Origin of the sequence: Clostridium sp. (assembly GCF_047718555.1) — a bacterium.
GTDB lineage: Bacteria > Bacillota > Clostridia > Clostridiales > Clostridiaceae > Clostridium_I.
Genome location: NZ_JBDNRK010000001.1, coordinates 115343 through 173013, shown reverse-complemented (window position 1 = coordinate 173013; position 57671 = coordinate 115343). Strand labels below are relative to the sequence as shown.

Sequence of the window (57671 nt, the reverse complement as noted above, 5' to 3'; positions counted from 1 at the left end):
ATTACAACACCAGGTGTTATTTGATATAATACCATTCCTATGGCAAGAAGAAGAGCTATTGTCACTAGTTTTCTCACATCATTTTTTGAACTCATTTTTAATCCACTCCCTAATAATAAATTATATATAATACAAAAAACCTCGTCCTAAAATATTAGGGCGAGGTTATAATCGCGGTACCACCTAACTTATGTATAAAATACACAACTTATTTTTGAACACAAATATGTTCTAACCTTTTTAACGGTAGGCTTCCGATAACCACTACTTTCTTAACAGATTTCGATTTATTTCTCAAGGGCCCATTCATAATAATTCATGCTGCCGAATTCCAGCAATTTCGGCTCTCTTTAAGCAATCCTTAAAATTACTATCCCCTATCATTGAATATTTATAATCTTGCATTGTCTAAAATTGTACTGTAAAGAAAAATAAATGTCAACAACTTTTTATAATACAAATTTATGCGGGGAATTGTACTATTAATAGTTTTTTGGATATTTGAGAAAATTAATTTCAATTGCTAATTGAATAATCTATAATTTACTAATAATATTTTAACAAAAGCTTTATTTATGAAAAATTATATATTATAATAACTAAGTACGAATGAAACTATTTATTGCGAATTTATTGTTCGTAAATATCTATATAAGGAGAATTAATATGGATAACAAAGTTAGAAGAATATTTATAGAGAAACGACAAGGCTTTAATGTAGAGGCACTTGAGATGCTGAATGACGTTAAAGAAAATCTTAATATTAGTCAATTATCTAATATCAGAATTGTAAATAGATATGATATAAGTGGAATTTCAGATGAGGAATTTGAAAAGTCAAAAAAAATAATATTTTCTGAACCTGTAACTGATAATGTGTTTGAAGAAAATATAAATATTAAAGATAATGATAGTACTTTTGCAGTAGAATATCTGCCAGGACAATATGATCAGAGAGCAGACTCAGCAGATCAGTGCATTAGAATATTATCACAAAATGAAGCTTCCAAGGTAGCAACTGCAAAATTATATATTTTAGAGGGAAAGCTTACTGAGGATGAAAGAAATAAGATAAAGAATTATTGTATTAATCCAGTAGATTCACGAGAAGCAGTAATGAAGAAACCGCAAACTTTGGAAACAGAAGTTGAACTTCCAGAAGACGTAAAAGTTTTAAAGGATTTTACAAACTTATCAGAGGAAAATTTAGAGCAATTCAGAATAAATGAAGGTCTTGCCATGAGTCTTGCAGATCTTAAGTTTTGTCAGGAATATTTTAAGAATACAGAAAAAAGAAATCCAACATATACAGAAATAAAGGTAATTGATACCTATTGGTCAGATCACTGCAGACACACTACTTTTGCTACAAAGCTAAATAATGTAGAATTTGAAAAGGGTAAATTCAATAAGCCAGTTAAAGAAGCCTTTGAAGAATACAATAATTCAAAAGCAAAATTAAAAAGAGAAGATAAAGTTACATGTCTTATGGATGTGGCACTTATGGCTATGAGAGAACTTAAAGAGGATGGAAAGCTTGAAGATCTGGACGCATCTGATGAGATCAATGCCTGCAGTATAGAAAAAGAAGTTGACATTGATGGCAGAAAAGAAAAATGGCTAATTATGTTTAAAAATGAAACTCATAATCATCCTACAGAAATAGAGCCTTTTGGTGGAGCAGCAACTTGTATAGGGGGATGTATAAGAGACCCTCTTTCAGGAAGAGTTTATGTATATCAGGCAATGAGAGTAACAGGAAGCGGAGATCCTAGAACAAAAATAGAAGATACACTTCAGGGAAAATTACCTCAAAGAAAGATAACTGTGGGAGCAGCAAAGGGTTACAGCTCATATGGCAATCAGATAGGTCTTTCTACAGGTCAGGTAACAGAAGTATATCATGAAGGTTACGTAGCAAAGAGATTAGAAGTTGGAGCAGTTATTGGAGCAGCGCCAAAGGAAAATGTAGTTAGAAAGCAGCCTAAGGCTGGTGATATAATAATATTACTTGGAGGGAGAACTGGTAGAGACGGCTGTGGTGGAGCCACAGGTTCTTCTAAAGAACATGATGAGAAATCCATACTTACCTGTGGAGCAGAAGTTCAAAAGGGAAATGCTCCTACAGAAAGAAAAATACAGAGATTATTTAGAAATCCTAAAGTAAGTAAACTTATAAAAAGATGTAATGATTTTGGTGCAGGTGGAGTTTCTGTTGCTATAGGAGAATTAAGCGATGGTCTTGATATAAATCTAAACTTAGTACCGAAAAAATATGAGGGCTTAGATGGTACTGAACTTGCCATATCAGAATCTCAGGAACGTATGGCTGTAGTTGTAGAGGAAAAAGATGCAGATAAATTTATTCAGCTTTCTCTTGCAGAAAATTTAGAAGCAGTAAAGGTAGCTGTGGTAACTGATGACAGAAGATTGAAACTTAGATGGAGAAATGACTATGTAGTTGATATAAGCAGAGACTTTTTGGACACTAATGGTGTAAGACAGGAAATAGATGTATATGTTAAAAAACCAAAGAAATCCTTGAATTATTTTGCTAAAACTGAAAAAGTAAAAGATATAAAGAAAAAATGGCTGTCAGTTTTGGAGGATTTAAATGTATGCAGTCAAAAGGGACTTGTGGAAAGATTCGACAGTACTATAGGAGCAGGCAGTGTGTTCTTGCCTTTTGCCGGTAAATATCAAATGACTCCTACAGAGGCCATGATTGCTAAGGTGCCTGTTTTAAAGGGAGAAACTAATACAGCAACAGTTATGGCTCATGGTTATAACCCTAATTTGTCAAGCTGGAGTCCTTTCCATGGAGCAGTTTATTCAGTGGTAGAAGCTGTAGCAAAGGTAGTAGCTTGTGGCGGTAAATACGATAGTATAAGACTTACACTGCAGGAATACTTTGAAAGACTTGGGACTGAGCCTGAAAGATGGGGAAAACCTCTTGCAGCGCTCCTTGGAGCATATCATGCTCAGAAGATGTTTGAAATACCTGCTATAGGCGGAAAAGATAGTATGTCAGGTACTTTTAAAGATATGGATGTACCACCTACTTTAGTTGCTTTTGCAGTAGATGTAGTAGATGCTAATAAGGTTGTATCTCAGGAATTTAAAAATTCAGGAAATACTGTAGTATTGGTTGAAGCAGTGAGAGATGAAAATGAATTACCAGATTTTAAAGTGCTTAAGAAGAATTATAAGAAAATCAGTAAATTAATTGAAAAGGGCAGAGTACTTTCTTCTTATACTGTAAAGCAGGGCGGAGTTTGCGAAGCTGTAACAAAGATGTGTCTTGGAAATAAAATAGGCTTTGCCTTTAATAAAAATGTGGATGAAGAACTTTTATTTGAACCATCTTATGGATCTATAATTCTTGAAATAGATAAAGAAGAAAATGTGAAAAAAATCATGGATGGAGTTAATTATGTAGTTCTAGGAAAAACTACTAATGAAGCGGCTATTAGCTATGAAAAATTTAATTTAGATATAGATGAATTATTAAAGCAATGGACAAAAACTCTTGAAGGGGTATTCCCAACAAAAACAGAGGTAAGCAGTAAAGATATAGAAAAAGCTGTGTTTGACAATAGAAATACGAAATCACCAACTATAAAATATGCAAGACCAAGAGTCTTTATACCAGTATTTCCTGGTACAAATTGTGAGTATGATTCAGCAAGAGCTTTTGAAAAAGCAGGAGCAGAGACTAGTGTGAAAGTATTTAAAAATTTAACTCCTGAATTTATAAAGGAATCTGTAGATTTTATAGCTAATGAAATTGATAAAGCGCAGATGATTATGCTTCCAGGAGGCTTTAGTGCTGGAGATGAGCCTGATGGTTCAGGTAAATTTATTGCTTCAGTGTTAAGAAATCCTAAAATTGCAGAGAGCATAATGAAGCTTCTTAAAGAGAGAGATGGACTTATGCTAGGTATATGTAATGGCTTCCAGGCGTTAATCAAATTAGGACTTGTACCTTTTGGAGAAATAAGAGAAATCGACGAGGAATGTCCTACTCTTACTTACAATAATATAGGAAGACATGTATCTAAAATGGTAGATACAAGAATTGTTTCTACATTATCACCATGGTTTAATCAGGTTAATTGTAATGAAGTTTATACTATACCTGTATCTCATGGAGAGGGACGATTTGTTGGAAAAGAGGATGTAATTAAAAAACTCTTTGAAAATGGTCAGGTAGCTACTCAGTATGTGGACTTTAAGGGTAACCCAACTTATGATATTGATTTTAATCCAAATGGATCTATGCAGGCTATTGAGGGTATAACAAGTCCAGATGGAAGAATACTAGGTAAAATGGGACACAGTGAGAGAATCGGAAGTAATATTGCAAAAAATATACCTGGAAACAAGGATCAGAAGATATTTGAATCTGGTGTAAAATATTTCAAATAAGACATAGATTGACAGGATGTGCGCTTGACTTTTATAATAAAATGAAATTTGAATAGCATATAATTTAAATTTCAAGCGCATATTTCAATGATTAACTGTACATTTCAAGTAAAACATATAGACAAAATTTGCTTAAAATCTATATATTACGAATAAACAATATTGAAAAGCATTAAATATACGGTATATGTACGAATGTTATTATGAATAGCCTTATAAATACATTGACTTTTTATAAGTCTAGTGGTAGTATTTATTTGCGGCTAATTAAAAAATTAAATATGCATCCATATAATCTTGATAATAGGGTTCGGGAGTTTCTACAAAAAGCCTTAAACTTTTTGGCTATGGGTAAATTTATAAATCATGAGGGTTAGGATTTCTTAACTCTCTCTGTTAAGCGCTCTATAAGTGAATTTACTCCATATTCATTTTGGAGCATTTTTAATTTTAGGCATTTAAGAATAAATAATAAGTCGAATTTTAATATGTTGATTTATTGACAAAAATAAACACATTTCAGCAATATTTCATACAAGATTAGCAATTATTGACAAATAAATCATGTAACATAAAATACAATAAATCAAATAATTGATTTATACTGATTACTAATTATAATTAATATTTTAGCATAAGACATCTTAAGGGAAATAATCGGTAAAAGATGTTTAATAATAAAGTGTGCAGAGAACCAAACAATTATATTTGTTTAGTCCAGCATAAGTAGTATAGGAGGAATTTATAAATGAAAGTTGCAATAATATTTGGAAGTAAATCAGATGTGGATAAGATGAAGGGTGCTGCTAAAGCTCTTAAGGAATTCGATATTGAATATAGAGTTCATATACTGTCAGCTCACAGAGTTCCAGAAAAATTAGCTCAGGTAATTGAAGATTTAGAAACTGAAGACTTTGATTGCATAATAGCAGGGGCAGGACTTGCAGCACATTTGCCAGGAGTAATTGCTTCACATACCACACTTCCAGTAATAGGAGTACCAATAAATGCAGCTCTTAACGGATTGGACTCACTTTTATCTATAGTTCAAATGCCAAAATCAATTCCGGTAGCTACCGTAGGAATAAATAATAGCTACAATGCAGGAATGTTAGCAGTTCAAATGTTATCTTTAAAATATCCAGAGTTAAAAGAAAAACTAATTCAATATAGAAAAGATATGAAAAGCAAATTTATAAGCGAAAATGAAGAAGGAGTGGAATTATAATGACAAAAAAAGAATTATTATACGAAGGAAAAGCAAAAAAGGTTTATGCTACTGATAAAGAGGATGAAGTTATAGTTTATTATAAAGATGATGCTACAGCTTTCAACGGAGTAAAAAAGGGACAGATAGAAGATAAGGGTGAATTAAATAACAGTATAACTTCAATGTTATTTGAACTTGTAGAAAAACATGGTGTAAAAACACATTTTATAGAGAAACTAAATGATAGAGAACAACTTTGCAAAAAAGTTGATATAGTTCCACTAGAAGTTATAGTAAGAAATGTAGCAGCAGGAAGTATGGCTAAAAGACTTGGGGTTGAAGAGGGAAGTCCATTAAAGACTACAGTATTTGAAATATGCTATAAGAATGATGATTATGATGATCCTTTAATAAATGATACTCATGCAGTTGCTTTGGGATTTTCAACTTTTGAGGAATTAAAGACTATATATGCCATGACTGATAAGGTAAATGAAATACTTAAGGAATTTTTCTTAAAACAAAATATTAAACTTATTGACTTTAAATTGGAATTTGGTAAAACTTCTAATGGAGAAATACTATTAGCAGATGAAATATCTCCAGATACTTGCAGACTTTGGGACGCAACAACTAATGAAAAACTTGATAAAGATAGATTTAGAAGAGATATGGGCAATGTAAAAGAAGCTTATGTTGAAATATTAAAGAGAATCGCAGGAAAATAAATTTTTAAGAGAGGGAGTTTACTGTGATAGATTTAGAACAAGATAAACTTAAAGAAGAATGTGGTGTTTTTGGAATTTTTTCAAATAAGAATATAGATGTATCGCATTTGACATACTATGGATTGTATGCACTTCAGCACAGAGGACAGGAAAGTGCTGGTATTGCAGTGTGCAATAATGGTAAGATTGATGTTCATAAAGGTATGGGGCTTGTAACAGATGTGTTTGATAATGATAGCTTAGACAAAATGGTTGGAAATTCTGCAATAGGTCATGTAAGATACTCTACTACTGGTGGGAGCTGTGCCAATAATGCTCAGCCTATAGTTAATGAATTTGAATTAGGTTCTATTGCTCTTGCTCACAACGGAAATCTTGTAAATACTGATATTATAAGAGAACTATTGCAGTATGGTGGAACTTCATTTGAAACTTCAATAGATACTGAAGTTGTACTGAAATTGATTGCTAAAAATGCAAAAAAAGGTATAGAAAATGCTGTAGCTGATGCAATTCAGGCTATTAAAGGTTCCTTTGCCATTGTTATTTTAACAGAGGATAAATTAATCGGAGTTAGAGATCCTAACGGTATACGACCTCTCTGCATAGGTAAATTTGATGATAATAGTTATGTAATGTGTTCAGAAACTTGTGCACTTGATGCAGTAGGTGCTGAATTTGTAAGAGATGTAAATCCCGGGGAGATTGTAATAATAGATAAAGAGGGAATCAGAAGCATAAATTTTGCAGAAAAGACTAAATGTGAAACTTGTGTTTTTGAGTATATATATTTTGCAAGACCGGATAGTGTTATAGATGGGATAAGTGTATACAACTCAAGAGAACTTGCAGGGGAAGAACTTTATAGAGAAGCTCCTGTAGAGGCTGATATAGTAATTGGTGTACCAGATTCAGGACTTGCAGCAGCTACAGGCTATGCCAAGGCTTCTGGAATACCCTATGGCATAGGACTTATAAAGAACAGATATGTGGGAAGAACCTTTATATCACCTACTCAGGAACTTAGAGAAAAAGCTGTTGCTGTAAAATTAAACCCTTTGAAGGTAAATATTGAGGGAAAAAGAGTAGTTATTATAGACGATTCCATTGTAAGGGGAACCACAAGTAAAAAATTGGTAGATATACTTAGAAAAGCAGGAGCAAAGGAAATTCATTTTAGAGTATCTTCTCCTATTATAAAATATCCATGCTATTTTGGAATAAATATAGCTTCCAGAAAAGAACTCATAGGTGGAAATAAGACTGTGGAAGAGATAAGAGAGTTTATAGGCGCAGACAGTCTTGCATATTTAAGCATAAATTCACTTTTAAAGAGTTTGGGTGAGAAAAATAATTTCTGCCTTGGATGTTTAAAAGGGGTATATCCTGTGTCAGCGCCAATGGAAGTTGACAAGGAAAGATTTGAAGTATAATTTTGAAAGGTTGTGTACTAATGGTAACTTATAAGGACGCTGGTGTAAATATTGAAGAAGGCTATGAAACTGTAAGCAAAATAAAGAACTATGCTAAAAAAACTTACACAAAGGATGTTTTAAATAATTTAGGTAGCTTTGCAGGAATGTTTGCTCTAGGGAATTATAAAAATCCTGTACTTGTTTCTGGTACAGATGGTGTTGGAACAAAGCTTGCCATAGCATTTAAGTTGAAAAAATATGATACAGTGGGTATTGACTGCGTTGCAATGTGTGTCAATGATATTTTATGTCATGGTGCAAAGCCATTATTTTTCCTTGATTATATGGCTTGTGGTAAGCTTTCAGCTGAGACTGCTTCACAAATCGTAAAGGGTGTATCTGAGGGTTGTCTTCAAGCTGAAAGTGCACTTATAGGTGGGGAAACAGCTGAAATGCCAGGATTTTATAAGGACGGAGACTATGATTTAGCAGGTTTTTCGGTAGGTATAGTTGAAAAAGATGAAATTATAGATGGAAGTAAAATTGAAGACAAAGACGTACTTATTGGAATTGCATCTTCAGGTGTTCACAGTAACGGTTTTTCACTTGTAAGAAAATTAGTACCTGATATAGAAATTGATTTTCATGGTAAAAAAATTGGAGAAGTTCTTCTTGAACCAACAAAGATATATGTAAAGCCTGTATTAAAGCTTATGGAGAAATTTGAAATAAGAGGTATGGCACATGTAACTGGTGGTGGTTTCTATGAAAATATTCCAAGAATGTTCAAGGGAGATTTTACAGCTGTAATAAATAAAAACAGCTATGAAGTTCCAGAAATATTCAAGTATTTAATGTCTCTTGGAGTAAAAGAAGAAGATATGTATAATACTTTTAATATGGGTATTGGTTTTGTATTATGCGTAAAGCAAGAAGATAAAGCTGCAGTAATAGATACATTAAAAGAATTTGGAGAAGAAGCCTTTGAAATTGGTTACGTTGAAGCAGGAGGCAAAGGTGTATGTTTAAAATAGCAGTGCTTATTTCAGGTGGAGGAACTAATCTGCAATCTATTATTGATAAAGTAAAGTCAGGATATTTGAATTGTAAAATTGAAATGGTAATCAGTGATAGTGAGAAAGCCTATGGAATAGAAAGAGCTAAAGAAAATAATATATATGCTATAGCTTTAAATAAAAAGCAGTATGGTGATAAATTATCCGATGAAATTTTAAAAGTTGTAGAGGAAAAAGGTGTAGACTTAATAGTTACAGCAGGTTTTCTATCCATCTTAAAAGGTGATTTATTAAAGAAATTTAAAAATAGGATAATAAACATTCACCCTTCTCTAATACCTTCTTTTTGCGGCAAGGGGATGTACGGGTTAAATGTACATAAAGCTGCAATAAGTTATGGGGTTAAGGCTTCTGGCTGCACCGTGCATTTCTTAGATGAAGGAACGGATACAGGGCCAATTATAATACAAAAGACTGTGCCAGTGTTTGCTGAGGATACTGCAGAAGTACTTCAGAAAAGAGTACTGGAAAAGGAGCATGAAGCTTTACCAGAGGCTATTAAACTTATAGCGGAAAATAAAGTTAAGGTTCAAGAGAGAAAAGTGTTCATAGAAAATAATTAATTTTAAGGTAAGATATAATAAATAGGGCATCTGAAAAGAACTTAGATTGAGTATATTCATACTGGTTATTTCTTTTATGATGCCTTATATTATCTGATAATTATGTACTTTAATATTCAATTGAAGTAACGGCCAAGTAAACAAAAAAAGTATTTAAAATATTTAATGGAGGTATTTAAATATATGATTAAAAGAGCATTAATCAGTGTATATAATAAGGATAAAGTACTTGATTTAGCTAAATTTCTTATTAAAAAAGATGTGGAAATAATTTCTACTGGCGGTACATACAAATATTTAAAAGAAAATGACATAGCTGTAACAGAAGTAGAGGAAGTTACAGGCTTTCCTGAGATGATGGACGGCAGAGTAAAGACGCTTCACCCTAATATCCATGGAGGTATACTTGCTATAAGGGACAATGCTCAGCATATGAAGGCTATTGAAGACAAGGGAATCAAGCCAATTGATTTAGTAGTAGTTAATCTTTATCCTTTCTTTGATAAAGTTCAGGAAGATTTAACTTTTGAAGAAAAAATTGAGTTTATAGATATCGGTGGCCCTACCATGATAAGAGCTGCTGCAAAGAATTTTCAAGATGTAGTTGTGCTTACAGATGTTAAGGATTATGAAGATGTAATAGATCAGATAGATAAAAATGGAGAAGTGGATTTTGAAAGCAAGAAAAAATTTGCCGGTAAAGTATTTAATTTAATGGCTGCCTATGATGCAGCTGTAAGTAGATTCTTATTGGGAGATGAAGTTTATCCGGAATATCTTAATATGTCTTACAAGAAATCTATGGATTTAAGATATGGTGAAAATCCTCATCAAAGTGCTGCTTACTATGTATCTACAGCTACAAATGGTGCTATGAAGGATTTTCAGCAGCTAAATGGTAAAGAACTTTCCTACAACAACATAAAAGATATGGATATAGCTTGGAAGGTAGCATGTGAATTTGAAGAACCTATGTGCTGTGCATTAAAACATAATTCACCTTGTGGTGCTGCCATAGCTGATAATATTCATGATGCCTATGTTCGTGCTTTTGAATGTGATCCTACTTCTATATTTGGTGGTATAGTTGCCGTTAATAAAAAATTAGACGCAGCAACAGCAGAAGAACTTGTGAAGATTTTCCTTGAAATAGTAATAGCCCCTGATTTCGATGAAGCTGCACTGGAAATTTTAAAGACAAAGAAAAATTTAAGAGTTATAAAGGCAGAGCACAAGCCACAGGATCATAGAGAGTATGCTAAAGTAGATGGTGGAATTTTAGTACAGAGTTCTGATGATAAGCTTATAGATGAATTGAAATATGTAACAGAGAAGAAGCCTACAGAAGAAGAATTAAAGCAGCTTTTATTTGGTATGAAAGTGGTGAAATATGTTAAGTCCAATGCCATACTAGTAGTTAAAAATGGAATGGCTAAAGGAATTGGCGGCGGACAGGTAAACAGAATATGGCCAACAATTGAGGCTCTTGATAGAGCAAAGGATGGTACCCTACTTGTATCAGATGCTTTCTTCCCATTTAATGATGTAGTAGAAGAAGCAGCTAAACACAATATAAAGGCAATAATACAGCCTGGCGGTTCTATAAGAGATCAGGATTCCATTGATGCCTGCAACAAACATGGCATAGCAATGGTGCTTACAGGAATAAGACATTTTAAACACTAAATTGAAGTGTAATAATATAAAATGAATTTTTACATTATATTAATCATTAATTAATGGTTACTTTGTAACTTTTAACAGTGAAGAATGCTTTTTCTTCGCTGTACTGGAAAATATTGCACCTCTGGGGTGTGATTTTTCCAATTAAGTATTATTTTTTATTAACGTAGAGGAAGTGAGAATTTGAAAATATTAGTTATTGGAAATGGTGGTAGAGAACATGCTATAGCATGGAAGATGGCATTAAGTCCTATTGTTGACAAGATCTATTGTGCACCAGGAAATGGCGGTACTCATCTTGAGAATAAGTGTGTCAATGTAAATTTAGATACTATAGATGAATTACTTACCTTTGCAAAAAAAGAAAATGTAGATTTAACTTTTGTGGGACCAGAAGCAAAGCTGGTGGAAGGCATTGTAGATGTATTTAAGGAAAATGGATTAAAGATATTTGGGCCATCAAAAGCTGCGGCAGAGCTTGAAGGAAGTAAGGCTTTCGCTAAAGAATTTATGAAAAAGTACGGAGTTAAAACAGCAGCTTATGAGGTTTTTGATAGAGTAGAGGAAGCTCTTAACTATACTGAAAAATGTCCTTATCCAATAGTTATTAAAGCTGATGGCCTGGCTGCAGGTAAAGGTGTAGTTATATGTGCTACAGCTGAAGAAGCGCAGAATACACTAAAGGACTTTATGGTAAATGATGTATTTAAGGGTTCCGGTAAAAAGGTAGTTATGGAAGAATTCCTTGATGGAGTAGAAGCTTCTATTCTTTCTGTTACAGATGGTAATGTTATAGTACCTTTTATATCAGCTAAGGATCATAAGCAGATTTTTGATGAAGATAAGGGTCCTAATACTGGAGGTATGGGAGCGATTGTACCAAATCCTTATTGCAATGAACGTGTACTGAAGGAATTTAATGAAACCATGTTAAAACCTACTCTTTGTGGAATAAAAGAAGAACATATGGATTATTGTGGTGTTATCTTCTTTGGCCTCATGATTACTAAAAAAGGTACATATTTACTGGAATACAATGTAAGAATGGGTGACCCTGAAACTCAGGCAGTATTGTCACTTTTAGAAAGTGATTTCACTGAAATTGTACTTGCTGCAATAGATGGAAAGCTTAAGGACGTTGAAATTAAGTGGAAAAAAGGTGGTGCTTGTTGTGTAGTACTAGCTTCTAAGGGCTATCCGGGAAGTTATGATACAGGTAAAGTTATTGATATTAAAGAAGCAGAAAATAAAGTATTTGTAGCAGGAGCTAAATACGAAGACGACTCCTTAAAAACTTCTGGAGGAAGAGTTATGTCAATTGTATCTACTGGAGACACAGTAGAAGAAGCTATTAAGAATACTTATGCAGATATAAAAAATGTAAGTTTTGATGGTATGTATTTTAGAAAAGATATAGGTACACTATATAGATAAGATAGAATATCAATTATTTGATGTGCTATCCATCTCCAATCCTCTATAGGAAGGAGATGGATAGCATATTAGGTTAAAATTGAAAAATAGTATTCAGAATAACTTCTGAATACTATTTTTTTGCTGTGTTAAAAAAATTGTCTATTATTTTTTCTGACATACGTATGTTCATATTGGCTTCTGCTATAAGGGACAGAACCATGAGTACTAATTCATTTTTACTATTATCACCGTTGTTTTTATTTTTTAATTTATTTTTGGATCTATCTAAAAGTGTATAGAAGTATTCACTAAATTTATTTTCATTTTCTCTTTTAATTTCCAAAAAAGTATCATACAAATTTTCTATAGAGATAAGTTCTTTATTATCTTTTTGCATATCTTCTAATAGCGGATTAAAAACTTTTCCTATATCAGCTAAAGAGAGGCTTTGCTTTAAATTATATATCATAGATAATAAGATTATCTGTTCCTTAGTATATTTTTTACTCTTTACAGGAGGAAAAATTTTAGCTTTAGCATAGTTATTGATCATGGTCTTAGTCATTATCTTATCTTCTTCATTTCTTTTAAGAGGATGGAGTTTATTTTCAAATAAAGTTGTCACCTGATCCATGTATAAATCAATATTTGGTATATCATCAAGAGTTAGTTCATTAAACTCAGTAAGTTCAGAAACAAGGGCATCTAAGTTTTTATCGTTATTTGCGTCCAAGTAAATCACCTCTAGTCTATTATATAGTATTTATTACTATGAAGCTAGGTTTTATAAACAGAATTCTATATTTACATTACTTATTAATTAAAGAAAATATAATAAAAAAATTAGATTTATGGAGATAATAAGATATAAAGTCTATAAAATTTGACTATATTATCTATAAAGGGTATTGAAATATAAGTATAATACAACTACAATAATAATATAATAATATATAGTATTAAAAACTATGTTATGAATATATAAATATAAAGGAGTGAGTGCTGTGTTTGCAAAGTTTAGAGAACCCGTTAGTGGATTAACACATTTATTTGGAGTAGGTATTTCTATAGTGGGGCTTATTATCTTAATTAATTATACTTTAAGGTTAAATAATTTGGCTCATATAACTGCTTTTGTTGTATTTGGTGTAAGTTTGATATTGCTTTATAGTGCAAGTTCTGTTTATCATTTAGTTTCTGCCTCACAAAAGGTAATTAAAGTACTGAGAAGAATAGATCATTCTATGATATATGTTTTGATTGCAGGCAGCTATACACCTATTTGTTTAATAGCGTTAAGAGGAAAATTAGGGCTGACTATATTGGCTATAATATGGTGCCTAGCTATATTTGGTATACTGGTTAAGAATTTTTGGTTTAACGCACCTAGATGGCTTTCAACGTTCTTTTACATATTCATGGGTTGGCTTGTAATTGTAGCAATTTTTCCTCTGGCAAAAGTACTCACTGGTATTGCTCTAACTTGGCTTGTAGTAGGTGGAATCTCCTATACTATAGGCGGTATAATATATGGTCTTCAACTTCCAAAGATGAAAAATAAATATTTTGGTTCTCATGAAATATTTCATATTTTTGTACTGATAGGAAGCTTCTGTCATTATTGGCTTGTACTTAAGTATGTAAGTATCATGTAACAAAATTTAACTTATATAAAAAAATGGTTTTGAAACAAAAACAGCTTTTCAGTATTATAGAAAAAGTGTTATAATATAATTCATAGGTGATGGAGTTCGCCTTTAAATGCTTGAATGCTGATGACTCCTACAGGTTCTTTAATATCTGTAGGAGTTTTTTGTACGTTCAGCTAATTTTAAATTTAGAAGGGAGAATTTAACTTGAAAAAATACATATATGTAGGTTGTTTTGGTTTTTTGGGAGCTATACTGAGGTTTGCCATAAAAAATATAAAATTTGAAAACTATAACGGGCAAATACCTATAAATACACTTATTATTAATGTAACTGGCAGCTTCTTTTTAGCACTTATATTTGGTGTTACTATGGAGAGATATAAGATAAAAGAGGAAGTTAAACTGGGTATTACTACTGGACTATTAGGTACTTATACTACTTTCTCTTCTCTGTGCAAAGAGGAGATTAATTTAATTGCAAAAGGAGAATACTATTCTGCTTCCATGTATATTTTCTTATCCTTGTTATTAAGTGTTATAGCTATATATGCTGCTACTACAATATCAAAATTCATTGGAAAGAAGAATGAAGAGATCACAGAGGAATATAAGGCATTATAAGATAGGAAATGGAGGTTTTTAAATGGAATATATATTAGTTGGATTAGGTGGAATTTTTGGAAGTCTATCTAGATATAAATTAGGTAAAATGGTATCTGCAAAATCTAAAAGTAGATTTCCTACAGGAACTTTTCTAATAAATATAACAGGTGCCTTTTTACTAGGATTTCTTACTGCAAAAAATCCAAATAATCAAATATATAGTTTTCTTGGTGATGGTTTTTTAGGGGCCTATACAACTTTTTCTACATTTATGTATGAGGGATTTTCGCTGTTCAATAATAATAAAAAACTCAATGCTGTATTTTATATAGCTATTTCTCTTATAATAGGGATAATAGGCTATTTTGCAGGATATAGCTTAGGGAGACTAAATATATAAAAAATATAAGAATCTGATATAATATTATATATTGAGATTAACTATTTATTATGGGGAGGACAAAAAATGAGATTCGTTACTTATGTAAAAGAAGGACAGGAAAGTATAGGAGTCTTAAAGGATGATTATATTGTAGATTTTCAGTACATATTTAAAAATATTGGAGAAGAAAATCAACCTAAAACTATGATAGAATTTATTAGATATGCAGATGGTAATAAGTTAGAGAAAATAAATGAATTTTTAAAGAGAGATAATTTGTCTAATATTGCCTTGAGCAGTGTAAAAATATCTGCGCCTATACCATATCCTGAAAGAAATGTATTTTGTCTTGGAAAAAATTATGTAGAGCATGCAAAAGAGGTTAAAATAACTAGGATAACAGGAACAGATGTGCCAGAGAATCCTATATATTTTACTAAGGTTGCCTCTCCGGCTATAGGACAAGGTGATAGTATAAAATTTTCTACAAAGGTTACGCAGCAGGTAGATTATGAAGCTGAACTTGCTATTATAATAGGAAAAGATGGTTCAAACATAAAAGAAGAAGAGGCAGAGGATTATATATTTGGCTATACTATAGTAAATGATATTTCAGCTAGAGATCTTCAAGGAAAACATACTCAGTGGTTTAAAGGAAAAAGTTTGGATACTTTCTGTCCTATGGGACCTGCTATTGTACACAAAAGTGAAATACCATTTCCTGTGGAACTAAACATAGGCTCTAAAGTAAATGATGAATTAAGACAGAATTCTAATACTAAAAAGCTTATTTTTAATATACCATATATCATAAGTGATTTGTCCAAAGGGCTAACTTTAAAAGCAGGAGACATAATAGCTACAGGCACACCTAGTGGAGTGGGTATGGGCTTTGATCCTGTAAAGGTACTTAAAGATGGAGATATAGTAGAATGTTTTATTGAGAATATAGGCAGCTTGAAAAATAAAGTGGTGGAAATTTAAAATAGAATAACTAATTAAGATACTAGTATAAAAAATTTTTACTAAATTTGCAGTTTGATTTTTATAAGCATAGAAAAATAATAAGGCTATCTCTAAAGTGCATATTAGTACATTTTAGGATAGCTTATTTTAATTATTTTCATAAGTATTCAGAGCTTCTAAAATTTCATTTCTTGGAAGATTACCTTTTATTAAATCCTCATTACTTTTGTTTAGAAGTTCCAAGTAAAATTCTTTAAGTTCATTCTCTGTAAAATCTTTGTTATCAGCATCTTTTACAAGTTCATATAGATGATCTTCGGCTTTAGAAAATGCTCCTAAAGATTTATAAAAATTAAAGAGTTTTTTCTTATCTTCTGATGTGGTCTCAAAGTTTTCAACAGCATCACCAATTTCCAGTGAGAGCTCTTTATAGCCTTCTAATTCACACTCCAGCTTTAGTGTAAATATAGCTGAAACTAAATTAAAAGCCTTTGAATATCTGAAATAGGCTTCATTATATTTTTCTTCGTTATAAAAAATATTCCCCTCTTCAAATAGAAGTGCAGCAGCAATGGCACATTGTATCCCTTGAATTTCATCATTTTTTTTCATAAGATTTAGTAAATCTTTTTCAGAAACAGAATTTACAAAACTTGAACTAAATCCAAGAAATCTTTTGAAAGCTGTATCAATTAGAGAGAAAGCTTCCAATTTTAAGGTTTTTAAATTTTTTATCTGCTTTACAAGAGAAAGGAATTCTTGGGAGATTTTAGCACTATAGTCATCTTTTATCAAGTATAACACCTCGATTTCTAAGTTTTTATTTATTGTATTATGGTCTATAATAAATATTATAATGAATATGCTTAATTTGTAAAATAAATATACTGTGAATTTTATGGAATATGTTATATCTGACTATTCGTAGCTTTGTTATACATAATAAATGTGATAATATATACTTTAGTATTATGCCAAGGTATATTCAAATAAATAACTAATCAGTATGTTAGCTTATTTCCTTATGCCTGAGTTTTATTTAAATAAATGAAATCCTGGATTGGAGAAGTGATTAAATTATGGAAAGATTGCTTATATTAGATGGCAATAGTCTTATGAACAGAGCTTTCTATGCAATACCTGCCCTTAATAATGCAGAGGGCTTAAATACAAATGCTATTTATGGTTTTATAAATATGTTATTTAAAATGAGAGAGGAATTAAAGCCTGATTACATAGTCACAACCTTTGATAAAAAAGCTCCTACTTTTAGACATAAGGAGTACAAAGATTATAAGGCTGGAAGGAAGAAAATGCCGCCAGAGCTTGCAGAACAATTTCCAGTAGTTAAGGAACTTCTAGAAAAGCTGGCTATAAACATATTTGAAATTGAGGGATTTGAAGCAGACGATTTGATAGGAACCCTGGCTTCCTTTTCAAGAGATCGTGGAATAGAAGTTTATATAGTTACAGGGGATAGAGATGCACTTCAACTGGCAGAGGATAATGTAAAGATAGTTATAAATAAAAAGGGTATGACGGAAAAGGAAATTTATGATAAGGCCAGAATGCTTCAGGACTATGGTGTTACTCCTAAGCAGTTTATAGATGTAAAAGGACTTATGGGTGACAGCTCAGACAACATTCCTGGAGTACCTGGCATTGGAGAAAAAACGGCTCTTAAGCTTATAAAAGAATATGGCAGTGTGGAAAATGTTCTTATGAACATAGAAAATATAAGTGGAAAAAAGATTAAGGAAAATCTCATGGAGTATAGGGAACAGGCAGTATTCAGTAAGAAGTTGGCAACTATAATTACCAGTGTTCCAATAGAAATAGATTTAGAGGCTATAAAATCAAAAGACAGTTTTGATGTAAAAGCTGTAAGGGAAATGTTTTTAAAGCTTGAATTCAAAAGTCTCATGAATAAAATTCCTGATTCAGAGCAGGAAGAGGATGTAATTGAAGTAAAAGTGGATTATAAAGTGGTGGATACCATAGAAGGAATTAAAAGTCTGGCCTCTTCATCAAAAGACACTATGTATCTTCTGTTTGAAAATGAGAATGAGAATGTATATTCTAAAAGTGCTATAAAGAAAATATATGTGAATCTACAGGATAAAAACTATATAATTGACTATGATCAGATTTTTAAAACTGACTCAGAGGAATTGAAACTAATTTTAAAATCGGTTTTTGAGAATGAAGAAATAGATAAAATAATTCATGATGCTAAAATATCTTATACTATACTTGATAAAATAGGCATTTCATTAAAGGGGCTGATTTTTGACACAAAAATAGCGGCTTATCTTATTGACCCCGCTAAAAGCGAATATAAATTAAATGGCTTAATAAGGGATAGCTTAAATATAGATATAAAGGATGAAGATGAGCTCCTTAGAGTAAAAGAAGTGCAATATCTAAAAGCTATATATGAAGATTTAAGTGCAAAGATTAAACTTTTAAATATGGAAGAACTATTTTACACTGTGGAAGAACCATTAATAGAAGTACTTTCTGCTATGGAAGGTAGGGGCTTTAAGGTTGACAGGGTAAAGCTTAATGAATTGGGAGAGCAATTCAGTGAAAAAATACAGCAGACTCGGGAGGAAATCTATAGTATTTCTGGAGAGGAGTTTAATATAAGCTCTCCAAAGCAGCTTGGTAAAATTTTATTTGAAAAGCTTGATTTACCTGTGGTTAAAAAGACAAAAACAGGTTATTCCACCAATGCAGAAGTACTGGAAAAGTTAAGGGATAAGCATCCTATTATAGATAAAATAACTTATTATAGACAGCTTACAAAATTGTATTCTACTTATGTGGAGGGTTTAAAAACTGTTATTGATGTGGATGATAAAATACACTCTAGCTTTAATCAAACAGTTACAACTACGGGAAGACTTTCAAGTACAGAACCTAACCTTCAGAATATACCTATAAAACATGAAATGGGAAGAGAGATAAGGAAAGTATTCATACCTGACAGTTCTGAATGTGTAATTTTGTCTGGAGATTATTCGCAAATAGAACTAAGAGTGCTTGCTCATATTGCCGATGATGAAAATCTAATAAACGCCTTTAAACATCATAGTGATATACACACTAAAACTGCATCAGAGGTATTTAATGTGCCAATTGAACAGGTGACACCACTTATGAGAAGTAATGCAAAGGCAGTTAATTTTGGTATAGTTTACGGCATAGGAGATTTTAGTCTTGCACAAGACCTTAAAATAACAAAAAGTAAAGCGAAAGAATATATAGATACCTATTTTGCAAGATATCCTAATGTAAAAAAATATCTGGAAGATATTGTTGTTAAGGCAAAGGAAGAACTATATGTTACAACTATATTAAATAGAAGAAGATATATTCCAGAAATAAAGGCAAGAAATAAAATGGTAGCTTCCTTTGGTGAAAGACTTGCCATGAATACCCCTATACAGGGAAGTGCAGCAGATATAATTAAACTTGCAATGGTAAAGGTATATGAAAGACTTAGGAAGGAAAAATTAAAGAGCACTATTATACTTCAGGTTCATGATGAACTTATTTTGAACGTATATAAGGATGAACTAGAGAAAGTAAAAAAACTGGTTAAGGATGAAATGGAAAATGCAATAGAATTAAAGGTTCCATTAGAAGTAGATATAAATATAGGGGAAACATGGTACGAAGCAAAATAATGAATTAAGAATTGAGGATGATGGGTTATGTTAAAGGTAGGACTTACAGGCGGTATTGGAAGTGGAAAGAGTACTGTGGCCAGAATGTTTAAGGAAAGATCTATTCCAGTGATAGATGCGGATGTTGTTGCAAGAGAAGTTTTAAATCTGTATCCTGAACTATTGGAGGAGATAAAAAATGAATTCGGCAGTGAGTTTTTTGATGAAGACGGAAGGCTCTTAAGAAGAAAATTAGGAGATTACGTATTTACCTCGGAAATTAAAAGAAAGAGACTAGAGGAAATTATAATGCCCTATATAAAAAAGGATATATTTAAGCATATGAAGCTATATGAGGATCTAAAAGAAAATATATGTATTCTAGATGCTCCAATTTTAATTGAAACAGGTATAAATAATGATATGGATATTAATGTTTTAGTATGGGTTGACAAGGAGACTCAAATTAAAAGAGTTATGGACAGAGATAAGATGAGTTTAGATCAGGTAATGAACAGAATAAATGCACAGATGCCCTTAGATGAAAAGAAGAAGCATGTAGATATTGTAATAGATACCAGTGTTGATATAGATTATACTGAGACTCAGGTTAAAAAATTGTTGACATCGCTAGATATATTATAGGAGGAAAGAATGAGAGGAAAAAGTTTGCTGCTTACATTTATAGTAGTAGTGATAATTATTATAGCAGCATTAAATGTAAAAACAATAGGTAGACATTATTATCCTATAAAATATTCTAAATATATATATGAATATTCTAGTAAGTATAATTTAGATCCCTATTATGTGGCAGCTATTGCAAAAACAGAAAGCAATTATAATCCAAATGCTAAATCAAATAAAAATGCCTATGGAATAATGCAAATAACTCCGGAAACAGGAACGTGGGCAGCGGAAAAAATGGGCCTCAAAGATTTTAGCACTGAAAAGCTCTATGATCCTGAATATAACATAAGAATGGGATGCTGGTACTTAAATAATCTAAAGCAAGAATTCAGTACTTGGGATTTGGTAGCAGCTGCTTATAATGGCGGCAGAGGAAACGTTAAGTCCTGGTTAAACAATATGGAACATTCAAAAGATGGAAAAAATCTTCATTATATACCATTCCCAGAGACAGACAAGTATGTAAAGAAAATAAGGGTGAATTATAACATATATAAGTGGCTGTATAGTAATGAGTAGTTTGAAAAGAAGCTTTTAAATTAATATTATCAATGAATCTTACTTGGAGGGAGTTTGTACTCCCTTCAAGTTTAGATGAATTATCCAGGGACGTGTCGCTGTTATCTTCACCTTTAAAGGTTGGAGTATTACAGCGACTAGTCATCGGATAAATAACTTAAAGATGAACTTTAATACTGAAATATAAAGTATTGAAGCTCATTTTTAAATTTCAAGTGAATTTTTCAGGATATCAATGAAGCTTACTTGTGGATAAATTAAATGGAATTATACCTTCAAGATTAAATAATTTATTATTTATAAAATGCTTCAATTAAAATATTTTTGTAATTGATTACATAGAATAATATGGTATAATTTTAGATAGGGTTGGTAAATAACTAGTTAGAACGCGGATCTATTTTTGACTTACTATTTATTTTTTTATAACTAAATAAATAATAAAGGGGAAGAATTATGAAGAAAGCAATATTTTTTGATATAGACGGAACATTAATAGACTGCTTAAAGGGTATAAATGAAATTAGTCCAAGAGTAAAAAAATGTATTAAGACATTACAGAATGAAGGAAATTATGTTTTTATTGCAACAGGTAGACCCTATGCATTTATATATAAAGAACTACTAGACTTTGGTTTTGATGGCTTTGTACTCACCAATGGAGCACAAGTAATAGTTGAAAACAAATCAATATATAAACAACAAATTAATAAAAATTTTGTAAAGAAATTAATTTATGACTTTGAAAAATTTGATGTCCAATATATATTGCAAGGAGAAGTATATTCATATATAAAGGAAAAGTATAGAGAGTTATATTCATATTATGATAGTTTCTATATACCTAGGAAATATATAAAAAGTGAATATAATATTGATGATATCGCTACCTATAAGATAGAAATGTTGTGTAAAAATAAAGAAGGGACAGACTATTGTCTATCACTGGAAAATGAAGAATATGATTATATTCATAATTCCTCACCTAACGTTTTTGAATTTTATTCTAAAAAAGACACAAAAGCATCTGGAATAATAAAAGTATTAGAGCATTTAAACATTCCAATAAATAATAGCTATGCCTTTGGAGACGGTAAAAATGATATAGAAATGCTAAAAACAGTTGGGTGTGGAATTGCTATGGGAAATGCTAGTGACCAAGTGAAAAATTATGCTAAAGAAGTAACCGATGAAGTTGAAAATGATGGAATAGCAGTAGGTATAGAAAAATTTATATTAGATAGAAATATATGAAATTGATATTGATTATAATCTTCAATTCTGTATGTAACCTAGAAAACCATTTATAAATACTGCACAATAAAAATAATTAGTCTTTTAAGTTGAAAAAATTATTTCCATAGTAGTTAATTTTATGTGCAAAGATATTGTATGCTTTATTAACTATGATCTAGTTAGGCTTTGAAAATTAATCCCATAGATAAAAAACTATTGACTAAAGTAAATCTATATAATATAATTTATACCATGGTTGTTTACAGTAGGCGGACAGACTATGTAATTAAGATAGTTGTTATTAGTAAAAATCATAGGAAATTTAATATAAGCGAGAGTGCTGGAACTGGCAGACAGGCTACTTTGAGGGGGTAGTGTCCATAGGGTGTACGGGTTCAAATCCCGTCTCTCGCACCAAAATGTATAATAAAATCATGAAATATGCATATAATAATGCTTATTCTGTGATTTTATTTTTTTGGAGGAGAAATGAGTAGTAAAAGAAGAGCCTATGGATATGTTAGATTATCTAATGATGGAGATAAAAATCAAAATTCACTACAAAATCAAAAGAGGATTCTTACAGATTATGCAGAAAACAATGGATATAATTTAATTAAAATTTTTGAGGATAATAATGTATCAGGAACGAATTTTAATAGAAAAGGAATAGAAGAATTAATAAAAGAAGTAGAAAATGGAGAGGTAGATATTGTTCTTACTAAGGATTTATCAAGAATAGGAAGAAACAAGGTTTATTCTTCAATTTTTTTAGAATATCTAAGGCGATTAAATGTCAGGGTTATATCTATAACAGAAGGTTTTGATAATTTTAATGATAATGATTACATGCTAATTAACTTTAAACAAATGTTAAATGAACAATATGTTGAAGATATCAGTAAAAAAATAAAAGCTGGTTTTAAACAAAAGCAAAAGGATGGATTAGTTATAATACCACCATTTGGATACAAGAAAGATATAAAAACAAAGGAAATAGAAATAAATCATGAATGTGCTGAAATTGTGAGAAAAATATATAATTTATATATTGATGGTAATGGAATAAAAAAAATAGCTTTGTTATTGACTTTACAGGGTATTCACACGCCATCTTGGTATCAGAAACAAATATATGGTAAAGTATATCAACCAGGGAAAAAATGGATTGGAAAAGATCTATGGAGTGATAGAACTATTTCAACAATACTTGAAAATGAAGCTTATATAGGGATTTTAAGATGTGGAGTATCAGAAAGATCCGTAATTTATAGATATAAGAAAAGATTACCAAGAGAAGAACATATTATTCACAAGGGATTTTATCCATCTATAATAACAGATGAGATATGGGGAAAAGTTCAAGATATAAAGAAAAATAAATCGAATAATAAGGATAAAAACATTCAAAACTTAAGAAGGCACAAATACGCAGGATTATTAATATGTGGAGATTGTGGAGCTAGTTTTGTAGCTAAGAATCGATCTTATAATGACAAAAAATATGTTGAGTATGTGTGCAATGCTTATCACAGATATGGAAATAATGTTTGTTCTTCTCATAGGATAAAAGAAAAAGATATAGATATTATGTTATGTAATTATTTAAAAAGTGTGAAGAATATTGTGAAGAAAAATGTTTTTGAAATAGCTGATTTTATTGAAAATTTTGATGATGAAAAAATCAATTATTCTAAGGAAATTTATAAAATACAATATGAAGTAACAAATTTTAAAAATGAAATAAAAGAGTATGCTAAACAGCTTGCGAGAAATTTAATTACAGAAGATTTGTTTAAAGAACTGACAAAAGAGAACAGTGAAAAAATTTTATTATTAGAAAAACAAATAGATAGCTTAGTAGATATTAATAAAATAAGTAAAGATGCAAAGCTATTACTAAAACATATGATAGTTTTGTTAGACAAAATTTTAGAAAAACAGGAAATTAATAATGAGGATATACAAATATTGATTAATAAAATTTCAATAAAAGACAATAAAGATGGGATGTTAGGCTTTCAAGTAAAACTGAATAATCCATTGGAAAAGAATGCAAGCTTGTTTGATATTTTTACTAAAGTAAATAGCTAATGATAAATGTATTTAGGAAGAATATACTAATATGGAACTGCATAGTTTTAGGTTGTAAAATGTATCTAGGAAATTAATTAATATGTGATATACTGTAGACAGTAATGAGAAAGCTTGCTTGAGAGGAGTGTTTTGAATGAAATGGGAAGAAGTAAGAAAAATCTATTCTGAAAAATGGATATTATTCGAAGCTTTAGAGGCACATTCTGAAGCAGGAAAAAGAGTTGTTGATGATCTTTCAGTTGTCAATGTTTTTGAAAAAGGAAATGACGCATTGAAAGAATATGCTGAAAAGCGTAAAAAGGATAAAAATAGAGAGTTATATGTTTACAGTACAAATAATAAGGAACTATCTATAGAAGAAAGAAGCTGGATTGGAGTACGAAAAAATGGTTGAACTTCAATTGAAATATGGGCTACCGTTTTGTAATGTAAAACTAAACTATAAGGGTAAGGAAGTAATACTTAACGATATTCTATTGGATACTGGCTCTGGTGGAACAGTATTTAAATTTGATTTATAATGAAGGTCAGCTATGTGAATCTTGCACATCCCTTGGTATAATGGAGGTAGTGGTGTGCATTTTTAGGATGGGGTGTGCACTTTTTAGCAGTAATTAAATAGAAGTTTATTGATTTTATACTTCAAGGAGTGGAGGTTATACATAATGGCCAATAATGGTAAATTTTTATATGTAAGAAAGGTAACAAATTTTAACTTTAGAGTATATGTTTGAATAAACTGCTCACGTGGAATGTGTGATACAGCTATATTTTAACGAGAAGCATTAAAAACAATGAGTTTGATAGTGGTTAGGATATGTTAAAGCAGACAATAAACATATGGTAGTGTTGAGTGGGAAAATATTATGTTACTTTCTTACACAAGGCATGTGTAGCCGGTATTTACATTAAAAAGCACATTAAGAAGACTTGAATTAATTCTTAAGTAAGATTAATTAGAGGAGGATACATTATGAAAATTTCAAAAAAAGATGCGTTGATATGGTTTGAATTTTTTTCAATATTGCCAGAGGATGAGGAAATTATGACAAAACAACAAGAAATCATTTACTCTACCTTTGCACAGATTGAAGCAGCAATCGATAATAGAAATGATACGTTAATGTCGGAAATTAGAGGTTTGAAAACTTTGGAGAATAGAACTTTTTTTGTGGGAAATGAAAGCAAATTTTCTAAGGGATGTCGTTCTTGTCTGATGGGAACTGGGTTGAGTGCAATTAGGAAAACAAACCAATGTAACGTAGAGTGCAAGTTCTGTTATAATTATGGGGAATTAGATAATATTCCTCCAATTGGTGAAGGTATGTGGGAGATCGGAGACACAAAATTTTATGAGAAAGATATTGATTTACTTCTTTCCATACAACAGAAGCCCACTGGCATTTCCTATGTTTATTTAGAGCCATTCATGGAAATTGAAAAATACTATTCGATTATAAAGAAATTTAGTAATGCTCAAATTTATCAACATTTATACACAAATGGTACTTTAGCTACAGAAGAGACATTAAAAGCATTAGGTGAAGCCGGTCTTGACGAGATACGTTTCAACCTGGGTGCATCTAATTGTTCAGACAAAGTTATTGAAAATATTGGAATAGCGAAAAAATATATTAAAAATGTAGGTATTGAAACTCCAATGACTCCTGAGTTTTTCGAAGCATTTTTTAAGAAAAAGCAAGCAATCTTGGAGACAAAACTCGATTTTATCAATTGTGCAGAATTACATTTAAATGAGAATAACATAGACAATTATTATGAGGAAAATATGTATATTTCTAGACATGGCTATATATCTCCGATTTGGAGCAGGGAATTAACTCTGAAATTCATGAAGATAGCCGATGAAGAAAACTGGGATTTAGCAGTTCATGATTGCTCAAACCATACAAAATTTGCCAGAGATTTGAATTTGAGTAGCAAAGAGGGTAGGTGGTTCGGATCCAGTAATTATGGCTGTGAGTTTTCCAGGATACCATACGAAGTATTTTTACCAATACTGCGTGATGACAATTTTAAATTTTTAAGTGAAGAAGAATTGCCTGACGGCTATAAAGCAGGAGAGATGATTTTTTAGAGAGTCTTGTCATTTTGTTTTTCCTTAAAAAGCTAGAAACACTCCTATGAGAGGTTAGACACTAAATGTTGTTATCAAAATAGAAGCTCTAATGCAGATAAAATTCAGAGCTTTTAATTTATTTTCAAGAAATAATAATTTGCCGCCAAGGCCTTACTAGGTTCAAGCGGCATTATTTTTATCTTCTCAAGGCGTGTTGAGGCAGTGGTTCTGCTATATCGTAAATAGAAGCTGTAAAATACTAGGTTTGAGAAATTTAGAAATATATTCCCACAGACAAGAAAGTAGGATAAGGTTGAGAATGGGAACATTATGATACTTTCCTACACATGGCATGTGGAGTGCTTGGTAGGGCTATATAAAGTTTAAAAAAATTTAAATAATGAGTTTAATGTTTGTGTTACGGTTAAAAGAAAGATTTTATTTGAATTTATGTTGTTAACCATAAATGAAATTTTTACTATGATGTTTTTGTAGTGCAATTAGCTACTTCAAATTAGTATATAATCACATAATAATCACATAATAATTTGATATCTATTCCACAATTGTTAATTATAATTTTTATAAGATGCAATGTAGGAGGAATAAAAAATGAATTTTTTTACAAATATGAAATTATCTTATAAAATCAGTTTGCTTTCAATCACTTCCTTTATTTTTCTAATAGCCATAGGCTTTGTCTCCATAGGACAAATATCAAAGCTTAATTCAAAGATTATGGAATTAAACAATTCTAGAATGGTACCAATTATAGAATTAGAAAATATAAAATCAGACATTGAGTATATTAGGCAGCAATGTAATTCAATAATGGATGCAGCTGATTCTACCTCAAGTAAAAAAATACAGGATAATATTTCTGCACGAGAAAGTTCTGTAAAATCTAAATTATCAAAATATAAGGATGATACAGATTTTAAGACTTTAATTAGTAATTATAATAAATTTATAGAAGCCAAGAATACATTTATAAAAAATCAAAGTGAACGAGGTAATGAAAGTGCATCTGTACAAGCTGACGGGAACGGTAAAATAGCTGGTCCACCAACTGACATATCAAATCTTGATAAAACTAAAACTGATTTAACAGAATCTTTTGATAAGATTATTAATACACATGCTGCAGCTGCAAGGCAAAGTTACATTAATAGTGAAAAAGATTTTAAAATAATTATAATTGAATACATAGTTATAATGATAGTATGTCTGATAATAGCAATGATTTTATCCTTAGTAATAATAAGATCTATTGTTGAACCAGTAAAAAAGGTTACGAAAAAATTAAAAGAAGTTTCAGAAAACGATGGGGATTTGACTCAAAGAATAGGTTATAAAAGCAATGACGAGATAGGTCAATTAAGTATAAATTTTGATAGGTTTATGGATAAACTTCAATCTATTATTAGAGAAGTAATTGTTTCGACTGAAACTATTTCATCTTCAAGCAAAAGATTAAATAGGTCTACGTCAGTTAGTACACAAGCCTTAAGGAAAATATCCGATACTGTTATAGAAATAGCCAGAGGAACTTCTGATGGAGCAGCTGCAGTAGAAGAAACAACTGCAAGTCTTAGTGAAGCTGCAAATTTTTCAGAGGCAACTTCAAATTCAGCGAAAAACACTGCTTATAATAGTAAAAAAGCTGAAGAAGCAGCAGAAGATAGTGCTAAGAAAATAGTTGAAATTGTTTCTTCAATTACAGATATAGCAGATTCTTCAAAGGAAGTATTAATTACTATAAACCAACTAGATGAATCTTCAAAAAGAATAGAAGATATTATTAAAATAATAACATCTATATCACAACAAACTAATCTATTAGCTTTAAATGCAGCCATAGAAGCAGCACGTGCAGGTGAAGCTGGCAAGGGCTTTAACGTAGTCGCAGATGAAATAAGAAAATTGGCTGATGAAAGTAATAATGCTGCCCAAGAAATATCTGATTTAATTAAGGAAAATCAATTAAAATCAAATTCTGCAGTTAATTCAGCGAATGAGGTGGAAGAAAAAGTATCTGCAGGAGTAAAAAAAGCTTCAGAGATTGAAGAAAGTATAAAAAATATAATTAAAAATATAGAGGGTATTTCAAATGATATGAATCAAATTGATAATGCAAATGAGGAGCAGGCAAGAGGAACTAAGGAAATAGAAAAAGCTATTGCTGCTATTGCTAATGCTACAAATGAAATGGCACAAGATACTGAGAATATTAGTGTAAGTATAGAAGATCAACTAAGCACTATGACTGAAATAGAAAGAACTACAGAAAAATTATCTGAAATGGCAAAAACATTGAATAAAATTACTTGTGGATTTACAGTTTAAGTATTATTAGATAATGATAGGGTATTAAATATAGGGTATGGTGTGCTGAAATTGTCCCAGGCTACTTGAAGGACATGTTTCGAAGACGACGGGTTAAAGTTCCGACACATTCACCAAATTTAGACTACTCATGAGAATGGGACTGTACTTAGATTTTGATAAATTAAAACTATGTAAGTGCATTGGTAATCTATTAATCTCTTTTGCAATTCTTTTTATTTTAAATTTTATTTGTGATAAATATTTAAAAATTCCTCATTTATCTGCCATATTTATTGTATTGATTTTAATTCTTGTATTTGGAAATTTAATTTATATTAATACAGGTAATAGATTTATAAAGAAAGAATGAAAAGTTAATTCGTAATCATATTCTTATAATATGCAACAGTGAGACAATATGAACTAAATAAATATAAAGGATGGATTTGTACTGTCTTTTTTATTTATTGAATTTTGTAACCTTGCTAAATTTACTATTATCAAACTAAAGTGTATAATATTTCTATAAATAATAAGAGGGAGTGATTTGTGTGAGCGTTTTATACTATTTTTATAAATTTTCACAGATAGGGGAAGAAAGCTTTAAATTATAAAGTTAAAAATCCTCTATTTGATAGTATAGATAGCAATGGAGGATATAAAAAATGAATATATCAATTAGATTAGAAAATGAAAATGATTTTAGAAATGTAGAAAATATGATCAGAGAGGCATTTTGGGATGTATATAAACCTGGTTGTGATGAACATTTAATTATCCATAAAATCAGAAAGACAAATGCATTTATCAAAGAATTGGATTTTGTTGCATGTAATGAAGAAATAATTGTTGGCAATATAATTTACTCAAATGCAAAGGTAATTAATGAAAATAACGAGGAGTTTGAAATTCTATGTATGGGCCCTCTTGGGGTACTGCCTCCTTATCAAGGTAAGGGAATTGGAACTTTACTTATGAAACATTCTATTAAAGTTGCAAAAACATTAGGTTATAATGCAATTGTTATTTTTGGTAATTCAAACTATTATCATCGCTTTGGTTTTGAAAATGCTAGGAAGTATAATATTCAAACATCTTGGGGAGCTAATTTCGAAGAGTTCATGGTACTAGAATTATATGAAGGTTCACTGGAAGGAATCTCAGGTAAGTATTACGAAAATTCTGTTTTTGAAATAGATAAGGAAGAATTAAATGTTTTCGAAAAACAGTTTCTATATAAGGAAAAGCATATTACTGATACTCAATTGTAGTAGATATCAATAAATTATTAAATAGCTAATTTACATGCTTATAGAAAAGATAGTGGTAACTGAAACGGAAGAAGTAAGTAAATATAATATGCCAAAGCTGGATATTGAGATTAACTGGAATGCGCCGTTTATTATTTAATAGTCATGAAATTATGATATATTTTGGAACAAAATAGTAATTATTACAGTTCGATGATTATTTATGATATAATTTAAAAAAGTAAACCAAATTATAAATTAATTTAATGAGCAATTGTAAGTAAAGACGAAGTAGCTATAAAGTTAGTTAATGTGATTTTGAATATTGGAGGCTGATCTTATGGAAAATCAAGTATTAGAGGTCATTAGTAAACGACGAAGTATTCGTAAATATAAAAAAGGGCAGATTTCAGAAGAAAAACTTTCTCTAATCATTGAAGCTGGGCGTTTTGCTCCAAGTGGTGGAAATAACCAAACAAATCATTTTATTGTAATACAGAATCGAGAAACGCTGCAAGAACTAAAATTGATGGTAGAAAAAGAATTTGCAAAAATGGAGATTAAAGAAGATACCTATAAGAGTTTAAAGAATTCAATTTTAGCATCGAAAAAAGGTGGTTACGATTTTACATACAATGCTCCTACATTTATTGTGGTTGCAAATCAAAAAGAATATAGTAACGCTATGGCAGATTGTTCAGTTGCTTTGGAAAACATGATGCTGGCAGCAACGTCTTTGGATATAGGCTCTTGTTGGATAAATCAACTTCGCTGGTTAGATGATAATAAGTCTATTCATGCATACATGATGAAATTGGGTCTAACTGAGAATGAAACGATTTGTGGGGGACTTGCACTAGGATATTCTCAAATGTCAGATATGGTACCTCTTAAGAGAACAGGAAATACCGTTACTTATATTAAGTAATAATATAAATGAATTAATACTAACCTAAAAATATAGAGGAGAATTATTATGAAATATTACGTTGTAGATGCCTTTACTGATGAGATATTTAAGGGGAATCCTGCAGGTGTATGTGTATTAAATAAGTGGATAGACGATGGTATGATGCAAAAAATTGCTTCGGAAAACAATTTATCGGAAACAGCTTTTGTGGTTGAAAATAAAGATAAATATGAATTGAGATGGTTCACTCCAAAAGCAGAAATAGATTTATGTGGACATGCTACCTTGGGAACTGCTTATGTTATTTCTAATTACGTTGATGTTGGAGTACAAAAAATGCTATTTGATACTGCTAGTGGAATACTTGAGGTTAAACGTAAAGGTGATTTATATGAAATGAATCTTCCTTTAAGAAAACCAGAAAAGATTGAGTTAATTGAAGAAGTTTCAGAAATTATTGGTTTAAAACCAGTTGAATTATATTTATCCAGGGATTTATTTGTTGTATTACAAACAGAAGAACAAGTAAAAAGCTTAACTCCAAACTTTTCTAAAATGGTGAAATTAGATAGAGGCTTAGGAGTTATTGTTACAGCTAGAGGAATTGATGTAGACTTTGTATCTAGATGCTTTTATCCAAAACTTGGTGTAAATGAAGACCCTGTAACAGGTTCAGCTCACAGCAATCTAATACCATATTGGTCAGAAAGACTTAATAAAAACATAATGGTAGCTAAACAATTATCAAAACGAGGAGGCACGTTGTATTGTGGAGTAGCCGGAGATAGGGTTAAGATAAGTGGAAAAGCTAAGTTATATATGATGGGTGAGATTATAGTAAGTAATTCTTAATTGTATTTTAAAGCGTAATAAATATTATTTATATTTGTCATATTTATTGGAGGATAAAGATATGGGAAAAGGTGTAATAATTGCATGTGATTTTAGCAGTAAGCAAGAAATGATAGACTTTCTTTCTAAATTTAATGAAGATAAACTATTTGTAAAGATTGGAATGGAATTATTTTATGCAGAAGGTCCTGAAATTGTAAGACAAATTAAAAAAATGGGACATAAGATATTTTTAGATCTTAAGTTGCACGACATTCCTAATACGGTAATGAAGTCAATGAATGTACTTTCTAATCTTGATATTGATATGTGTAATGTTCATGCTGCAGGAACTATTTCAATGATGGAAGCAGCAATAAAAGGATTAACTCGTAAAGATGGAAGTAGGCCGCTTCTTATTGCTGTCACACAGTTAACTTCCACAAGTGAAGAGAGTATGAGAGAAGAGATTTTAATTGATAAACGAATTGATGAAGTGGTAATGCAATATGCAAAAAATGCAAAAATGTCAAGACTGGATGGAGTTGTGTGTTCTCCAATTGAAGCAGGTAAAGTGCATAATATATATGGAGAAGAATTCTTAACTATAACTCCTGGTGTTCGTTTTTCAGATAGTGAAATAGGAGATCAAGTTAGAGTAACAACACCTGCGAAAGCAAAAGAATTAGGCTCGGATTATATTGTTGTTGGGAGACCTATTACTACTTCAGATAATCCTGTTGAAGCATACAGAAGATGTATAAAAGAATTTATTGGATAACCATTAAGAATGTTACAGATACTCAAGTTAGTTCAGATTCTTCTTAATGGTTGTAATAGTAAATTATTGAGCATTTGGAATGTATTGAAAATTTAGTTATTTCTGTTGTAAAAGTACAACTTAAAAATAAAGATGCGTCTTTTCATGCGACATCATTTTTTGAATTTAACAATGGTAAAATTAAACTGTTAAATGAATATTGGGGAGATGACGGAAAAGCACCACAGTGGAGAATCGATAAACAAATAGGTGAAAAAATTAGCTATAATTAAGGTGTTTCATAATGTTCTATTATGCAGTAATAGTTAGGCATTAATGTGTATAAAGCTAGATAAATAGCTGCTAATGGATATATAAGGAAAGTGAAAAAAAGGATGAACTATTCATATAAAAAGGGGTTGTGTTTAGTGGAAGTAGATATCCTAACAAAATTAAATGCCATTTCTGTAATTAAAGAAAATAAAACTAATGTTGATTACTTTATTTTTGATGAATTTGAAGTTCATTTAAATAAGATACCTCCCAATTCTAAGCAAGAGTGGCATTTACATAAAATAATAGAAGAAATATTAGTAATAACTAAAGGACAAGTGGACATTAGATGGAAAGAAAATGATGACATTATGCATGAAACATTAGTTAAGGATTCATTAGTAAAAGTTAAAAAATCTATACATACTATTGAAAATACTTCAAACGAGTGGGCAGAATTTATAGTTTTTAGAATGGTTCCTGTTTTCGGTAAAATAGAAATCAAGGACAGAGGAACTTAAAAATCCACGCATAAAATGGAAAAAACCATTGCAAGCACCCCAAAACAATAATATCCTTTTTAGTGACGAAACTGAAAAGGAGAATGCAAGGAGATGCTTACAATGGAACAGATATATCTTATCAAAAATATGAGAAAATTTGAAGGGAAAAGCTTAAGAAAAATTGCAGAAATAACTGGACATGATTTTGCTACTGTCAAAAAATATACTGAAAAAGACAATTTTAATATCAAAATTGCTAAAAGAAATTATAGAAAAAGTAAATTGTCTCCCTATAAAGAGATAGTTGCCGGATGGCTTAAAGATGATCTTAAATCACCATATAAACAGAGACATACAGCTAAAAGAGTATATGACAGACTAAATGAAATATATCCTGACGAATTTGATGTCAGTGAAAGATCTGTAAGAAAATTTGTAGCAAAACTTCGAAAAGAATTAGGAATAGTTTCAGAAGGATTTCTACCACTTAGACACCCTCCGGGAGAAGCACAGGCAGACTTCGGAGAAGCAAGATTTATAGAAAATGGAACGACTTACGATGGCTTTTATTTTAACCTATCATACCCACATAGTAATGCAGGCTATACACAGTTGTTTAAAAGTTCAAACCAGGAATGCCTGCTTGAAGGAATGAAATCAATCTTTGAACATGTAGGTGGTGTCCCTATCACTATTTGGTTTGATAATATGTCAACAGCCGTAAAAAAAATTAAGGACTATGGTAAGCGCGATTTAACTGATGGATTCTTAAGGTTTATGCTGCACTATGGTTTTAAAAGTAATTTCTGTAATCCAAACAGTGGTAATGAAAAAGGTTCAGTGGAAAACAAAGTGGGTTATCACCGCAGGAATCTTTTTGTTCCAGTTCCGGAATTTAATGACTTAAGAGAATATAACAAAGAACTTCTAAAAAGATGTGATGAAGACATGAACAGGATGCACTACAAAGGTTATGGGATAATAAAAAATTTATTTGAAGAAGACAAAAAAGAATTCTTTAAACTCCCTAAAGTACCTTTTGAAGTATATCTGCATGAGTTTGCAAAAGCTGATAATTACGGTAAAGTAAAATTCCAAGGCAAAACATATTCAACATCTCCCAATCTTGCAAAAAGACAGGTTACAATTAAAGGCGGAGCCTATGAGGTACAAATACTGGATGATGAATGCAATAACATAGTAACACATAAGAGACTTTATGGATGTGAACAGGAGTCTATGAATTGGATTCCATACCTTAATCTTATGGCAAAAAGACCTAATGCATTAAAATATACGGAATTCTTTAATATACTTCCTCCGGTACTTAAAGAATATCTTGACAGATTAGAATACGAATCTAAAAAACAAGCTTTGCAGTTATTTTCAAAAATGACAGAAGATACGAATTTGAATGAAGCTATTGTAGCCTTTGAAGAAGGTATAAAATATCCTGCAAAAGATCCTGACAGCATATGGACAACATACTGCAGATTAAATTCCAAAGCCTTACCGGCTAAAGAAATAAATCTTTCTTTAAATGTTCCGAAGCTTAAAAAATATATACCTGATATAAATGTTTATGATAAATTTATAAATTCCGGAGGATTACGCTAATGAACTCAGATGAACTTGTAAAACACTATTGCAAGGAACTTAGATTTGGAAAAAATATTTATGAAAACTACAGTAACATTGAAGCTTCTGATTTTGGAGATTTTCTTGCACAGTTGTTAAAGATGGAAATAGATCATAGAGAAATTACCCGCAAAAACAGGAATCTTAGAACCGCAGGTTTTGATGTAATAAAAACATTTAAAGATTATGATTTTAAGGATATTCAGATTCCATCTGCTGTAGCCATAGAAGATTTAAAGTCTGGAAAGTTTATAGATAAACTTGAAAATTTAATTTGCTATGGTCCTGTAGGTACCGGAAAATCTCATCTGGCTACTGCGATAGGCGTAGCCGCTTGTTCAATGGGAAAAAAAGTTAAGTTTTTCCGAACAGCATCACTGGTTAATCAATTAAACGAGGCTAAAGCTAAGGGTGAACTAAAAAAATTTATGAAACAGATAGAAAAAGCTGATCTTTTAATATGTGATGAATGGGGCTATGTTCCCTTTGAAAATGATGGTTCACAGCTGCTTTTTCAGGTTATTTCAGAGTGTTATGAAAAAAGAAGTATAATAATAACAACAAACCTTGAATTCAGTAAATGGAATGGCATTTTTTACGATGAGAAACTTACCAGTGCAATAATTGACAGACTTGTACATCACAGTCATATGCTTGTTTTTAACGGACCAAGCTATAGACTAACACACTCAACCATGAATTCCCAGTAATGGGGATGGGGTGCTTGAAAAATTAAGTTCCGGAACGCTTGAAATTTTACTTGCCAAAAACATTTCTTATCCTCACTTATATTAATTTTTTCTCCTTTTAAAGAAATTTCCCTAATGGCTTTATCAACTTTTTCTAAAGTTAATTGTGTTTTATATTTTGCATATTCCTTTCTATCTTTTATTTTCTCCATTAATGTCAAATTCAACATCAGTATATTCTTCTGAAAATTTTCTCATATATTTAAGATTTCTTTCCGAAAAACCCTTTAAATTTGGAAAATCAGATTTTGTAAAAATATTATAAACAATAATTTTAAATAAAACAAAAGGAAGCTAAAATTAAAACTTCCTTAAATACGTAGTAATGCATTGTTATCAATGCCATACTATCTTAAATTTTACGTTATTATTCTTCATAGATTATGTCATCTGCTTGGTGCACGGTAAGATTAAGGTTCAGCCTCCGAGGGACTGAAGGTTGCTACTAATTAACCATTACTATTTTGGCCTCTTTGCTCAAGATGCAATTTTGCCCTTTGTATTGCTTTGTGAAGTTTTTCTTCAAATAATTCTTTTGGAGGCATTTGAGTTAAGTATTGTGCTACGTGAATACCACTATTATCTAATTCTAATAGTTCAATAGTTTCACTGGATTTCTCAGCACATAATATTAAAGCAAGAGGACTTTCTTCCCCTTCCATCTTCTCATATTTATTTAACCATCTTAAATAAAGTTCAACTTGACCTTTATGCTCTGGTTTAAATTCTTCAAGCTTAAGCTCTATTACTACAAGTCGTTTCATCCTTCTATGATAGAATAGAAGATCTATATAATAATCCCTGTTATCTACTGTAATTCTCTTCTGTCTGCCTAAAAATGCAAAATCAATTCCCATCTCTAAGATAAACTTTTCAAGTTCCGCCAATATGGCATTCTCTAAATCCTTCTCGCTATATGTATCTTGAAGACCTAAGAAGTCAAGTACATAGGGATCTTTAAAGAATAAATCTGGAGTCATTTTATTTTCTTCTCTAAGCAGCTTCAAATCATTGATAATAGTAAGTTCAGGCTTCTTTGAAATAGCTGTTCGTTCATACATCCTAGAACTCATACGTTCTCTTAAGGTTCTTACACTCCATCTTTCTTTAGAACACATAGTTGCATAGAATTCTCTTTTTAACTCATCTTCAATCGAAATAAGTTCTTTAATATGTGACCATGTTAATTGTTGCGACAGTGTAGCGACAATCTCTTTTTCTGTAAAAGCTTCATAAAACTGAATCATTCTAAAAAGATTACTTCTGCTATATCCCTTTCCATAATTATTACTTAATTCTATGCTTAAGTTATTTATTATCTGTTTTCCATAATCTGCTCTTTCTGCTTTAATAATGTTCTCTTTCACCGTTCTACCTATATTCCAATATAGTAATACAAGTTCTGAATTTACAGAGTGATATACTTTTTCTTTAGTTGTTTCAATTAAGGTAGAAATATTATGATAAAGCGAGGCTAATTCCTCAGCATTATTTATAATTTCATTAGACACATAAACACCTTCCTTAATTTTTATGCTCAAAAGGTTAATTATAAAATTTACTTTTTATAATTATCATTTTAAGTTTTTATATTTATTATACCATCTTAGCCTGCATATTCATCATCTTTTCTTAATAATATTCTACTTTATGGTATCAGTCCCCCTAGGAGATGACTGGAAGTCAGATCCTTGCTACAATTTGTTAATGACCCCCGGGGGTTTTTGCGAACATAGTGAGCTTGCTACCTAGTGCTTTATTATTTACAAATTCATCTCATTAAGCATATCCCTAAGCTTCTTTAATTCCTCTACTGTTAATCCCCATCTTTTCATATTCCGGAGCAATCTCTAATATCATATTTAGCTTCTTTTCCATTCCAATTTATTAGATTTTATTCTTTCTTCCAACTCTTTGGTGACTCTGAAAGGTCACATATAGTTTCCTTGATTTCATATTTAATATCTGCCATTAATAATGCTACTTCTTAATAAGATTCTTATAGTCTTAGTTCATAAAAAAATTGTCATTTTCCTCATAGCGATTAGCAGCAACATCTTTAAACTTCTGTTCATATAAATATTTAAATAGAAATTTGTCATTAGCTTTTGCAGCATTCACTATCTATCATCTTTAGCAAAATCTACTCTCATTTGATCTAGAACTTTATCCTGCTCTGTAAATACATAAATACTGTACCAAAACACTCATTAATTTTTTCAGTAATTACTGACAATAGATCTTTTTTCTTTTTTTCTCCAACACCGCCTTTTATATATTGGCAATGTAATTATCTTCTGAAATATTCTATTATAATTGCAATCTTTTAAGCTAAATTATGAGGATGCAATGATTCATATTTAGCAATTTCATTGGTTGCCTTACTACTATCAATATCTGGATCATCTACTACTTTCTTTGCAATCTTATAACACATTTTATATGTAGTGTAATTCTTTAATACCTCTAGAGTAAAATGTTCTTCTATAGCCTGTCTCATAGAAGAAATGTGAAAAGTTCTAAAAGTCCCATCACTTTGCTTTTATCCAAACATTTGTAGTACCTCTTCCTTTGGAGTTGCAGTAAAAGCAAAAAATGATAGATTGCTGGACTTACCATGAGATAAAAATTCTTCTACTAACTCATCTTCAAAATCAGAAGTGTTCTCTTCTGCTTAACTTTCCATCTGTATATATTCTTCTAAAACTTCCTCTGTATTACCTAGTGCTTTCTTTAATTTTTTAGCAGATTCACCAGTCTGACTTGAATGTGCTTCATCTACAATAATTGCAAAGTTATTTCCTATAATCTATCCTTCATTATAGATTATAATAAATTCTTGAAGTATAGTGATAATAATCCTTTTACCTGCATTATAGCATCTATTAAATCAACAGTATGCTTTTTAGCATCAATACATTCCACAACTTCAATAACATGATCAAATTAATAAATTGTATCCTGCAGCTGGCTATCCCAACCAATTCTATATTTACTATTTTTTCAATAGTTTAAGAATTTTTCAAGTTAAAGAATATAATTTTTTCTATTATTTCTGGACATTATTGGTCTCTTATTCTTTAAAATGTATATTAATAATTCATTTTTACTGTACTATTTTAATAAAATTATATATCTCCTAAAGAAATAGAGAGCCATTTTATATGCTCTCTATTTCTCTTAATGGCATTTTTATTACTTTATTATCTATTCTTTCAGTCTTTAGTTTTCCTTTATCTAAACCCAATAATATTTCGACTTCTTCACTGGGTAAAGTTAATCCAACTTTAGACAACTCTTTAATTATACTAGCTTCATCCAAAATATCATTATCTAATAAAATATCTATAGATCTTCTTAACACTGTAGGCTTACTCATTATTAGAGTATCATCCAAAGGTTCACGTTTTCTCCACCCAAGTTTACTAATCTTCTTATTAATCGTTTGATAAGAGCTATTAGTAAGTACACCTACGTGATTTGCTCTTACAATCATAGCAGAAATTGAAGTCCTCCATTTTTTCTTTAGTTGTTTATAATAATCTAAATTTGTTGGATATATACTTACATCCTTAATAAATGCATTCTTAGGTAAAAGAAAAGCGGATGCAAATGTATGTGCCTCACTTTCCATATTCCTAGTTTCTTCCCTAGTTAGATCTTCTATATCTAAAAATCCATCATGCATTATTATATGACCTAGCTCATGTGCTGCACTAAACTGCCTTCTTGTAGCTGAATGTTTATCATTTCCTAGTACAACAATAAAATGCTTTTTCTTATTTATGTTTTGCTGCTGACTATATCCATCAATATTATCACTATTAGTATCCATTGAAGTAACTATTATACCATTCTTTTCAAGTAAGTAAATCATATCTGTAATAGGCTCTTCACCTATACCCCAATATTCTCTAAGTTGTATAGCCATCTCTTCTATTGTTAGATCTTCTTTAAACTCAGGTAAGTTCAATTCAGGGAATTCTATATATTCATCTAAAAAGTTAAAAATCTTTCCTATTAACTTGGTTTTTTCCTTCTGAATACTTTCCTCTTTTTTTGTCAATTTACTTAATGACCTAAAGTAAGTATTCCCCAATTCTACATCAACTCTGTCTTTTTCATAAAAATATTCACGTGGGAATTTAAGATTATCTATAATTTTCATTAATGTTTCAAATTGCGGAAAAGCTTGTTTATTCTCAAATTGAGAGATAGCTTGTTTGGATACACCTACACTGTCTGCTAAGTCCTTTATAGTTTCTCCTCTATATTTTCTAGCAGATTTAAGTCTTACTCCATTGAATCCGTTATTTATATCTTTATTTAAGTCTTTAACTGCATCTTTTTTATCATTTAACATTTTTGCATGCTAACCTCCTGAATGCAACTAATTTTTTTTACCTATATTTTTATCCATATTTTCTTTTTTCTTCTCATCAACAATTTTCTGTTTGTTATCATCTTTACGTTTGTTTTTCCTTATTTTCAATTGAATTTGTGGTTTTACATCAGAATCATTACCATTAGTATCACTAATTTCTTCAATGTTAGCAGAAATATACTCATTCCAATTATAGGCCTTAATAATATCTAAATCATATGTTGCTATATTACCGGATATAGTAGTCACAGCATTTTTATCTTCTTTAAAAAGTATATTTACACATCCTTTTACCTCTTCCTTTATACTATTTATCATTCTTTGAAAGTCTTCATATACATATTCATCAGGTTCACTCTTTAAATCTGGGAAAAGTGACATTTGTTCTGACTTTTCTTCCTTTTGAAAACAATAATTTGAAGAATTTAAAACTCTGACATAATGATATTTACTATTACTATCCTTTTTTATATCAAAAAATCTATCTTCTTTTAACAAAACATATAAAATTTTAGTATCTGTATTATATATTACTACAAATTCCCATAATGCCCCTCTTGAGATAACATGGCACTTAAATGGTTCATCTAGAAATGAGTTTTGTATATTATTAAATATGAAATTCCATCTATCGTGAAATCTACCATTTCTAGTTGGAAAATTTCTTTCCTTAGCAGCTTGCTCATACTGACCTCTAGAATCATTAATAGATTTAATTATTAACTTAATATATTTACCCGATAAAACTTTTTCTGGAATAGGCTCTTGAAACATTTTAACCACCCCTCAATTAAAAATCAATATAGTAATCATACCATATTCTCATAATTAGTCAAGTAATCATACCTAGTTTTTTTAATTATTAAATCACATTGCAAAGTATTCACTTCACAATTCGTCACCGTATTTCACCAGTTAGCTGCACTCTCTAATGACAATTATAATCTCCATTATATATTTCTATCATTAAAACTTGTATTACATTAATCTCAATAACACTATAAACTCCTGCAATTATTTTAATCTTGATTTTATTTCATTAATACTTAATTCTTAAAATTACCATCAAGCTGAAACTTAAAATCAGATCTTTGCTATAAAAAATAAAGGGACACTTCTCAATACGGAAGTGTCCAAATGATACTCTTATAGTTTAACTAATAGCATGCTCATTATAGTTTTATTTATTGCTTTTAAAATTATTTTTTCTATACTACCTATATTCTTAACTTTATTCTTCATATTATAACCACCTTTTATAGAAAAATTTTCACAATTTTTATCAAAAAATTTTTCTAGTAGAGCTATAACAAGTATGAGTAATACCTTCACTAAAGGTCCTAGGCTACCAAAAGGTACCATACTAATTAGTGAACCTATAAAAATACCACTTTTTTAACTATATCATTAGTTATTTATAATTTCAATACAATAAAAAAGTAGTATTATTAACTTTTTTACAATAGCTTCTTTAGCTAATTAGGGAAATATATTATATATTCCATTAACCTTTTTAGCATTTCATAATTAACTTATTTAAATCTTTTTACATTCAAAAACTTATTATTAAATCCCTCTAATTTAGACCCTTTAGAGAACAATCCACCATATTTTTGTCTAAATACCTCTTCTATTTTAATTAATCCCATTTGAATAGTTCCACTATACATATTATATTATTTTCAACATTAAATTACAATAAAGTATAAAAAACATCCAAGGTAATTAACCTTGGATTAAAAAGGACGGTTATTTCAGCTTCCTTTATACTATCTATTCAATAAAGTGCCTAAATACTCTTTTGCTAATCCTCTCTGTATCTTCTCATGAAAAAGCTGATTGTTATAATTTCTAAGACATCCATAACAACTTGTTTCTTCTCCACATTCACAATTACTAACTTTATCATAAGCACTTTTCAATACTTCCTTAATATTAGTTGATATTTTCTTTACGTGACCTGCTCCTCCAGCAACTTCATCAAATAATATTATTGAAGGGTACATGTAATTATTGTTATTATAATATAAACATCCATTTATATCACTTCTTACTATATCAAAAGTCTCACATGCTCCCTCTATTATTGAATATAGTAAAGTTATCCATAAATTTTCACTTAACTCTCCTATTGGTGGTAAGGTTATTTGCAAAACATCAGTTGTAAATTCATGACCCAGATCAGTCATATAAAAATTTGTACTTGCACAGGTTGAACCAAATTTATTTTTATGCGTAAACTTAGTTTTTTTATCTTGAGGTTCTGCTGTTGCATATCCACATAACTTACATACTCTAAATCCTAAATTTCCTATTCCCTTATTTACTAAAACAAATCTTCCCATAGGTGAATATCTATATAAAACCTTATATTCATTTAAGTCTATAGTATCTGTTATAACTTCTCTTTCCTGATATTTATCTAACTTTTCAAAATCATCAAAGGTTATATTTGTTGCATAAAATTTACTTGGTCTATTTTCTCCTGGCGTCTTTGGTGCCTCTAGACATGTTGAAAAACCAAATTGTGGTTTTATAAAAAATCTTCTTTGTAGTTCATTTCCACACTCACAAATAGAATTAATATATCTTTCAGTATTACCTAAATCACTTTGTACCGTATAAATTTTTTTGCATTTAGTGCATATGGCATACTCATAAGTTGGCCACCCTTTATTAGTAGCTATATTTATAGAATATGATGTCCATAACTTACCATTAGCCACCAAAGAGCTTCCTGGTGCGAACTCAGTAATTGCAACTTTTAAATCTCTTGATAAATCGACATTTTTTGCATCAGCACTATCATTTAAAATATCCAGGCTTACAACATCTACTGGAAATCCGTACTTTGGTAATATATTTCTATCTGATAAATAATTAATATTTGATTTTTTCTTATATGTGTTCATTATTCTGTTTATGTAATCTGTATTCTGACCTTTTTCAAATTTTTCTTGCTTTATTGTGTCTAACTCTTTTAAATTATTTCTATATTCAATTTCAATTTTTGTAAAACTACCATCCTCACCACACAACTCATCAATAAAACTCCAATCATCTAGTCCAAGTTTTTTATGCAAAGAATTTGGTACAATTTTCTTAAGAGAACTAATTAAATCTTTAGGGTGACTTTCTAATAATTCTTTAACTTTTTTAGTAGCATACATATCTTCACTTAATATAAAGAAATCCTCAGTATTTCTAAACAGCTCTGGATTACATCTAAAGAAATATGCAAATATAACTGAATTAATATGTCTTTTTATTATCTTTTCATTTTTTATTTCAATATATGGTGCTTGAATGGAGCCATGTATAATTTTGGTGGGATTATTATAATAATTCAAATCATGACTCCTCCTCCTAGCAAAGGTTAATACAAATGCTGTAGATGCACCCCGTCTTCCTGCTCTACCCGCACGTTGAATGTAATTGGCTGTTTCTGGTGGAACATTTCTCATAAATATTGCTTCTAACTGTCCTACATCAACTCCCATTTCAAAAGTTGTTGAGCAGCTTAACACATTAACTTTTCCACTTTCAAATTTTTTTTGTAGTTCGCTTGCAGCTGTACTTGTTAGTTGTGCTGTATGCTCTTTAGCAACCATAGGAATTATTCTTTTATCTGAATATAGATCTCTATAATAATCATATTTAGATGTTTGTCTATTGTTTAATTCTATCAATTCACCATCACATCTAAATTCTGGGCATATATTTTTTATATTATTTGAAGTTACTTTACCACACTTATTGCATATATATAGATTATCTTCAGAAGATGCAAGAGATATATTCCACATTTTATAATTCAATCTTTTTACAATCCCAAATTTATCTATATTAGCTATTTCTACATATAATCTACTTATTAGATGTTTTTCAAATAAGTTTAATATATTTTTTAATATTTCTTTTGATTGATTCCTAGCCTCTTCTTGAGATACACCATTTTTAATTAAAACTTTTTTAATAAAATTACTTCTTTTATTTTCAGTATTCTCACTTGGTAATGCACCTAAAATAGAAACATTCTTTCCATTTTCAGCTCCTTCTGTTCTAAAATATACATTTCTATTCCTTGGTGCAAAAATTTCATCTAATGGAGATATACTACTTGGATAAGATATACAACTAGAAAATCTAAATGAATCTAAAATTATATTTATCAATGTTTCTAGTTCTTCAGCATTTATATTTAACGGCTTATATTCTTTAGATTTATTCAAACCTATTTTAACAGGAGCTATTTTTATAAGCCCTAATCCTTCAAGACCTGTATTTCTTTCTATAGCAATCAATTCTTTAATTATACATCCGTAAGCAATTCTTTTTTTGTCTTCTAATGAGAAAGTTTCATCGAATACTCCAGCATCTACAGCTAACTTAACCATTCTTGTAGCTAACCCATCAACTCTAATATCATCATCACAAATTAACTTTAATTCTTCTAACGACCTTAATAAAATCTTTCTCCAAAGCAACTGATTATATCTATTATCCATATATGCCCCGAAAAACGCTGCTTCTTGCCTGTTATCTGAAAAAACTAATAATTTCTTCTCTTCTTTACACCTATTACTTGCTAAAGTACTAGACACCTCGTCAAATGAATCTTCATCTATAAACCAGTCATCTTCAACATTTTCACTACTATCATCAACAAATTCAATTTTGGTTTGCATTGTCGATGATGGCACCATCTCATATAAACTTCTAGCTAAGACATTCGTTGCTGGATCATATGATGTTAAGAACCTTTTTACTATATTAGGTGATACTCCACCACATGCCATACAGGAATTTAACGAATGTGATTTTTTTAAAATTCTCTTAACCTTTATATATTTTTTATTATCATTTACATTGCAGCAGCTAAATCCTGAATCTTTTCCCGCCTTCTCTAATTTTCCACATACAGAACATAAAATCCAATCTTCTGCTTTAGAATTATCAGCATCGAATATTATTCCTTCATCTTCATCTATGGAATCAATATCTTCCTGACTATTATCTATCATAAAATAAACAATTGTTTTACTACTATCTTCAAAGTCGGTTGTATAATGTTTTAGATAGCCTAACTTATCTATAGTTCCTACTATATATTCTTGTCCACATTTTTGACAGTTAGCTAATTCAAACACTGTAACTTCTGAATTATTTGCAACTTTAATTTTTTCTCTTCTTTCCAAATATACTTCTTTATTTGGATAAAATGAAGCATACATTCCTTCTAAAGCTCTCACAAATAAATGATATCTAGCAGGTAGTAGTGCTTTAGAATTTTCATCCTTTTTTGCTTTTGAAGATATATCCACTAAGCTAATTAATGCATCCTCTTTCTTCTTATAATCTACTGTATCTTTTTTAAATACTATATCAACAACTTTATCTATCGATTCTGTCCCCTGTCCTAGTTCTTTCTGTAATATTAATAAATTTTCATCATCTTTTAGTATTTCATATAGCACCCTATAAATATCATCAGTATCATAGTTTATTTTATATTCATTTTTTAACTCACCAAGTGTTTTCTTTCCTTCCATAAATAAATAATAATCATCCTTTAGATTATTATAAAAATTATGGTTCCTATACACAGAAGGATTTACTCTTGACGCTATATTTACTCTTGATGATTCTACTATATCCTCTGGATAAAACTTTTCACTAAATAGGTCTGATGCAAATTGAGCTACCTTGGGATAGTCTTCCTTCCCACCTCCTAATGTAGCACTAGTTGCAATACATTGAATTTTACCTTCTTCGCTTCCATTAATTCTCTCCTTAAATCTTTTTAATAACAGAGAAACTTCAGCTCCGTTAGCCCCCTTATAGCTATGTGCTTCATCTAAAACTATGAATTTCCACTCATCACTGTATTCTCCATCAAAAAAATCATTGTCTTTCGGCCTTAAAAGTAAATACTCTAGCATTGCATAATTGGTTAATAAAAAATGTGGTGGATTTTTTCTCATTTGTTCCCTTGAAATTAATTCATTTGATATTGGATCTTCGCCATTATTTTGTGCTCTATAATCTTGAAGAGCTTTTGCTGTACTCTCACTGGTCTCTCCAGTGTACCTTCCAAAAGTTATGTCTGGATAATCCTTAAGCAAACTTCTTAATCTTTTAACTTGATCATTTGCTAAAGCATTCATTGGGTATAAAAGTAATGCTCTTACTCCTGAATTTAATGTTCCATTCTCTTTTTGCTTCATCAAATAATTAACTATAGGTATTAAAAAGCACTCTGTTTTTCCACTACCAGTTCCTGTAGCTACAATTAAATTCTTACTATCATTTACAATTTTTCTTATAGCAACCTCTTGATGTTTATACAAACTTCTATCATTATCTAAAGATTTATTAATCTCTTTAAATTCAATACTTAAAATCCCCTCATCTATTAATTCTTTAATAGATTTTCCCGTTTGAAATGGTGGTGTTATTTCAATGAAAGGACCTTTAATAAATTTATTTTCCTTTTTTATTTTACTAATTGCTTTTTCTCTAATAACATTATCCTTTACCGTTAATATAGACTTTAAATATTCCGTATATTTGCTATTTATATACTTTGTCGTCTTAACTGGATTCATTGACATTCTTATTCCCCCAATCCTGTAACATATAATTCCACTAAAACTAAATCTCTAATAAATAAATCTTTCAAATTTTCTCTAAATTTATTATATAACTTAGTAATAGCTACTTTCTCATTTTTACTAATTTTATTTTGTAACTTATCAAAACTATCCAATGACATTATTAATACAACTACACCTAAATAATAGGCTAATGTATTGAAACTTTTTTCGTTATTATCTCTTCTTTTTAAAAATGCATAGTATAATTTTTGAAAATTTGTATTCGTAATTTCTTTTTTTATAAAAGTGTTTAAAATATTCATGTATTCTTTTATATCCTCATGTATTTTATTTCTAACCTCCATACCATTTTTATTACTCCAATTATAAAGAAGTTCAACATAACTTTTATTAAATAATTTTATTCCATCATCCTCAAAGTAATCCAGTAAATTAATAGAATCTAATTTATTTAGCTTCCTTTTATCTGACATATCTATGCTGTTAAATAATTTTTCATATTCATTTTTAGATCCTATTAACTTTGGTGACATATTTAATGTTCTTCCTTGGCATTTACCTTTGAGGTATTTATTTAGACATCCTCTATTGTTTAATAGTTTACATGTTTTACATTGTTCTCCTAGTATAAGTATCTCCTTATCATTATGAATACTAACCCAGTCAATAATATTGTTAGTTAATATATTTTTAGAGACTCTTCCACTCCTAATTTCTATCATAAAACTTCTTTCTCTATCTAAATTCCATAATATAGTTCTTTTCTCTGCTGGTACTATATATTCTTTATTAACTTTAAAAATATGTTTATTTATATAATCTAAAAATCTCTTTACGCAATATTCATCAATATCTATTAAATCTTCTATTACCTTAAATATATTGTATTTATTACAAAATTTCACCATAAGTAAAGCTATTGTATATTGTGCTACTTTCCTATCTTTTTCTTCACAATTTTTAATAAAATAATTTCTATTTTTATAAATAGTGTATATGGATTTAAGTATATCGATATTATAATCCTCTGTAATCTTCAAAGTTCTAATTTTATAAAATACCTCTTTCACATATTTAGTATCAAAGCAATATGCAAAATAGAAAATCCCATCACTTAAATTATTAATTTCAAAACTATTTATAATATTTTTAAAATTATTTTTGTACTTATATACACTGTTCTCTAAAATTTTTATAGGCTTATAGGTTTCATCTTCTTTAAAAAATAAATTTTCATTATTAGCATTATCCTCAACTTCAAATAAATAAACCCCATCATCTGGTATTAAAAACTCATTGCTATTTATTATTAAATTGTAAGTATTATTTTCTATCCTAAAATTTCCCTTAGTTAAAGGTATACTAATAGCTTTTTCCCAAGGTTTTGATATATTATACAATTTCATTTCCATAGTTTCTTTATCTATATTTCCATCTTGTTCCCAACTAATTGATACAATTCCAGATTCATTGTTCACATACCTTATATTTTTTACTGTTATTCTATCCTTTATTATCAAAGGTATAAAACTGCATAATAGAAAATTATACTTATTGTAAACTTCCATTTTAATAAAATACCTATTAGCATCATTTAACTTAATACTATCCAAGAACCGATTCAAAGATACTCCATTTATTTTATCTCTTCTCAAATTAATTGTACTTTCCTGATACACTATATCTTTATAATCTAACAAATAAAGTTTAATAGTGTATTCATCATTTATATCATCATTTATTTTTAGTACCATATTATAATTGATATTTGTTAATTCTTTAACAAATAAAATATTAGGATCCTTTTTCCATTGTATCTTCTGCTCTCCTTCTTTTATTAAAGACCATTGAAGATTTCTTATTTTCTTTTTCACTGGAAAAGTAATAACTTTCCTAGATTGCATAATATCAATAGTACCTATTAAATATTCAGAGTAAGTTAATGATTCTATTGAAATATTTTTTATGCTGCTATCCCATACTTCTTCTTGTATACAATCAGTAAAGTTAAATGTCACATTGTCGGGACATTTAATTTTAAAACTGTTCTTTACATATCCTTTTTTATCCTTAGGCCATTTATCTAAATTATTTTCGCTTATGCTTATCTTTGGAAGATATCTTAATGTGAAAACTCTTTTTATATTCCTCCCTTCTAATACTCTTACCTCATATTCTCCATAAATCATGTTATTAAATATTTCTATATAATTTAAATCAATTGTTACTCTATCTTTGATTATTATATAATCTAATGATTTTATACTTTTAACTACATTAATATTTTCTTTTAAGTTTATTATAATTAAAGAATATGTATCTATTATTATATTTTTAAAAAAATCACTCTCATATTCTAGTGATATCTTAGGTAATATATTAGAATACATAGGAATTTCATCTCTTCTATAGCTTTCATTAAAAAGCAAGTTTCCCTCCTGTAACTCTATTGCATTAACTTTTTTGTATTCAATTATGATTTCTTCTTTTGAAGACAACAATCGTATAAAATCACAATTACATAATAGTATAATATTAACACATCTAAAATCACACCAATATTTATTAGGTAAATTACAGTAAGTTATTTCTAGATCAGTTTCTACAACCCTATACTCTTCTCTTAAAATACAAGTTACACTCTTAGTTAATATCTTGTTTCCCTTAACAGCATTATCATATTCATCAAATATAATATAAGGTTGTCCTTCATTTACCCCATCATATACCCACTCACCTAAAATCTCACCATCATAAGTCAAATTTATCTTATATGTATTAGATGGTTTTAAAGCTATATTCTGCTCTTCTGAAATGCACTCTCTATTTTGATAATATAATGATCCTGTAATGTTTATAACCTCTCCATTGTCATACTTTATATTCCATTCAATACAATTATTATAGTGTTTATCAATATGCTGAACTGGTAAATATAAATATACTCCTAATGAAATCCCATCAAACCTGATTTTAGGCGACAATATTCTATTACTATTTCGTTTTTTTTGTTTGTCTATTTTCTTTTCATCCCTCCATTTATAATACTGAGTTATTATTCTTTCATCAAAATAATTATATTTAGTTAATGTTTCGTCTAAAGTTAATCTATTATCTTCAACAACTGTAACTAAATCTTTTAAATTATGCAAGAAAGTTATAGCCCTATCTTCATTAAATGTTATAAATCTATAAACTGTTGTATCTACTTTATATCTAATAAAATATTTAATATTATCGATCAAGGCTTCAGTTGTTACAGTAGTATTATCATAATTATTTAATATAATATCAAATATTCCTGCTAAACTTTTGTTTGGTATTCCTGAATGACATATAATAGGTGTAATATATTTATATCCACCGTCATTAAACGCCTTCAAATTATATTTATTAATTACCTTTTGAACACTCCATGCCAATATAGTCTTACTTTGTTGAGACAATTCAGGTAATTGTAAGATTTCCTTAACCTTGTCCCAATAATTCCCTTCATATTCATACATAGCAATATACACCAATACATTTGCAAAAACTAATGGACTATTCTCAACTACTAATTTTAAATTATCTCCCTTATTTGCATATTCTAAAATATCTATAACTTTGGCAAGTATTTCTTCATGTTCACCTTTAGTAAGACTTATGTCACTTATTAATTCACAGTTTCCTATTTTATTTTCTAAAAGCTTATTTATTTGAAGCAAGTTTAAATTATGAAACACTTTACCCCCACCTTATTTTAATCTTCCAACTTCTTTATTATTGGCATATAGATACATAACAATTTATAGCTATTTTCTAACTATATTTAATCTTATATATTTTTCTGGTTCTTCAGCCACTCTATCCGAAATTATCTCATCGACATCAGCATTCCCACACATAAGCTCAGCCTGACTCATTACTACTTCCAAAGCATATTTTGCATGTTCTGGTGGATAATCATATTTTTTCAATAGCCTCTTTATTATCCTTCTCATACCTGCTTGGGCGCTTTTTCTTACACTCCAATCTATAGTAATGTTATTTCTTATAGCTGTTGTTAATTCATGAGCTATTTTCTTTAGAGTTTTATCATCCATAAATTCTTTAATTATATCTTCTGCAGTTAAGGCATCATAGAAGGCTATTTCATCATCATTAAGACCTAAATCTCTTTCTTTAGCTTTCATATCCTTTATTTCATTTGCCATTCTTATAAGTTCCTCTATAACTTCTGCATTAGTTATAGCTTGATTTTTATATTTATTTAGGGCTTTTTGAAGTTTTTCAGAGAACTTTTCAGACTTTACAAGGTTCTTCTTTTCCATTACCTTTAAATTTCCTTCAAGAAGTTTTTTAAGCATTTCAACTGCTAAATTTTTATGCTTCATGGTTTTTACTTCTTCCAAGAATTCTTCTGAAAGTATTGAAACCTCTGGTCTTCTAATTCCTAAAGTATCAAATACATCTATAACATCTTCAAATATAATTGATATTTCCAGCATTTGATTTACTCTAGCCTCAATTTCCTTTTTAGATTTTTTTACTACACCCTTTGAATCAAGCTTTGCAAGACTTGCCTTTACTGCTTTGAAATAGCTAACTTCTAGCGCAACATTTTTTCCCTCATCACTAGCTGCACTTAAAGAATGTGCTTTAGCAAGCTCTGTAGCAATTTGCTTAAATTCCTTTTGTTCTTTTTCTTCCATTCCCAGAACTAAATTCATACCACTAGTTATAGCTCTTATTCTTGCTGCTTGAGATTTACCCATGTAATCTGAATAATCCAGTCCATAAACAATATCTCGAAGTATTTCAAGTTTTTCAAGCATTACAGCTACTGCCGCCGAAGTATCAATACTGTATTTTGTTCGCCACTATCTGTATATTGTTTTAATGCCTTTTTTAAACTTTCAAGAATACCTGAGTGCTTATAATTAGCACCATAGCCTTCATTTAAAGATCAAATTCACAATTACTAGTTATTCTTTACTGTTATCTTTATTTATACCATTGCTCCGGCACTAAGTTATCTTCATTCCACCAATCTTCTATAATTGATTTTTGAAAATTTTCATTTTTTAATTCTGCATGATCAACAATTATAACTTGAAGCTTTCCACCTAAATCAGATACTCTCTTACTAATAAAGTCATACAAGTCATTCACCATGTTCCAGTCTGTATTTTTTTCATCTAATTCTGATGGAAAATACACTTGGGATGGTTGATCAAAAAACATAAAATTAGGCACAGGTCTATTTAACGTAATAAAATACTCATGTAATGCAAAATACGTTATTAAATGAATTCCAACCCAATTGGAACCACTACCTAATTGTTTCAAAGGAACTGGACGTTCAGCCTTATCTACAACTACGGTAACTTTATTCATATCTAACCGATATGGATTCTTACAATGTTCTAAATTTAATTCTTTTGCCCACTTGCTCATGTCCACAGAAATACGTGATAATGCAGATTGTTTCCGCTCCTCCAATGATTCCTTGTCCAAAAGTGTATCTATTTCCTTCAACCTATTTTCAATTTTTCTTATTAAATATTCTTTATCCGCAGAATCATCTTCATTTTCTACACTTTCCAACCATAAACTAACCCTACCAACAATTTTTGCTTGTCTTGAGTTTAAATCTTTTAGTGAAATGGCTTCTTGATTTTGATTATAGATACCGTCAATTTCTAACTTTAAACGCTGAATATCTTCTCTTAATTTTTGTCTTTCCAACTCTAAATTGTCTATATATTTTCTTAGCTTTGGTTTTTCACGAGTAACATTTTCGATATTTTCATCGAGGTTTTTAATAGCAGTTTTAATCATTTCAACATCTGGGAGTGAATTTTCCAACTTATTTGAACACAGCGGACAGTGCTCTGGCCTAAAATCAAGTTTTTCAAACAAGCCAATAGAACTTAATCTAACTTTCTGATGTTCAACTTCATCCGCATAACCACTTGACTCACCAGCAAAATTTTTGGCATTATTAATGTCTTCATTGAGTTCCTCTAATTCATCCTGAGCCTTACTTAATTCGGATTGTAAATAACTCAATCTATCCATTCCCTCCGTCTCAACATCAACAGGTTTCCATTCATTTATGTTTTTCAATATAGCATATAATGAATTATAGCTGTTGTAATCCACTTTTATATCATTGGGCAATAAGCCTACATATTGAGCTTCAGAAATTAATGAGGTAGCTCGTTGCATACCTCCACCTTGAAGCATTCTTATTTCTTCAAGATTACGCTTTTCAATAGTTAATTTACGCTTTAAAATACTTCTTTCATTTTCTAATGCTAAAGACTCTTCATTAACTATGCCTAAAAAATAAGGCATGGTATCTTTTATTGCTTGTGTTATAAAATCTTCTGACTGTTTATGGAACAAAAAATTTTTTGCTGCTATTTCATCTTGGTTCTGAAAGCAGTAATAAAGCGCATGCCTGATATTAGCAGATAGTGATAATCTGCTTTGTCCATTTGGTGGAACATTAATATTTTCTAAAATACCTAATCTTCGAGATAAAGTTTCCTCTAATCCAGCTACATTTTCATTAGAAACAAAATCACATTTTTCTGGCACTTCAATACTTTTTCCAACTTCGATATAGCAAAATCCAGTAGATTGTTGTCCATGAGCAGGATTTTTTCGGGCAACAAAAACTCTTTCATCGTTAAATTGAAGCAGTAATCCATACCATGCTACATTTTCTCGAATCACGCCATCAGCAATATTACATGAATCCCCACCAAGACAATAATCAATTATATCTCCTACTGCTGATTTTCCTGATTTAGATTTTCCTGAAATTATATTTACTTCCCCTAGCTTAAATGGCAAATGACGTACCTTGCCATTAAATCCATATAATACAAGTTCTCTTATTTGCATCATGGTCTTACCCCCAAACTTATAAATATTGTTTCTACTTTTCCTGTTGTTGCAAACCATTTAGCAACATGTTCACCTTTGGTAATGCATTCTTTAACTTCAGTATTAGTATACTTAGTCTTGCTTAACGGTCTAAGAGTTTGAGATATTACTAATTCTGCATTGTTAGTTAACTTTATCATACCGCTTTGTAACAAAAACTCTATCGCCTCATTTGTTATTGGTACCATGTTTTTTGATCGTTCTGAAAACCCAATAAAAATTTCAGGATTTCGCTGTAGCCACACCAATAGTTGTGTACGACTTGATATTATCAATCTTGTCTTTTTATGAAGTATCAGCGGAAATACAAGATATATGAGTGGAAATGGAAGCGGTCTTTTTGATACCTCATTGTAAACTTTGATTGTATTATATAATATTCTTCCACAAAATGCTGGATTAAGTAAATATGCAACCTCTTTTGCTCTATCTTTCCAAGCTTTCACCCACAGCCACCTCACTTTTTAATAAGTCCTTCAGTCTCTCATAGAAGTCAACATGCCAGCCTACTTTTAATTGATTGGACAATATATGATAAGTTCCTCTCATTACAAATGCTTCACTACAGCGCTCCCTAATCCGTATATCTTTTTCTTCAATTTTTCCAAATAATTTTTTACCAGTTTTCACTTTTAAATCTTCTGTGACTTTATTACCATATTCACTTAAATCATCTTGCATTGCATAAAACAAATGTTTCCATTCATCAATTAGCCTTTTCTCATAATCATCCAGTTCATTTACAAATAATAAATCATCTCTAACCCAATTTGCTCGTTGCTTAAATGCTCGATAATAATCTCTTATTGCCATACACATCCTATTGTTACTGAAACAGATTAATTTTAATTGTTCATAAAATGTTCTATCACATTGAGACAAACTGGCTAATTCTAAATCACCAAATTCTTCTATATCAATAGGCAAATTATTGGGAGCATATTCTAAACCCATTGAGACAATATGAGAACGGACTTGGCTTTGCGACACAAATATTGGTTCGACAGAACATAGGGCCTCTATTGATTTTTTATACCACCAACCTTCTAGGCGTTCACATATGCGATCTTCATATTGAGGTAAGCTACTATACCTAATGGCTTTTCGTATATCAGATTCAATATCAATTATATTACTACTTTTATCAATTACAAAAACGCAATCAAGTAATTGTTGTACTAACGTTTCAGAAATATTGTTAAATGCTTTATAATAACTAATATGAGCTTTATTTGTTGATTCTAACGTAACTTTTTTAAGTAAACCATATGCTATTTGGGGATTTCTTGTTTTATTATCATCCTTTAAATAATAAGCAGCAGAACTTACTGGTGCTGTAGCTGTAGTAATAATAATAAACTTCGTTTTGGGAAGCAAACTTGCATCTTTTGCTATAAGATCAATCCATACCTTAAGCGTTCTCCAGATGTCTGTACTTGCATTGCTTAAATCACCATATGCTTTAACATGATGTTTTAACTGAATCATTATCTCAGGTGTATCATTATTACTGAAAGCAATATCGTCAAATTTCTCAATACTTATTTTAGATTGCTCATCGTAGCTATTTAACAGAAAATATAGTGCATATCTTACTTGATAAAGATATCCTATCATTTGCTCAGATGCCTGATGATCACTCATACTAATACCTCCCTCTATTAAAATATTCACTAATATAAAAAGAGAAAACTATTCCTCTAAATTACATATTAAGTCTTTAATATTTTTATTATGCAATTAAGTCTTTTTTATATATAGTTTTCTTTAGCCTTTTTTACATAGTTCAAAAATTAATTTCTTATTATAAACATAATTCATATTACTTACATTGAAACTTGTAACTTATTTTTATCTCTTCATTAATATATTAAAACAACCTATTATTTACTCCCAAACCCTCTTCAACACAACTCCCTCCTCAAATCCCCCTCTTTCCTCTCTCTTATCCAATCTCTTATTAATCAAATCTTCCTCACTATACCCCAAATTCTTAGCCAATCCAAAAAGTACTTCCATCACATCTGCAAGCTCTTCTAGATTTTTGTCCGCTATAAATTCATTAACTTCTTCTTGAAGCTTTTTCTCCAATAGCTCTGCCTGTTCTTCCTTTGAGGCTACTCTTGTTTGAAACTTTTTTCGTGAAGCTTCTATTATCTGTGGTATTTTATCTCTAACTAATTTATTGTAATTTTTCATACTTTTTCTCCAATCTTTCCTTATAAAATTTTCTTGTTCTAAAATCTATTACATCTTTAAAATGCTTTAAGAATACTTTATTATTTACATAGGGTTTCAAGTATTCTGTTAAACAATAATACTCGTTATCCTTATAGAAAAATTCTTTAGCTGTATTCAAAAAGGCATTCTGAGGATTTTCTGCTTTTTTTAGATAATCCTTTTTAATCCAGTTTCTAAAATTCTTACCTGATTTATCTCTCAATAGATCTATGGCATTTGATCCTTTTTCATAGAAACTCTTAAAACTACTATAAATATCTTCATCATTTAACTTTAGTTTCATTTCTCCATTATTATAAAAAGCCAATAGCAGCGGCATTTTATAGGTTTTACTCATGGCTGTTTCCTCCATAGCATTTATAAAATAAAAAGCCTTTGTGTCAATAAGTTTATTTTCATCTTCATTGAGTTCACCTAAAGAGTCCAGAAATTGTATGTAATTATTGAATATGTTCAAATCCCCTTTATTCCTTATATTGTTGTATACATAATCATCAATATAAGTAAACATCTCCAGTCTTGAGGGCCTGTGCTTTAAATCTTCTTTTATTCTGTAATATTCTTCTTTAACTAGATCATTTATATTCTCATTTGCTTTTGCCTGTCTTTTAAATATATCTATAATATCAAGCTGAAAATCAACTATGCAGTCATCAGGATACTCTTCTTCCTCTGGAACTTCTCCCTTTTTAATTCTATTAATAACACTTTTAGGATCTCCAGTTAAGAAAAATGGTATCAAATTTGCCTTTTTATAATTTCCTATAAAATCCAGTACATTTAAGTATTTTTTATCTTTGTATTTTCTAAGTCCTCTTCCTAGCTGCTGCAAGAATACTGTAGGTGATTGTGTGGGTCTTAAAAACATTACTAAATCCACCTGGGGTACATCTAAGCCTTCATTAAACATATCCACTGAAAATATAACTTTTATTTTCCCATCCTTAAGTTTTTCCACTGCTTCTTTTCTGTCAAGGCAGTATTCTCCTGCTTCTCCACTATAAACTGCACAAGAACTTACTCCATTTTTATTAAAATACTCTGCCATAGCTTCTGCATGCTTTCTTGAGGAACAAAAACCCAATGCCCTTACAGACTTATATTTATTATAATGCCTTAAAATCAATTCTCTTCTTTTATTAATCATCAAGGCTTCTTCTAATTGCTTTTCATTGTATTTACCATTTTTATATTCTATGTTTTCATATTGTGTATCATCATAAATACCATAGTATCTAAAAGGAACAAGCCATCCCTTATTTATAGCCTGTTTAAGTCTAACCTCATAGACTACATTATCTTCACATATAGCAAATACATCTTCATTATCCATTCTTTCTGGTGTAGCAGTAAGTCCTAAAAGAAATTTAGGATTAAAATAATTTATAATGTTTTGATAGTTTCCAGCTGTTGCATGATGAAATTCATCAATTACTATATAGTCAAAATAATCCCGAGGAAAAGTTTCATTATTTAAGTACTTGAATTGCCCTAAGGTCTGCACTGTCGCAAATACCACATCACAATTTGTATCCCTTTTATCTCCACTAAAGTATCCAGTACTTATATTTCCTCTTACTCTTTTAAAAGAAGCTTCAGCTTGAGTAAGTATTTCTTCTCTATGAGCCACAAATAACACTCTTTTAAAATTTTCAGAATCAAAAGCTGCTAAATAAGTTTTTCCTATACCAGTGGCAGCTACAACTATTCCTCTATCAAATCCTTCTATTCTAGAATTGTTCAGTTCATATAGTGCTTCAATTTGTGCTCCCTTTGGTGATATTATTGGTAAAACTTTATTTTCTTCTTGCTTTTCTATAAGTTCTTCCTGTT

At 30.0% G+C, this 57671-nt stretch carries 45 protein-coding genes, 1 tRNA gene, 1 pseudogene, 2 riboswitches and 1 other annotated feature (2 of these 50 running past the window's edge); of the genes and pseudogenes, 31 read left to right on the top strand and 16 right to left on the bottom strand.

Annotated elements, in window-relative coordinates:
• Nucleotides 1–95, bottom strand: partial view of a tryptophan transporter gene (locus ABF633_RS00695; RefSeq protein WP_415521026.1) — the start only. The gene continues 424 nt to the left of window position 1, outside the view; only the first 95 of its 519 coding nucleotides appear in the window; its start codon is at nt 93–95; its stop codon lies beyond the left edge, outside the window.
• 57 nt (nt 96–152) lie between these two features.
• Nucleotides 153–393 (bottom strand) — a binding site (T-box leader).
• Between the two features lie 273 nt (nt 394–666).
• On the opposite strand from ABF633_RS00695, the gene ABF633_RS00690 reads away from it, so the two are divergent.
• From ABF633_RS00690 to purD, 8 genes are all read left to right on the top strand, one after another.
• Nucleotides 667–4428: a phosphoribosylformylglycinamidine synthase gene (locus ABF633_RS00690; protein ID WP_415521024.1), complete on the top strand. Its 3762-nt coding sequence runs from the start codon at nt 667–669 to the stop codon at nt 4426–4428.
• Between the two features lie 267 nt (nt 4429–4695).
• Nucleotides 4696–4796, top strand: a riboswitch (purine riboswitch).
• Between the two features lie 380 nt (nt 4797–5176).
• A complete protein-coding gene (gene purE / locus ABF633_RS00685; protein ID WP_415521022.1) occupies nt 5177–5656 on the top strand; it encodes a 5-(carboxyamino)imidazole ribonucleotide mutase in 480 nt (159 codons plus the stop codon).
• On the top strand, nt 5656–6366 hold the full coding sequence (gene purC, locus ABF633_RS00680) for a phosphoribosylaminoimidazolesuccinocarboxamide synthase (RefSeq protein ID WP_415521020.1): 711 nt from the start codon (nt 5656–5658) through the stop codon (nt 6364–6366). The genes purE and purC overlap by 1 nt, the downstream gene beginning before the upstream one ends.
• A gap of 23 nt (nt 6367–6389) precedes the next feature.
• A complete protein-coding gene (gene purF / locus ABF633_RS00675; protein WP_415521018.1) occupies nt 6390–7799 on the top strand; it encodes an amidophosphoribosyltransferase in 1410 nt (469 codons plus the stop codon).
• Nucleotides 7800–7819: 20 nt separating this feature from the next.
• Complete coding sequence (gene purM, locus ABF633_RS00670; RefSeq protein WP_415521017.1) at nt 7820–8815, top strand: phosphoribosylformylglycinamidine cyclo-ligase; 996 nt, start codon at nt 7820–7822, stop codon at nt 8813–8815.
• The gene (purN, locus tag ABF633_RS00665) at nt 8803–9420 is read left to right on the top strand and encodes a phosphoribosylglycinamide formyltransferase (protein ID WP_415521015.1); all 618 of its coding nucleotides are present in this window, start codon (nt 8803–8805) and stop codon (nt 9418–9420) included. The genes purM and purN overlap by 13 nt, the downstream gene beginning before the upstream one ends.
• A 183-nt stretch (nt 9421–9603) precedes the next feature.
• Nucleotides 9604–11106 (top strand): bifunctional phosphoribosylaminoimidazolecarboxamide formyltransferase/IMP cyclohydrolase, encoded by a 1503-nt coding sequence (gene purH / locus ABF633_RS00660; RefSeq protein ID WP_415521013.1) that lies wholly within the window; start codon nt 9604–9606, stop codon nt 11104–11106.
• Nucleotides 11107–11286: 180 nt separating this feature from the next.
• Nucleotides 11287–12537 (top strand): phosphoribosylamine--glycine ligase, encoded by a 1251-nt coding sequence (gene purD / locus ABF633_RS00655; protein ID WP_415521011.1) that lies wholly within the window; start codon nt 11287–11289, stop codon nt 12535–12537.
• A 112-nt stretch (nt 12538–12649) separates the two neighbouring features.
• Here purD and ABF633_RS00650 read toward each other — a convergent pair whose 3' ends face one another.
• Nucleotides 12650–13252, bottom strand: coding sequence for a DUF1836 domain-containing protein (locus tag ABF633_RS00650; protein WP_415521009.1), 603 nt, complete (start codon nt 13250–13252; stop codon nt 12650–12652).
• A gap of 271 nt (nt 13253–13523) precedes the next feature.
• Here ABF633_RS00650 and trhA point away from each other — a divergent pair, with 271 nt between their 5' ends.
• The 4 genes from trhA to ABF633_RS00630 all read left to right on the top strand — a co-directional run bounded on the left by trhA (nt 13524) and on the right by ABF633_RS00630 (nt 16140).
• Nucleotides 13524–14174 (top strand): PAQR family membrane homeostasis protein TrhA, encoded by a 651-nt coding sequence (gene trhA / locus ABF633_RS00645; protein ID WP_415521007.1) that lies wholly within the window; start codon nt 13524–13526, stop codon nt 14172–14174.
• Nucleotides 14175–14250: 76 nt separating this feature from the next.
• Nucleotides 14251–14311, top strand: a riboswitch (Fluoride riboswitch).
• A gap of 64 nt (nt 14312–14375) precedes the next feature.
• Nucleotides 14376–14792 (top strand): fluoride efflux transporter FluC, encoded by a 417-nt coding sequence (locus ABF633_RS00640; protein WP_415521005.1) that lies wholly within the window; start codon nt 14376–14378, stop codon nt 14790–14792.
• A gap of 22 nt (nt 14793–14814) precedes the next feature.
• Nucleotides 14815–15174 carry a fluoride efflux transporter CrcB gene (gene crcB / locus ABF633_RS00635; RefSeq protein ID WP_415521004.1) on the top strand — a complete coding sequence of 120 codons (360 nt, stop codon included), beginning with the start codon at nt 14815–14817 and terminating at the stop codon, nt 15172–15174.
• 66 nt (nt 15175–15240) lie between these two features.
• Nucleotides 15241–16140, top strand: a complete 900-nt coding sequence (locus tag ABF633_RS00630) for a fumarylacetoacetate hydrolase family protein (protein ID WP_415521002.1) — start codon at nt 15241–15243, stop codon at nt 16138–16140.
• A 129-nt stretch (nt 16141–16269) separates the two neighbouring features.
• Here ABF633_RS00630 and ABF633_RS00625 read toward each other — a convergent pair whose 3' ends face one another.
• Nucleotides 16270–16917, bottom strand: coding sequence for a DUF6483 family protein (locus ABF633_RS00625; RefSeq protein ID WP_415521000.1), 648 nt, complete (start codon nt 16915–16917; stop codon nt 16270–16272).
• Nucleotides 16918–17201: 284 nt separating this feature from the next.
• Between ABF633_RS00625 and polA the strand changes: the two genes are divergently transcribed.
• From polA to istB, 19 genes are all read left to right on the top strand, one after another.
• Nucleotides 17202–19814 carry a DNA polymerase I gene (gene polA, locus ABF633_RS00620; protein WP_415520998.1) on the top strand — a complete coding sequence of 871 codons (2613 nt, stop codon included), beginning with the start codon at nt 17202–17204 and terminating at the stop codon, nt 19812–19814.
• 27 nt (nt 19815–19841) lie between these two features.
• A complete protein-coding gene (gene coaE, locus ABF633_RS00615) occupies nt 19842–20438 on the top strand; it encodes a dephospho-CoA kinase (protein ID WP_415520996.1) in 597 nt (198 codons plus the stop codon).
• 9 nt (nt 20439–20447) lie between these two features.
• Complete coding sequence (locus tag ABF633_RS00610; protein WP_415520994.1) at nt 20448–21002, top strand: lytic transglycosylase domain-containing protein; 555 nt, start codon at nt 20448–20450, stop codon at nt 21000–21002.
• A gap of 456 nt (nt 21003–21458) precedes the next feature.
• A complete protein-coding gene (locus ABF633_RS00605) occupies nt 21459–22256 on the top strand; it encodes an HAD family hydrolase (protein WP_415520992.1) in 798 nt (265 codons plus the stop codon).
• Nucleotides 22257–22569: 313 nt separating this feature from the next.
• A tRNA-Leu gene (locus ABF633_RS00600) sits at nt 22570–22655 on the top strand.
• Nucleotides 22656–22727: 72 nt separating this feature from the next.
• Complete coding sequence (locus ABF633_RS00595) at nt 22728–24332, top strand: recombinase family protein (RefSeq protein WP_415520990.1); 1605 nt, start codon at nt 22728–22730, stop codon at nt 24330–24332.
• 136 nt (nt 24333–24468) lie between these two features.
• Entirely contained in the window at nt 24469–24729 is a 261-nt protein-coding gene (locus ABF633_RS00590) for a hypothetical protein (protein WP_415520988.1), read from the top strand.
• Nucleotides 24722–24856: a hypothetical protein gene (locus ABF633_RS00585; RefSeq protein ID WP_415520987.1), complete on the top strand. Its 135-nt coding sequence runs from the start codon at nt 24722–24724 to the stop codon at nt 24854–24856. The genes ABF633_RS00590 and ABF633_RS00585 overlap by 8 nt, the downstream gene beginning before the upstream one ends.
• A 452-nt stretch (nt 24857–25308) precedes the next feature.
• Nucleotides 25309–26433 (top strand): radical SAM protein, encoded by a 1125-nt coding sequence (locus ABF633_RS00580; protein WP_415520985.1) that lies wholly within the window; start codon nt 25309–25311, stop codon nt 26431–26433.
• Between the two features lie 594 nt (nt 26434–27027).
• Nucleotides 27028–28761, top strand: a complete 1734-nt coding sequence (locus ABF633_RS00575) for a methyl-accepting chemotaxis protein (protein WP_415520983.1) — start codon at nt 27028–27030, stop codon at nt 28759–28761.
• A 130-nt stretch (nt 28762–28891) separates the two neighbouring features.
• Nucleotides 28892–29113 (top strand): DUF3784 domain-containing protein, encoded by a 222-nt coding sequence (locus ABF633_RS00570; protein WP_415520981.1) that lies wholly within the window; start codon nt 28892–28894, stop codon nt 29111–29113.
• A gap of 295 nt (nt 29114–29408) precedes the next feature.
• Nucleotides 29409–30014 carry a GNAT family N-acetyltransferase gene (locus ABF633_RS00565; RefSeq protein ID WP_415520979.1) on the top strand — a complete coding sequence of 202 codons (606 nt, stop codon included), beginning with the start codon at nt 29409–29411 and terminating at the stop codon, nt 30012–30014.
• 319 nt (nt 30015–30333) lie between these two features.
• Nucleotides 30334–30921 carry a nitroreductase family protein gene (locus ABF633_RS00560; RefSeq protein ID WP_415520977.1) on the top strand — a complete coding sequence of 196 codons (588 nt, stop codon included), beginning with the start codon at nt 30334–30336 and terminating at the stop codon, nt 30919–30921.
• Nucleotides 30922–30969: 48 nt separating this feature from the next.
• On the top strand, nt 30970–31755 hold the full coding sequence (locus ABF633_RS00555) for a PhzF family phenazine biosynthesis protein (protein WP_415520975.1): 786 nt from the start codon (nt 30970–30972) through the stop codon (nt 31753–31755).
• Between the two features lie 61 nt (nt 31756–31816).
• Nucleotides 31817–32515, top strand: a complete 699-nt coding sequence (gene pyrF / locus ABF633_RS00550; protein ID WP_415520973.1) for an orotidine-5'-phosphate decarboxylase — start codon at nt 31817–31819, stop codon at nt 32513–32515.
• Nucleotides 32516–32589: 74 nt separating this feature from the next.
• Nucleotides 32590–32787 carry a hypothetical protein gene (locus ABF633_RS00545; RefSeq protein WP_415520971.1) on the top strand — a complete coding sequence of 66 codons (198 nt, stop codon included), beginning with the start codon at nt 32590–32592 and terminating at the stop codon, nt 32785–32787.
• Nucleotides 32788–32922: 135 nt separating this feature from the next.
• Nucleotides 32923–33288 (top strand): hypothetical protein, encoded by a 366-nt coding sequence (locus ABF633_RS00540; protein ID WP_415520969.1) that lies wholly within the window; start codon nt 32923–32925, stop codon nt 33286–33288.
• 102 nt (nt 33289–33390) lie between these two features.
• The gene (gene istA, locus ABF633_RS00535; RefSeq protein WP_415520967.1) at nt 33391–34887 is read left to right on the top strand and encodes an IS21 family transposase; all 1497 of its coding nucleotides are present in this window, start codon (nt 33391–33393) and stop codon (nt 34885–34887) included.
• Complete coding sequence (gene istB / locus ABF633_RS00530; RefSeq protein WP_415520965.1) at nt 34887–35618, top strand: IS21-like element helper ATPase IstB; 732 nt, start codon at nt 34887–34889, stop codon at nt 35616–35618. Before istA ends, istB begins: the two co-directional genes overlap by 1 nt.
• A gap of 488 nt (nt 35619–36106) precedes the next feature.
• On the opposite strand, the gene ABF633_RS00525 is transcribed toward istB, so the two are convergent.
• The 13 genes and pseudogenes from ABF633_RS00525 to ABF633_RS00465 all read right to left on the bottom strand — a co-directional run.
• Nucleotides 36107–37168 (bottom strand): PDDEXK nuclease domain-containing protein, encoded by a 1062-nt coding sequence (locus tag ABF633_RS00525; RefSeq protein WP_415520963.1) that lies wholly within the window; start codon nt 37166–37168, stop codon nt 36107–36109.
• Nucleotides 37169–37420: 252 nt separating this feature from the next.
• Nucleotides 37421–37629 (bottom strand): annotated as a pseudogene (locus tag ABF633_RS00520) (YdbC family protein).
• Nucleotides 37630–37983: 354 nt separating this feature from the next.
• Entirely contained in the window at nt 37984–38157 is a 174-nt protein-coding gene (locus ABF633_RS00515) for a hypothetical protein (RefSeq protein WP_415520961.1), read from the bottom strand.
• Between the two features lie 660 nt (nt 38158–38817).
• Nucleotides 38818–40020, bottom strand: coding sequence for a helix-turn-helix domain-containing protein (locus tag ABF633_RS00510; RefSeq protein WP_415520959.1), 1203 nt, complete (start codon nt 40018–40020; stop codon nt 38818–38820).
• Between the two features lie 27 nt (nt 40021–40047).
• Nucleotides 40048–40815, bottom strand: coding sequence for a DUF5986 family protein (locus ABF633_RS00505; protein WP_415520957.1), 768 nt, complete (start codon nt 40813–40815; stop codon nt 40048–40050).
• Nucleotides 40816–41810: 995 nt separating this feature from the next.
• Nucleotides 41811–46655 (bottom strand): DEAD/DEAH box helicase, encoded by a 4845-nt coding sequence (locus tag ABF633_RS00500; RefSeq protein ID WP_415520955.1) that lies wholly within the window; start codon nt 46653–46655, stop codon nt 41811–41813.
• A gap of 2 nt (nt 46656–46657) precedes the next feature.
• Nucleotides 46658–50383 (bottom strand): hypothetical protein, encoded by a 3726-nt coding sequence (locus ABF633_RS00495; protein WP_415520953.1) that lies wholly within the window; start codon nt 50381–50383, stop codon nt 46658–46660.
• Nucleotides 50384–50452: 69 nt separating this feature from the next.
• On the bottom strand, nt 50453–51475 hold the full coding sequence (locus ABF633_RS00490) for a DUF3387 domain-containing protein (protein ID WP_415520951.1): 1023 nt from the start codon (nt 51473–51475) through the stop codon (nt 50453–50455).
• 169 nt (nt 51476–51644) lie between these two features.
• Entirely contained in the window at nt 51645–53558 is a 1914-nt protein-coding gene (locus ABF633_RS00485) for a DUF3732 domain-containing protein (RefSeq protein WP_415520949.1), read from the bottom strand.
• Nucleotides 53555–54043, bottom strand: coding sequence for a three component ABC system middle component (locus ABF633_RS00480; protein ID WP_415520947.1), 489 nt, complete (start codon nt 54041–54043; stop codon nt 53555–53557). Before ABF633_RS00480 ends, ABF633_RS00485 begins: the two co-directional genes overlap by 4 nt.
• A complete protein-coding gene (locus tag ABF633_RS00475; protein ID WP_415520945.1) occupies nt 54024–55241 on the bottom strand; it encodes an ABC-three component system protein in 1218 nt (405 codons plus the stop codon). The genes ABF633_RS00480 and ABF633_RS00475 overlap by 20 nt, the downstream gene beginning before the upstream one ends.
• A 243-nt stretch (nt 55242–55484) precedes the next feature.
• Nucleotides 55485–55796, bottom strand: a complete 312-nt coding sequence (locus tag ABF633_RS00470) for a phosphoribosyl-ATP pyrophosphohydrolase (protein ID WP_415520943.1) — start codon at nt 55794–55796, stop codon at nt 55485–55487.
• A protein-coding gene (locus ABF633_RS00465) for a DEAD/DEAH box helicase family protein (protein WP_415520941.1) crosses the window boundary here: on the bottom strand, nt 55780–57671 show its 3' portion. The gene runs 613 nt beyond the window's last position; the window shows 1892 of its 2505 coding nt (coding positions 614–2505); its start codon lies beyond the right edge, outside the window; it ends in the stop codon at nt 55780–55782. Before ABF633_RS00465 ends, ABF633_RS00470 begins: the two co-directional genes overlap by 17 nt.

What these genes read in the sequence shown, in the direction of transcription:
- ABF633_RS00505 (WP_415520957.1), bottom strand. Translation starts at nt 40,815, where the DNA reads ATGTTTCAAGAGCCTATTCCAGAAAAAGTTTTATCGGGTAAATATATT.
- ABF633_RS00555 (WP_415520975.1), top strand. Translation starts at nt 30,970, where the DNA reads ATGAAATATTACGTTGTAGATGCCTTTACTGATGAGATATTTAAGGGG.
- ABF633_RS00565 (WP_415520979.1), top strand. Translation starts at nt 29,409, where the DNA reads ATGAATATATCAATTAGATTAGAAAATGAAAATGATTTTAGAAATGTA.
- ABF633_RS00510 (WP_415520959.1), bottom strand. Translation starts at nt 40,020, where the DNA reads ATGTTAAATGATAAAAAAGATGCAGTTAAAGACTTAAATAAAGATATA.
- ABF633_RS00585 (WP_415520987.1), top strand. Translation starts at nt 24,722, where the DNA reads ATGGTTGAACTTCAATTGAAATATGGGCTACCGTTTTGTAATGTAAAA.
- purM (WP_415521017.1), top strand. Translation starts at nt 7,820, where the DNA reads ATGGTAACTTATAAGGACGCTGGTGTAAATATTGAAGAAGGCTATGAA.
- ABF633_RS00515 (WP_415520961.1), bottom strand. Translation starts at nt 38,157, where the DNA reads ATGAGACAGGCTATAGAAGAACATTTTACTCTAGAGGTATTAAAGAAT.
- coaE (WP_415520996.1), top strand. Translation starts at nt 19,842, where the DNA reads ATGTTAAAGGTAGGACTTACAGGCGGTATTGGAAGTGGAAAGAGTACT.
- ABF633_RS00575 (WP_415520983.1), top strand. Translation starts at nt 27,028, where the DNA reads ATGAATTTTTTTACAAATATGAAATTATCTTATAAAATCAGTTTGCTT.
- polA (WP_415520998.1), top strand. Translation starts at nt 17,202, where the DNA reads ATGGAAAGATTGCTTATATTAGATGGCAATAGTCTTATGAACAGAGCT.
- ABF633_RS00590 (WP_415520988.1), top strand. Translation starts at nt 24,469, where the DNA reads ATGAAATGGGAAGAAGTAAGAAAAATCTATTCTGAAAAATGGATATTA.
- purH (WP_415521013.1), top strand. Translation starts at nt 9,604, where the DNA reads ATGATTAAAAGAGCATTAATCAGTGTATATAATAAGGATAAAGTACTT.
- ABF633_RS00500 (WP_415520955.1), bottom strand. Translation starts at nt 46,655, where the DNA reads ATGTCAATGAATCCAGTTAAGACGACAAAGTATATAAATAGCAAATAT.
- ABF633_RS00630 (WP_415521002.1), top strand. Translation starts at nt 15,241, where the DNA reads ATGAGATTCGTTACTTATGTAAAAGAAGGACAGGAAAGTATAGGAGTC.
- ABF633_RS00470 (WP_415520943.1), bottom strand. Translation starts at nt 55,796, where the DNA reads ATGAAAAATTACAATAAATTAGTTAGAGATAAAATACCACAGATAATA.
- purN (WP_415521015.1), top strand. Translation starts at nt 8,803, where the DNA reads ATGTTTAAAATAGCAGTGCTTATTTCAGGTGGAGGAACTAATCTGCAA.
- istA (WP_415520967.1), top strand. Translation starts at nt 33,391, where the DNA reads ATGGAACAGATATATCTTATCAAAAATATGAGAAAATTTGAAGGGAAA.
- ABF633_RS00570 (WP_415520981.1), top strand. Translation starts at nt 28,892, where the DNA reads ATGAGAATGGGACTGTACTTAGATTTTGATAAATTAAAACTATGTAAG.
- purC (WP_415521020.1), top strand. Translation starts at nt 5,656, where the DNA reads ATGACAAAAAAAGAATTATTATACGAAGGAAAAGCAAAAAAGGTTTAT.
- ABF633_RS00605 (WP_415520992.1), top strand. Translation starts at nt 21,459, where the DNA reads ATGAAGAAAGCAATATTTTTTGATATAGACGGAACATTAATAGACTGC.
- crcB (WP_415521004.1), top strand. Translation starts at nt 14,815, where the DNA reads ATGGAATATATATTAGTTGGATTAGGTGGAATTTTTGGAAGTCTATCT.
- purE (WP_415521022.1), top strand. Translation starts at nt 5,177, where the DNA reads ATGAAAGTTGCAATAATATTTGGAAGTAAATCAGATGTGGATAAGATG.
- ABF633_RS00475 (WP_415520945.1), bottom strand. Translation starts at nt 55,241, where the DNA reads ATGAGTGATCATCAGGCATCTGAGCAAATGATAGGATATCTTTATCAA.
- ABF633_RS00485 (WP_415520949.1), bottom strand. Translation starts at nt 53,558, where the DNA reads ATGATGCAAATAAGAGAACTTGTATTATATGGATTTAATGGCAAGGTA.
- ABF633_RS00560 (WP_415520977.1), top strand. Translation starts at nt 30,334, where the DNA reads ATGGAAAATCAAGTATTAGAGGTCATTAGTAAACGACGAAGTATTCGT.
- ABF633_RS00690 (WP_415521024.1), top strand. Translation starts at nt 667, where the DNA reads ATGGATAACAAAGTTAGAAGAATATTTATAGAGAAACGACAAGGCTTT.
- pyrF (WP_415520973.1), top strand. Translation starts at nt 31,817, where the DNA reads ATGGGAAAAGGTGTAATAATTGCATGTGATTTTAGCAGTAAGCAAGAA.
- istB (WP_415520965.1), top strand. Translation starts at nt 34,887, where the DNA reads ATGAACTCAGATGAACTTGTAAAACACTATTGCAAGGAACTTAGATTT.
- ABF633_RS00595 (WP_415520990.1), top strand. Translation starts at nt 22,728, where the DNA reads ATGAGTAGTAAAAGAAGAGCCTATGGATATGTTAGATTATCTAATGAT.
- ABF633_RS00610 (WP_415520994.1), top strand. Translation starts at nt 20,448, where the DNA reads ATGAGAGGAAAAAGTTTGCTGCTTACATTTATAGTAGTAGTGATAATT.
- ABF633_RS00580 (WP_415520985.1), top strand. Translation starts at nt 25,309, where the DNA reads ATGAAAATTTCAAAAAAAGATGCGTTGATATGGTTTGAATTTTTTTCA.
- ABF633_RS00490 (WP_415520951.1), bottom strand. Translation starts at nt 51,475, where the DNA reads ATGCTTGAAAAACTTGAAATACTTCGAGATATTGTTTATGGACTGGAT.